Origin of the sequence: Halorussus marinus, assembly GCF_004765795.1 — an archaeon.
Taxonomy (GTDB): Archaea; Halobacteriota; Halobacteria; order Halobacteriales; family Haladaptataceae; genus Halorussus; species Halorussus marinus.
In genome coordinates, this window is the sequence record NZ_SBIV01000007.1 from 170,234 (window position 1) to 217,267 (window position 47,034).

54 protein-coding genes, 1 tRNA gene and 2 pseudogenes (1 of these 57 running past the window's edge) are annotated in these 47,034 nt (G+C 57.8%); 24 read left to right on the plus strand and 33 right to left on the minus strand.

Annotation, left to right across the window (positions count from 1 at the left end; genetic code table 11):
• Positions 1-1,586: the 5' portion of a heavy metal translocating P-type ATPase gene (locus EPY72_RS14710; RefSeq protein WP_004594624.1), read on the minus strand. It extends 334 nt beyond the left edge of the window; only the first 1,586 of its 1,920 coding nucleotides appear in the window; the start codon lies at positions 1,584-1,586; its stop codon lies off the left edge, out of view.
• Between the two features lie 4 nt (positions 1,587-1,590).
• Complete coding sequence (locus tag EPY72_RS14715) at positions 1,591-1,806, minus strand: heavy-metal-associated domain-containing protein (RefSeq protein WP_004594622.1); 216 nt, start codon at positions 1,804-1,806, stop codon at positions 1,591-1,593.
• Positions 1,807-2,007: 201 nt separating this feature from the next.
• Between EPY72_RS14715 and EPY72_RS14720 the strand changes: the two genes are divergently transcribed.
• Positions 2,008-2,532 carry an ArsR/SmtB family transcription factor gene (locus EPY72_RS14720; protein ID WP_004048660.1) on the plus strand — a complete coding sequence of 175 codons (525 nt, stop codon included), beginning with the start codon at positions 2,008-2,010 and terminating at the stop codon, positions 2,530-2,532.
• A gap of 29 nt (positions 2,533-2,561) precedes the next feature.
• On the opposite strand, the gene EPY72_RS14725 is transcribed toward EPY72_RS14720, so the two are convergent.
• Entirely contained in the window at positions 2,562-4,028 is a 1,467-nt protein-coding gene (locus EPY72_RS14725; protein ID WP_011222406.1) for an amidohydrolase family protein, read from the minus strand.
• Positions 4,029-4,356: 328 nt separating this feature from the next.
• Here EPY72_RS14725 and EPY72_RS14730 point away from each other — a divergent pair, with 328 nt between their 5' ends.
• The 8 genes from EPY72_RS14730 (at position 4,357) to EPY72_RS14765 (ending at position 9,443) form a co-directional block, all read left to right on the plus strand.
• A complete protein-coding gene (locus EPY72_RS14730; RefSeq protein ID WP_004594620.1) occupies positions 4,357-5,751 on the plus strand; it encodes a permease in 1,395 nt (464 codons plus the stop codon).
• Between the two features lie 125 nt (positions 5,752-5,876).
• Positions 5,877-6,476, plus strand: a complete 600-nt coding sequence (locus EPY72_RS14735) for a helix-turn-helix transcriptional regulator (protein ID WP_135806939.1) — start codon at positions 5,877-5,879, stop codon at positions 6,474-6,476.
• A gap of 168 nt (positions 6,477-6,644) precedes the next feature.
• Positions 6,645-6,965, plus strand: a complete 321-nt coding sequence (locus tag EPY72_RS14740) for a hypothetical protein (protein WP_004594618.1) — start codon at positions 6,645-6,647, stop codon at positions 6,963-6,965.
• 57 nt (positions 6,966-7,022) lie between these two features.
• Entirely contained in the window at positions 7,023-7,376 is a 354-nt protein-coding gene (locus EPY72_RS14745) for an SHOCT domain-containing protein (protein ID WP_004594617.1), read from the plus strand.
• Between the two features lie 95 nt (positions 7,377-7,471).
• Positions 7,472-7,888, plus strand: coding sequence for a DUF302 domain-containing protein (locus tag EPY72_RS14750; protein ID WP_004594616.1), 417 nt, complete (start codon positions 7,472-7,474; stop codon positions 7,886-7,888).
• A 3-nt stretch (positions 7,889-7,891) separates the two neighbouring features.
• The gene (locus EPY72_RS14755) at positions 7,892-8,245 is read left to right on the plus strand and encodes an SHOCT domain-containing protein (RefSeq protein ID WP_004594615.1); all 354 of its coding nucleotides are present in this window, start codon (positions 7,892-7,894) and stop codon (positions 8,243-8,245) included.
• Between the two features lie 123 nt (positions 8,246-8,368).
• Positions 8,369-8,677 (plus strand): thioredoxin family protein, encoded by a 309-nt coding sequence (locus tag EPY72_RS14760; protein ID WP_004594614.1) that lies wholly within the window; start codon positions 8,369-8,371, stop codon positions 8,675-8,677.
• Positions 8,678-8,696: 19 nt separating this feature from the next.
• A complete protein-coding gene (locus EPY72_RS14765) occupies positions 8,697-9,443 on the plus strand; it encodes a plastocyanin/azurin family copper-binding protein (protein WP_004594613.1) in 747 nt (248 codons plus the stop codon).
• A 284-nt stretch (positions 9,444-9,727) separates the two neighbouring features.
• On the opposite strand, the gene EPY72_RS14770 is transcribed toward EPY72_RS14765, so the two are convergent.
• From EPY72_RS14770 to EPY72_RS14805, 8 genes are all read right to left on the minus strand, one after another.
• Positions 9,728-10,480 (minus strand): ABC transporter permease, encoded by a 753-nt coding sequence (locus tag EPY72_RS14770; protein ID WP_004594612.1) that lies wholly within the window; start codon positions 10,478-10,480, stop codon positions 9,728-9,730.
• A complete protein-coding gene (locus tag EPY72_RS14775) occupies positions 10,477-11,079 on the minus strand; it encodes an ABC transporter permease (RefSeq protein WP_004594611.1) in 603 nt (200 codons plus the stop codon). The genes EPY72_RS14770 and EPY72_RS14775 overlap by 4 nt, the downstream gene beginning before the upstream one ends.
• A gap of 127 nt (positions 11,080-11,206) precedes the next feature.
• Entirely contained in the window at positions 11,207-11,830 is a 624-nt protein-coding gene (locus EPY72_RS14780) for an ABC transporter ATP-binding protein (protein WP_004594610.1), read from the minus strand.
• A gap of 216 nt (positions 11,831-12,046) precedes the next feature.
• On the minus strand, positions 12,047-12,649 hold the full coding sequence (locus tag EPY72_RS14785) for an AsnC family transcriptional regulator (RefSeq protein WP_004594609.1): 603 nt from the start codon (positions 12,647-12,649) through the stop codon (positions 12,047-12,049).
• Between the two features lie 59 nt (positions 12,650-12,708).
• Entirely contained in the window at positions 12,709-12,849 is a 141-nt protein-coding gene (locus EPY72_RS14790; RefSeq protein WP_011222411.1) for a YHS domain-containing protein, read from the minus strand.
• Positions 12,850-13,198: 349 nt separating this feature from the next.
• A complete protein-coding gene (locus EPY72_RS14795) occupies positions 13,199-14,080 on the minus strand; it encodes a class I SAM-dependent methyltransferase (protein WP_004594607.1) in 882 nt (293 codons plus the stop codon).
• Positions 14,081-14,087: 7 nt separating this feature from the next.
• The gene (locus EPY72_RS14800; protein WP_004594606.1) at positions 14,088-14,459 is read right to left on the minus strand and encodes a hypothetical protein; all 372 of its coding nucleotides are present in this window, start codon (positions 14,457-14,459) and stop codon (positions 14,088-14,090) included.
• Positions 14,460-14,511: 52 nt separating this feature from the next.
• Positions 14,512-15,006: a DUF411 domain-containing protein gene (locus EPY72_RS14805; RefSeq protein ID WP_004594605.1), complete on the minus strand. Its 495-nt coding sequence runs from the start codon at positions 15,004-15,006 to the stop codon at positions 14,512-14,514.
• A 456-nt stretch (positions 15,007-15,462) separates the two neighbouring features.
• Between EPY72_RS14805 and EPY72_RS14810 the strand changes: the two genes are divergently transcribed.
• Positions 15,463-16,461 carry a universal stress protein gene (locus EPY72_RS14810; protein ID WP_135806940.1) on the plus strand — a complete coding sequence of 333 codons (999 nt, stop codon included), beginning with the start codon at positions 15,463-15,465 and terminating at the stop codon, positions 16,459-16,461.
• Between the two features lie 264 nt (positions 16,462-16,725).
• On the opposite strand, the gene EPY72_RS14815 is transcribed toward EPY72_RS14810, so the two are convergent.
• The 7 genes from EPY72_RS14815 to EPY72_RS14845 all read right to left on the minus strand — a co-directional run bounded on the left by EPY72_RS14815 (position 16,726) and on the right by EPY72_RS14845 (position 23,613).
• Positions 16,726-17,013, minus strand: a complete 288-nt coding sequence (locus tag EPY72_RS14815) for a hypothetical protein (RefSeq protein ID WP_004594603.1) — start codon at positions 17,011-17,013, stop codon at positions 16,726-16,728.
• Between the two features lie 6 nt (positions 17,014-17,019).
• The gene (locus EPY72_RS14820; RefSeq protein ID WP_244605591.1) at positions 17,020-17,565 is read right to left on the minus strand and encodes a DoxX family protein; all 546 of its coding nucleotides are present in this window, start codon (positions 17,563-17,565) and stop codon (positions 17,020-17,022) included.
• Positions 17,566-17,877: 312 nt separating this feature from the next.
• Positions 17,878-19,053, minus strand: coding sequence for an NAD(P)/FAD-dependent oxidoreductase (locus EPY72_RS14825; protein WP_135806942.1), 1,176 nt, complete (start codon positions 19,051-19,053; stop codon positions 17,878-17,880).
• Positions 19,054-19,081: 28 nt separating this feature from the next.
• A complete protein-coding gene (locus EPY72_RS14830) occupies positions 19,082-20,083 on the minus strand; it encodes a DUF63 family protein (protein ID WP_050050397.1) in 1,002 nt (333 codons plus the stop codon).
• A complete protein-coding gene (locus EPY72_RS20190; protein ID WP_004594599.1) occupies positions 20,080-20,304 on the minus strand; it encodes a DUF7123 family protein in 225 nt (74 codons plus the stop codon). The genes EPY72_RS14830 and EPY72_RS20190 overlap by 4 nt, the downstream gene beginning before the upstream one ends.
• A gap of 17 nt (positions 20,305-20,321) precedes the next feature.
• On the minus strand, positions 20,322-22,928 hold the full coding sequence (locus EPY72_RS14840; RefSeq protein WP_004594598.1) for a heavy metal translocating P-type ATPase: 2,607 nt from the start codon (positions 22,926-22,928) through the stop codon (positions 20,322-20,324).
• 94 nt (positions 22,929-23,022) lie between these two features.
• Positions 23,023-23,613 (minus strand): AsnC family transcriptional regulator, encoded by a 591-nt coding sequence (locus EPY72_RS14845; protein ID WP_049986206.1) that lies wholly within the window; start codon positions 23,611-23,613, stop codon positions 23,023-23,025.
• A gap of 134 nt (positions 23,614-23,747) precedes the next feature.
• Between EPY72_RS14845 and EPY72_RS14850 the strand changes: the two genes are divergently transcribed.
• On the plus strand, positions 23,748-23,945 hold the full coding sequence (locus EPY72_RS14850; RefSeq protein ID WP_049938510.1) for a heavy-metal-associated domain-containing protein: 198 nt from the start codon (positions 23,748-23,750) through the stop codon (positions 23,943-23,945).
• A 71-nt stretch (positions 23,946-24,016) separates the two neighbouring features.
• Positions 24,017-26,800 carry an aconitate hydratase AcnA gene (gene acnA, locus EPY72_RS14855; RefSeq protein ID WP_135806943.1) on the plus strand — a complete coding sequence of 928 codons (2,784 nt, stop codon included), beginning with the start codon at positions 24,017-24,019 and terminating at the stop codon, positions 26,798-26,800.
• A 68-nt stretch (positions 26,801-26,868) separates the two neighbouring features.
• Here the strand turns inward: acnA and EPY72_RS14860 are convergent, their stop codons facing one another.
• The gene (locus tag EPY72_RS14860) at positions 26,869-27,369 is read right to left on the minus strand and encodes a CBS domain-containing protein (protein WP_004594590.1); all 501 of its coding nucleotides are present in this window, start codon (positions 27,367-27,369) and stop codon (positions 26,869-26,871) included.
• 218 nt (positions 27,370-27,587) lie between these two features.
• Here EPY72_RS14860 and EPY72_RS19705 point away from each other — a divergent pair, with 218 nt between their 5' ends.
• The 3 genes and pseudogenes from EPY72_RS19705 to EPY72_RS19865 all read left to right on the plus strand — a co-directional run.
• Entirely contained in the window at positions 27,588-28,175 is a 588-nt protein-coding gene (locus tag EPY72_RS19705; RefSeq protein WP_204365967.1) for a DUF8121 family protein, read from the plus strand.
• A 188-nt stretch (positions 28,176-28,363) separates the two neighbouring features.
• Positions 28,364-28,762, plus strand: a complete 399-nt coding sequence (locus EPY72_RS14870; RefSeq protein ID WP_004594588.1) for an Ig-like domain-containing protein — start codon at positions 28,364-28,366, stop codon at positions 28,760-28,762.
• A gap of 283 nt (positions 28,763-29,045) precedes the next feature.
• Positions 29,046-29,218, plus strand: a pseudogene (locus EPY72_RS19865) (universal stress protein); the annotation flags it as partial.
• Positions 29,219-29,229: 11 nt separating this feature from the next.
• Here EPY72_RS19865 and EPY72_RS14880 read toward each other — a convergent pair.
• A complete protein-coding gene (locus EPY72_RS14880) occupies positions 29,230-29,628 on the minus strand; it encodes an SHOCT domain-containing protein (protein WP_049909614.1) in 399 nt (132 codons plus the stop codon).
• A gap of 30 nt (positions 29,629-29,658) precedes the next feature.
• Positions 29,659-30,219, minus strand: a complete 561-nt coding sequence (locus EPY72_RS14885; protein WP_004594586.1) for a DoxX family protein — start codon at positions 30,217-30,219, stop codon at positions 29,659-29,661.
• A gap of 114 nt (positions 30,220-30,333) precedes the next feature.
• Here EPY72_RS14885 and EPY72_RS14890 point away from each other — a divergent pair, with 114 nt between their 5' ends.
• From EPY72_RS14890 to EPY72_RS14910, 5 genes are all read left to right on the plus strand, one after another.
• Positions 30,334-30,684, plus strand: a complete 351-nt coding sequence (locus EPY72_RS14890) for an ArsR/SmtB family transcription factor (RefSeq protein ID WP_004594585.1) — start codon at positions 30,334-30,336, stop codon at positions 30,682-30,684.
• 3 nt (positions 30,685-30,687) lie between these two features.
• Positions 30,688-30,963 (plus strand): DUF7521 family protein, encoded by a 276-nt coding sequence (locus EPY72_RS14895; protein WP_004594584.1) that lies wholly within the window; start codon positions 30,688-30,690, stop codon positions 30,961-30,963.
• A 137-nt stretch (positions 30,964-31,100) separates the two neighbouring features.
• On the plus strand, positions 31,101-31,496 hold the full coding sequence (locus EPY72_RS14900; protein WP_004594583.1) for a hypothetical protein: 396 nt from the start codon (positions 31,101-31,103) through the stop codon (positions 31,494-31,496).
• 146 nt (positions 31,497-31,642) lie between these two features.
• The gene (locus EPY72_RS14905; RefSeq protein ID WP_004594582.1) at positions 31,643-31,840 is read left to right on the plus strand and encodes a heavy-metal-associated domain-containing protein; all 198 of its coding nucleotides are present in this window, start codon (positions 31,643-31,645) and stop codon (positions 31,838-31,840) included.
• Positions 31,841-31,971: 131 nt separating this feature from the next.
• A complete protein-coding gene (locus EPY72_RS14910) occupies positions 31,972-34,254 on the plus strand; it encodes a copper-translocating P-type ATPase (RefSeq protein ID WP_004594581.1) in 2,283 nt (760 codons plus the stop codon).
• A 321-nt stretch (positions 34,255-34,575) separates the two neighbouring features.
• Here EPY72_RS14910 and EPY72_RS14915 read toward each other — a convergent pair whose 3' ends face one another.
• Positions 34,576-35,463: a DUF8172 family protein gene (locus EPY72_RS14915; RefSeq protein ID WP_004594580.1), complete on the minus strand. Its 888-nt coding sequence runs from the start codon at positions 35,461-35,463 to the stop codon at positions 34,576-34,578.
• Positions 35,464-35,531: 68 nt separating this feature from the next.
• Complete coding sequence (locus EPY72_RS14920; RefSeq protein WP_004594579.1) at positions 35,532-35,828, minus strand: PadR family transcriptional regulator; 297 nt, start codon at positions 35,826-35,828, stop codon at positions 35,532-35,534.
• A 362-nt stretch (positions 35,829-36,190) separates the two neighbouring features.
• On the opposite strand from EPY72_RS14920, the gene EPY72_RS14925 reads away from it, so the two are divergent.
• Positions 36,191-38,563 (plus strand): heavy metal translocating P-type ATPase, encoded by a 2,373-nt coding sequence (locus tag EPY72_RS14925; protein ID WP_004594578.1) that lies wholly within the window; start codon positions 36,191-36,193, stop codon positions 38,561-38,563.
• A 63-nt stretch (positions 38,564-38,626) separates the two neighbouring features.
• On the opposite strand, the gene EPY72_RS14930 is transcribed toward EPY72_RS14925, so the two are convergent.
• The 4 genes from EPY72_RS14930 to EPY72_RS14945 form a co-directional block, all read right to left on the minus strand.
• A complete protein-coding gene (locus EPY72_RS14930; RefSeq protein WP_225935282.1) occupies positions 38,627-38,809 on the minus strand; it encodes a hypothetical protein in 183 nt (60 codons plus the stop codon).
• A gap of 54 nt (positions 38,810-38,863) precedes the next feature.
• Positions 38,864-40,075, minus strand: a complete 1,212-nt coding sequence (locus EPY72_RS14935) for a hypothetical protein (RefSeq protein ID WP_011222425.1) — start codon at positions 40,073-40,075, stop codon at positions 38,864-38,866.
• Positions 40,076-40,203: 128 nt separating this feature from the next.
• The gene (locus EPY72_RS14940; protein WP_011222426.1) at positions 40,204-40,623 is read right to left on the minus strand and encodes a DUF8215 family protein; all 420 of its coding nucleotides are present in this window, start codon (positions 40,621-40,623) and stop codon (positions 40,204-40,206) included.
• A gap of 40 nt (positions 40,624-40,663) precedes the next feature.
• Positions 40,664-40,738, minus strand: a tRNA-Glu gene (locus EPY72_RS14945).
• Between the two features lie 98 nt (positions 40,739-40,836).
• Here EPY72_RS14945 and EPY72_RS14950 point away from each other — a divergent pair.
• From EPY72_RS14950 to EPY72_RS14960, 3 genes are all read left to right on the plus strand, one after another.
• The gene (locus EPY72_RS14950; protein WP_011222427.1) at positions 40,837-41,400 is read left to right on the plus strand and encodes a plastocyanin/azurin family copper-binding protein; all 564 of its coding nucleotides are present in this window, start codon (positions 40,837-40,839) and stop codon (positions 41,398-41,400) included.
• A gap of 103 nt (positions 41,401-41,503) precedes the next feature.
• Positions 41,504-42,256, plus strand: coding sequence for a DUF7260 family protein (locus tag EPY72_RS14955; RefSeq protein WP_011222428.1), 753 nt, complete (start codon positions 41,504-41,506; stop codon positions 42,254-42,256).
• A 283-nt stretch (positions 42,257-42,539) separates the two neighbouring features.
• The gene (locus EPY72_RS14960; protein WP_011222429.1) at positions 42,540-42,725 is read left to right on the plus strand and encodes a DUF7333 family protein; all 186 of its coding nucleotides are present in this window, start codon (positions 42,540-42,542) and stop codon (positions 42,723-42,725) included.
• Between the two features lie 204 nt (positions 42,726-42,929).
• Here the strand turns inward: EPY72_RS14960 and EPY72_RS14965 are convergent, their stop codons facing one another.
• The 6 genes and pseudogenes from EPY72_RS14965 to EPY72_RS14990 all read right to left on the minus strand — a co-directional run.
• On the minus strand, positions 42,930-44,084 hold the full coding sequence (locus EPY72_RS14965) for a multicopper oxidase domain-containing protein (RefSeq protein WP_004594571.1): 1,155 nt from the start codon (positions 44,082-44,084) through the stop codon (positions 42,930-42,932).
• 168 nt (positions 44,085-44,252) lie between these two features.
• A complete protein-coding gene (locus EPY72_RS14970; protein WP_225935283.1) occupies positions 44,253-44,825 on the minus strand; it encodes a CPBP family intramembrane glutamic endopeptidase in 573 nt (190 codons plus the stop codon).
• Positions 44,826-45,076: 251 nt separating this feature from the next.
• Positions 45,077-45,493, minus strand: coding sequence for a disulfide bond formation protein B (locus EPY72_RS14975; RefSeq protein ID WP_049909643.1), 417 nt, complete (start codon positions 45,491-45,493; stop codon positions 45,077-45,079).
• 7 nt (positions 45,494-45,500) lie between these two features.
• Positions 45,501-46,487, minus strand: a complete 987-nt coding sequence (locus tag EPY72_RS14980; protein WP_004594568.1) for a thioredoxin domain-containing protein — start codon at positions 46,485-46,487, stop codon at positions 45,501-45,503.
• A 104-nt stretch (positions 46,488-46,591) separates the two neighbouring features.
• Entirely contained in the window at positions 46,592-46,939 is a 348-nt protein-coding gene (locus tag EPY72_RS14985) for a COX15/CtaA family protein (protein WP_135806945.1), read from the minus strand.
• Positions 46,940-47,034 (minus strand): annotated as a pseudogene (locus EPY72_RS14990) (IS5/IS1182 family transposase); the annotation flags it as partial.

The window sequence follows — 47,034 nt, forward strand, 5'->3', positions numbered from 1 at the left end:
ACGTGGCCGTCGGCCTGGTAGCCCTCGATGACGGACTGCTTGTCCTCGGGGAGGAGTTCGGCACGGTACTCGTCGATACCGACCTCCTCGGCAACGGCAGCGGCCGTCCGCTCGTTGTCGCCGGTGAGCATCACCGTCTCGATGCCAGCGTCTTGGAGCGCCGCGACGACCCCAGGAGCGGCCTCCCGGAGCTCGTCCCGCATCGCAATCGCGCCGATGATGTCCCCGTCCCGAACGACGTGGACGACTGTCTCGCCGCGCCCCTCACGCTCGCGGACGTAGTCGGCGACCCGATCGGGGACATCGACGTCGCGGTCGTCCAGCAGCGCGCGGTTGCCGACGACGACTTCCTGGCCATCGGCATGGGCGATGACGCCCTTGCCGGCGACCACGTCGAAGTCGTCGGGATCGGGGACCGACCTGCGCCCCACGTCCGTATCGTCCGCTTGGGCGACCGTCGCTCCACCGTCCGTCGCAGCCGTCTGGCGTTCGCGGGCCATGTCGACGATGGCGTCCGCGAGGTGGTGTTCGCTCTTCTTCTCGGCGGTCGCTGCGAGCGAGAGGACGTCGGCGGCGGCGACGCCGAACCCCTCGATACCGGAGACGGTGGTCTCGCCCTTCGTGAGCGTCCCCGTCTTGTCGAAGGCGACGAGATCGATCTTGCCGGCGCGTTCGAGGTGTTCGCCGCCCTTCATCAGCACGCCCGACCGGGCGGCGTTACCGATGGCCGAGACGATGCTGACCGGTGGCCCGATGACCAGCGCGCCCGGACAGCCGATGACCAGCAGCGTCAGCGACAGGATCGCGTTCTGCGTGACCGCGTACGCGCCGATAGCCAGGGCAATGACGGCCGGCGTGTAGTACTTCGCGAACCGGTCGATGAGACTCTCCGTGGGCGACTGAGCCTCCTGGGCCTCCTCGACGCGACGGATGATCCGTTCGAGAGTCGTATCCGATCCCGCTCCCGTCGTCCGGATTTCTAGCGCGCCCTCCTGGTTGACCGTCCCGGCGTACACCTCGTCGCTGTCGGCCTTGTGGACGGGCGCGCTCTCGCCGGTGACCGGCGCCTGGTTGACTGCGCTCTCGCCGTCGACGACGGTTCCGTCGACCGGGATCTTCCCGCCCGGCTTTACGACGACGACTTCGCCCTCTTCGACATCGCGGGCGGAGACCTTTTGGAGTGTCCCGTCGCGACGGACGGTCGCCGTGTCGGGCGTCATCTCCAGTAGCTCCTGAAGTGCCGTCCGGGTCTTCCGCATCGTCCGGCCTTCGAGGTAGCTGCCAAGGCTGAACAGGAAGACGACGGCGGCGGCTTCCCAGTACTCCCCGATGACGATAGCACCGATGGCGGCCAGCGTCACCAGCGTCTTGATGCCGAGCGTCCGGTTGGTGACCTCGTGGTAAGCGGTCTTGGCGATGTCGTAGCCACCCACGACCGTCGCGAGGACGAGGATGGCGGCGCTTGCCATCTCGAAACTCGTGAGGTAGCCGAGACTCCAGCCACCGCCGTACAGCAGGCCGCTTGTCGCCGTGACGATGGCCTTCCGGTGGTTCCGGTAGTACTGCGTGATCGATTGTTTGTTCATAGTGTTAGGCGGGCTGGGGAGTGTACCCCTGGTTTTCGATGGTCTCTGCGAAGGCGTCGGGGTCAGCGACGCTGTCGTCGTACTCGATCTCGACGCGGCCGGTCGCGTAGTGGACTTCGACGTGCTGGACGCCGTCGACGTTCGACAGGGCGCGTTCGACGGTACTCGCGCAGGTCGGGCAGTCGAAGTCGAGGACGCGGAATTGGGTTGTGTCGCTCATTACAGTTTGAGATAGTGCCCGTACCTCAATAAGTATTTTTTATATGATATGTTTGAATTCGGATACGAGTCGTTGGAACAGTCAAACGGGTCGTCTAGGGCTTTCGCTATCGCGGGTCCATCCTGTACTGGATACCTCGACAGACACCTACCCGACTCCTGCCCCGCTACCTTTTCCCGCGTGCTCGCGCTCAGTCCTCGTATGAGTGATTCCGATACCGACCACCGTCTCGACGACATCGCGGTGCGAGACACTCGGATTTCGGACGCCATCGACGAGCCGATGCGGGCGATGGTCCTCGACATTCTGTCCGAGGAAGCCCTAACTGCGACCGAGGTCCACGAACGCCTCGACGATCGCGGCATCGACCGGACGGAGAACACGGTCCGCCATCACATCAACGAGCTCCGGGATGCGGGCCTCGTCGACGTCGTTCGCTTCGAGGAGGGGCGTGGTGGGACGACGAAGTACTACCACGCGAACACGATCGTCCTCTCGTACTCACTACCAGATTCGGCCGACGCCGCCGTCGAGGAGATGATCGACGCTGCCCAGCCCCAGATCACGGACGCGCTCACTACGCTCACCGACGAGTACGACGACGCTATTGAGGAGATCGTCGAGGATATGCAGCCCTGCGAGCACTGCCAGACCCAGAAGTACGAGACGTACGTTCTTCTGACCGTCCTGCGACGTGCGTTCGTTCGCGCCCACAGAAATTCCTGAGGGGGAACCACCCCTACGCTGGCAGGGTCTTAGAAGGAGAACCGATCACGCGCGGATTGCATCGCGAGGCGAGTCAGGAGTCGCGCAGGGCCACGCTTTGGGAGGTCCCGTACAGTCTCGATGCTGGTCGGCGGTTCACTACCACCAATGTCTAACTCCCAGCCTGTCTCGTCCATGAAGCGTTCGACAGCCTGATTTACTCGCTGTCGCACGTCGTCCGAGTCCATTGTCTCGGGCACACCATTCCGGAGGACGACGTCGCCGTCAACGATCACTGTCTCGACGTCGGCCGGGACCGCGTTGTTCACGACGTGTGCGGGAACGTTGGTCAGTGGCGTGAACTTCGGTTTGTCGACGTCGAGGAGGATAATATCCGCGCGCTTTCCCGCTTCGATACTGCCGATCTCGTCGCCCATCCCCAGCGCGCGTGCGCCCTCGATAGTGAGCATTCGTATCAGTTCCATCGAGTCGAACTGCCCGGCTGAACGCTTGAGATTTGCCGCCAGCCGAGCTTGCCGCGCTTCACCGAACATGCTGTACGAGTCGTGCCAGTAGTGGTCGTCAATCCCTACTCCGACGTCGACGCCGGCGGCTCGAAGCTCGGGAACGGGCGTCCACTGCGTCTCCCCGTCCGGATTCCAGTAACAGAAGACGGACGGGCAGTGCGCAACAGCCGCGTCCGCCTCGGCGGTTCGCTGGATGTCCTCTTCGTCGCCGAGGCGGAAGTGAGCAGCGACCAGTCGGTCGTCCAGGAGTCCAACGTCGTCGAGCAATCCTACCGAGTCCTCGCCACCGTTCGCTCGTGCCATCGTGTTACTCTCCTCGAGTTCGAGCAAGTGCGTGTGGACGAGCAGGTCCGGATACTCTGCGGCGAGGGATGCGGTCCGTTCCCACAGCTGCCGGGTACACGACCAGTCGTCGTGCGGGCAGATCGTCGCCCTGATTCGGCCGTCGTACGTGTCGTGGTACGTTTCGACGAACTCGCGAGCACGGGAGAACTGCTGATCGACTGGTTGGTCCCAGAAGAGGTCCGAGATCGCCGGGCCGAAAAATCCGCGGAGCCCTGCTTCCCCGAACGCCTCTGCACCTGCGGCAGGCCGTGCGTCCATCGAGTTCACGGTCGTGACACCGCCCAAGAGGAAATTGAGCGCTGCGAGCTCGACGCCTGCCTCGACGAGGTACTCGAATTCGCCGTTCCCTAATCTGTTAAACAAGGCCGTCCCACTCCCAAGCATCTCCGTCAGCTCGAGTTCGCTAAACGCACCGATGAGCGGTGTCATCTCCAAGTGCGTGTGGGCGTTCACCAACCCCGGCATCACCAGTTTCCCGTTCCCGTCGATAACGGTGGACGCTTCTAATTCTCCGTCTCCTGCACGTGATGGTCGGACTTCTTCGATACAGCCATCGGTGATGCATACTGTGCCGCGCTCGTACAGGCGGTTCCGCTCGTCGGCTGTGAGAACGAGTGCATCATGGATTGCCAGATCGACAGCCATCGTAAATTAGGAAGTGGATGTGACAGTTACCGTACTGGACAACCGAGCAGGCCGGCGAAGGCTGTTCTTCCAGGTGGTGTTCCCCTCATTTGGGATATCATCGGTCTCTACTGGTCCCATTAGCCTCTAATACGTCGGCGTGATTTAATCAGATTCCCCTTTTGAATCTGAAGTCGGATTCCGTGGAGCTTGTGGAGGTTTGCAATGTTTTCCCCTCTTCACGATAGATCATCTATGGCCGACGGTTACGATGCCATAGTACTGATACCCTCATAGGCAGTATATTCTAATCAAAACCGCAATAGATGATCCCTACAATGATACACCTATGCAGGCGACGATAATCGACGGAGTTCTTGAATCCCTTCGTATCGGTGTCGGATTTCTCTGGACGGCGGCGTGGGCGATCATCATGGGCCTCACGATTACGAGTCTGGTCCAGGTCTACGTCTCGAAGGAGCGGATGGCACAGGTGCTGGGTGAGGGCGATCTAACTGGACTTACCAAGGCGACTGTGTTCGGAGCAGCAAGCAGTGGCTGTAGTTTCGGCGCCGTCGCCATCGGGAAGGGCCTGTTCAAGAAGGGGGCGCACGCGGTGAACTTCCTCGCGTTCATGTTCGCGTCGACGAACCTCATCGTCGAACTAGGGCTGATGATTCTCATCCTGCTTGGCTGGGAGTTCCTCGTCGCGGAACTGCTCGGCGGCCTGATTCTCATCGCCGTCATGGCCGCCATCGTCCACCTCACGCTTCCCGAAAACCTGTTTAACGAAGTCCGCGAGAAGCTCAACGAGCGCGACCGCCAGGCGGGCGTCACGGAAGATCCCACCTGCGGGATGGAGGGGAAAGACGAGTACACGCTCACGACCGACGGCGGTGAGACGCTCAAATTCTGCTCGGAGGGCTGTATGGAGACCTATCGCCAGGAGACGTCGAGTAGCGGCGGGTGGCGTGACGAGTTGCTGTCGTGGGGTGGCTGGTACAAGGTCGGGAATCAGTACCGCAAGGAGTGGTCGATGATCTGGAAAGACATCGTCGCCGGCTTCCTTATTTCTGGGTTCGTCATCGTCTTCGTCCCGCAGTGGGTGTGGAACACGCTGTTCATTCAGGGCGACGGCCTGCTCGTGACTGCCGAGAACGCCGTCATGGGCGTCATCATCGCCGTCCTCAGTTTCGTCGGCAGTATGGGCAACGTCCCGTTCGCCGTCGCGCTCTGGGGTGGTGGCGTCAGCTTCGCCGGGATCATCGCGTTCGTCTACGCCGACCTCATCACCGTGCCCGTCCTGAACGTCTACCGGAAGTACTACGGCTGGAAGGTGATGCTGTACATCCTCGGCGTCTTCTTCGTCACGATGGCGTTCACCGGCTTCCTCATGGAGCTGCTGTTCGACGCGCTGGGTATCGTTCCAGATCTGGCGGGCGGCGAGACGGCGACTGAACAGACGTACTTCGAGCTCAACTACACGTTCTACCTCAATATTATCGCCTTTGCGCTCTCCGGGTTCCTTCTGTATGTCTACCGGCGGGGACTCGGCGCACCAGGTCAGTATCGAGATCCGGTGTGCGGGATGCGAACCGACGATGAGGGCCCGAGTGCGTCCCACGATGGGACGACGTACTATTTTTGCTCAAAGAAATGCAAGCGTACGTTCGAAGAAGAACCAACGGAATTTACTAATCAAAGCCCGCAAATATCGAGCCACGATCACGATCATGACCACTGATGATCGCACTGTGGTTCATCCGCTGTGATGGGGTTCATCATCACAGTTTCAATCCGCAATTGTCACACCTACTGCGCTCAAATAGACGGTATGAATAGTCAAATCCCGCAACTCGGGGCTGTCATATGAATCGCCGTCGAGCAGATACTGTCGTCGGTGTGCTTCTCGGGTTCGTTCTCCTGGCCGGCGGGGTACTCAGTTGGCGGGCCTATCAACAGCGTCGGGCTATCGAGCAATCGATGGGGTCAATGATGGGTTCATCTATGGGAACGATGCACGGCCCAGACCCCCTCTGGTACGTGGTTGGAACCCTGCTGGTTGCTGGCGTTATCGGTGGCGTCTATTACGTGGTCCGGGGAGAACTCACCGATCCAGAAGTGGCCGACACAACGGTGCCTGTCGATCCTGCACAGACATCGGCGGCAACAGCTACGTCGATGGATGATGACGCTGCACCGGCGACGTCTATCAATCCTGAATCGGACCCCCAAGCACGCGTTCTCGATCTCTTACCGGATGATGAACGACGCGTCCTCGAACCCGTCCTGAACTCCCCCGGAATCACGCAGATTGAACTTCGGGATCGATCTGAGTTCTCGAAGAGTAAAGTAAGCCAGACCGTGAGTTCACTCGAGGAGCGAGGTCTGCTGTATCGGGAACGACAGGGTCGGACCTATCGTGTGTATCCGAGTGATGACCTTCGGCAGCAACAACCGGGAAAATAGTCGCTATCTATCGGGCGCTCTCCCTCTCGAATTCCGTAGGTATGAACGGTCTCCCTCGAGCAAAACGGTTAGAAGATGTTATAGACGTTCTCGAACGTTCTCCTGTATGGATTCACACCCATGTCGATAACTCCCGAGCAGGCCTACGAGTAACCGAGGAGAGAGACAATGACCAACTTCAAACTCGGCCGGTGGCTGCTCGTGGCGCTCGCGATTGTCGGACTCGCGTTCGCCGCACCGGCAGTCAGCGCACACGACAACGCAACGACCGCTGACGACGCGCCTACGGACAATGCCACCGCAGATGAATGGGCCACTTGGATGGAGGCACAGATGACCGAACACATGGGCCCGGGTAGCGTCGAGTGGATGGAGTCGCACATGGGTGTGACCGTCGACGAGATGGCCCAGGACATGGCTGACGGGGAATACCACGACGGGGCTGACGACGGCTACAACGGCGGGATGTACGGGCAGGGCCACTGCTGACGGCTCTGGCCGTTTCGATCGCTCCAATCGAACACCACAACTCACCAACGCAAGATAATGACGCAACTCACCACTCACATCGGACGCACTGCTCGGCGACTCGCGATCCTCGCCGTCCCGCTGCTAGTTGCGGCGACTGGACCGGCTGTTGCCCACGGTAGTGGGAGCTACGGCGGCGGCATGATGGGGGGCGGCTGGGGCCTCTTCGGTGGAGCGATGGGGCTCTGGGGGTTCCTCTGGATGGGGCTCCTCATCGCCGTTCCGCTCTACATTGTCTATGCGCTCCTCAATCGAGGCTCCGGTGGGAACGAAGAGCAGTCGCTGTCGGTTCTCCGTGAGCGCTACGCCCGCGGAGAGCTCTCGGATGACGAATTCGATCGGCGGCGAGAACAGCTCGAACGCACCGGATGACTGGAGCAGCTGCTGTTCCAGCCGATACATCATATTCCCAACGGCCGCCGTTGCGGCACCCAACCGTTAACCCCGTAGACGGGGTATGATACTTCATGGAATACACAATACAGACTTCAGTCACCGGTGAGTTCGACGACGTCGTCGACACGACGATTGCGGCGCTCAAAGACGAAGGATTCGGCGTCCTCTGTGACATCGACGTCCAAGCGACGCTCGAGGAGAAACTCGGCGAGGAGTTTCGACAGTACTGCATCCTCGGTGCGTGCAACCCGGGGCTGGCACACGAGGGCCTGAACGAAGAGATCGAACTCGGCGCACTCCTCCCGTGTAACGTCATTGTCTACGAAACCGACGGCGGCGAGGTCATGGTGAGTGCCGTCGACCCACAACAGCTCGTCGGCATCGCCGACAACGAGGCACTCGACTCGATCGCGAACGAGGTCCACGACCGGTTCGAACGCGTTCTCGCCAGCGTCGCGGACGAACTCGAATCATCGACCGAGATCTGAACCATGACATCATCAAACCAACTCGACACCACAACCATCGTCCTCCTCATCCTCGGGGCGATCATCGTCCTCCCCTTGCTCACGATGGGGATGGGATTCGGCGGGATGATGGGATACGGTGGAATGATGGGTGGATACGGGACGACCAGCGGCTGGTGGCCACTCGTCGGGATGCTCGTCCAGCTGGTCTTCCTCCTCCTCCTGCTCGGTGGCGGATATCTCGTCTTCCGTCGCGTGACGGCATCGCAGTCGTCGCGGAATCCCGCAATGGAGGAGCTGCGTATGGCATACGCCCGCGGAGATCTCACCGAGGAAGAGTTCGAGGCGCGTCGGAACAAGCTCGAACGCTCGGAGTGACGGTCCGACCACCAACCTCCGGCGTTACTCACGTCCGGCCCCTTGGAATCCGAAATCTGTGACCCTCACAGCTTTCGGATGTGAATAGAAGTGTGCTAAAAGCATAAGACCATACTAGCTACTATGACGGAAGTTATCCTGTTCACACAGGAGACTTGTGGAGCGTGCGCAACGCAGCGAGAGAAAAACGAGGGTATCGAAGATGCGTATCCGGATGTCGAGTTCCGGGAGGTCGACATCCAGACCGATCTGGAGACGGCCGAGGAGTACGGTGTCCGAAAGACGCCAACGACGCTCGTGTATGCAAACGGGGAACAGACGGCCGAGTTCATCGGCATCGTCGACCGGGACGAATTGGAGGCTGCCATCGAGAGCGCCGGCCAGCAATCGCCCGGACTCACGAACCGGCTCGCCAGCATCATCCGTGGATAACAGAAGCCAACCAGCTACAATGACAGACTACAGTAGACGCCAGTTCCTGGGAGCGCTCGGTGCTGGCACAGTCGCGAGTGCGGGATTCACCCAACCAGTCGCCGCACAGGAGACGCCCGTCGTGAAGATGGGCAACAACTACTTCGACCCGATCGGGCTCCACGTCGAACCTGGCACGACCGTCCGCTTCGAGATAGCAGCCGGAGCTCACTCGGCGACGGCCTATCCGGACCGCGTTCCCGCCGACGCCACCGCCTTCGACAGCGGGACCATCTCGCAGGGGAGCTTCGAGCACACGTTCGAGGTGCCCGGAACGTACGACTACTACTGCATCCCTCACAAGACGGTCGGCATGGTCGGTCGCATCGTCGTTGGTAGCCCTGGCGGTCCAGCTGAAGACAGCCCGATCCCGGACGGCGAGGTCCCAGACAGCGAAACGATCGTCCAGAACGGCGCCGTTGCCGTCGGCTCGGACGTCGACGGCAGTGGGAGTACCGATGGCGGAATGATGGGTCCAGGGATGATGCACGGCCGGAACGGTGGATGGTTCGGTGGGCTGCCGTTCGTCGGCGGGGCACTCGGGATGCTGGGGCTGGTCGGCGGCTTCCTCTACTGGGCAATGGGTCGAGGCGATGCACCTCCAGAGAGTGACGATTCCGCTATGGAAACCCTCCAACGTCGTTACGCACGAGGCGAGATCGACGAAGAAGAGTTCCAGAAGCGTCGTGAACGGTTGGAGACTGGGAGTGAAGATCCATCTCGGTAAGGCGCGGTGTCGTCGCCATTTCTACACGCCCGAGGTCCCTCGCTCAGGAGTCCTTCGAAGACCTGTTCCTACGCCGCGGCACTTCTCCGCGGAACGTAAGCCGCACTCATCGGTGCCCAGAGAACGAGGGACACAGCAGCAACCAGAGTCCACCGAACCGTTTGCCCGATCAGACGGTCGTAGTGAAATCCGAGTCAAACTATCCAATTGAGCGAAGCTGGATATAGTGCTGTTTGGGTCTTCTCCCCTACAGTTACCGGAGTAAGTAGTCTACTGGCCTGATCTTACTTCTCCTGTGTAATTCGGTAGTAGACGCCGATTGTGAGGACAGCTACGAGGAGGAGGTATCCAGTAGCCCACACCAATGAGAGAGTCGTATCTACGTCCGTTGTGAGTCCGGTATCGACCATCACACGGACGGGCCAATAGCCGGGGAGTAGTTTCATCCACCATTCGGGCTCGGACTGGATGAACAGCGGATCCTGGAAGAGTCCGATATCGAGCATCGGGAGAATCAGCATTAGCCACATCCCGGCTAGGCGGTCGAAAACGGCCCCGACGAGCATCCCGATGAGACCATACGTGACCGAGACGACGAGCATCGCTGCGACGAACCACCAGAGATGCTCAGGCTGGAAATCGACGAGCATCACGCCGACTGAGACGCCGGTAACGATGAGAGTGATTGCTGCGAGGACCCCAAACCGGGCAGTGATTACCTGTCGTGCACGATAGCCGGCGACTGCCAGACGACCGTCTGTGTCTTTGGCTTCTCGCATCAGGAACAACCCGGCGAGTCCCGCGATGAGGGCGCTCGTAATCGGCGTCATAATCACGCCGTGGACCTCAGGCATCCCTCGCATGACCGTCACCGTCTCACCGTCGACGAGCGTCCGAACCGGCATCTCGACGTCCTGGGTGACTGCGAACGCCAACGTGATGAACGAGACCGGTAGGACGACCAGTAGAGCGACGAGGACGTAGTTTCGCGCCTGTTCTTTGATGCCGATTGTGAACGCCGTTGTCGTACGACTCATGCGGACCACCCACCACTGGTGCGCATCGTCACTCCGAACACTGCGGTGACGAGTACAAGCAGGACTAGCAGGTATCCGGCGACGAAGCCGAGATCACCCGTCGTATATGTGCCTTGGAACATCGCCTCCTGAAGGAGTTCCTTTGGATGATAGAGCGGGAAGTATTCCACGAACTCGGGAACGTCGGCGGCCAGCGGACTGTCGCCACTGAGGAACGCATCCATCATTGCAAGGAACACCACGACGAGCGAGCCTTCGAACAGTCGTGGAAGGAGCGCCCCGACGAGTGCGCCAAGAAACGCATAGACGAGGCCGGCAAGTACGAGGAATACGAACGTCAGGACAGGGGCTCCCGGTGAAATCGTCAGCCAGAGAACGCCGTAGTTTACGGCAGCCACGACAACGGTCACTCCTCCGAGCGCCGCTAATCGAGTCGCAAGCAGTGTTCGGGGTGGATAGCCTGTCTGAACGAGTCGCCGATCGGCTGCACGCGCACTAATCATCTGCGCGAGTCCCATCAGGCCGGCAATGATGGCGACCCCGAATATCGCTCCGAGAAGGCGACCTAGCTCGATCGGAATCGCCTCGACCGTCGGCATACTTGGTAACCCAGCCATTGCTTGTCCCCAGCCTTCGATAACGACAATCGGAAGGAGAAGTGCTAGGACAACATTCAGGGGGGTTCTGAGGAAGGTGGAGACGTTCGCCCGAATCCCCGTCCAAACCCTATTCATCGGTCTCTTCCCCCCGTTCACTGGCCGTTGCATCAGTCTCGCCTTCCTGGTCAGTCACGTCGTAGACCTGTCCGTCACGAACCTCATAGATGCGGTCGAGACGACTTTGCTCTTCGATCAGGTGTGAAATCATCGTGACAGCTGTTCCGTCGGCAGCGAGTTCCTCGGCGAGATCCCAGAACGTGAGATACGTTTCCCAGTCGAATCCAGTGTAGGGCTCGTCCAGCATGAGGACGTCCGGATCGTGCATCAGGGCGATACTGAGATTGATTTTCTGCCGGTTTCCACCACTGAGTTGGTCGATTCGGTAGTCAAGGTACTGCTCGAAATCGAGTTTCGACGCCAAGCGGTGTTTGGCCTCGTCGATTTCTTCGGCGGTCATTCCGTATCCGGAACCGAACAGTCGGAACGTCTCTCCGACCGTCAAGCGGTCGTAAAGCAGTGGTTCCTGTGGACACCAGCCAACGGTTCCCGTCCGTTCGACTGTTCCGGAATCCTGTTCGAGGACACCGACGAGGATGTTCATGAGCGTGGATTTGCCCGACCCGTTCGCGCCGACGATCCCGACGATTTCCCCCGTCCGAATTTCGAGATCGGCATCGGTGAGGACGGTCACTGACCGCGTAAATGGAAAACTCGATCCGTACGTTTTTTCAATCTCATTAGCACGGACGAGTACCTTGTTGCTTGTAGCTTCTCCTTTGGTGGTTGTGGACGCTTCCATAGGTGTATACACACGCTTCTAATTCACTGCGATTACTGTTTCAAATCAAAACTATTTGCAGCAAACTCGTAAGCAATCAGGAATTGAGTATACAGCTAATGCTAGACTCTAAGCATCAGATTTCTCTTGACTTTCTGTATACTGTTCCCTATACGTTGTTTCACAGTTCTCACTGCAAAACTGCTGGAGTGAACCACCGACACGGGTGGCTAGTCCGTCTTCACCGACAGTGGTTCCGCAATTTGCACATTTGAGTGCGGATTCAGTCCCCTCGGCATACGCTGATTGAGCAGCGTTCGACAGCAGTTGTACGTCGTATCGCCGCACGTCAGTCAGTGGTAGATATTGCTGCGCCCAGTTTCCGACTGTATTCCGCGGCGGCGTCGCAACAGCTACGATTTCGCCCTCCGCAGTTGTGAATACGTGTTCTACGGCTGGGGTCTCGAGGATCGATTCTCGAAGAGAATCCGTCTTTCCGAGCTCAGGCTGGAGGCGTACCATGACGTGTATCCGGTTTTCGTACTGTGTGAGGTCGAGATCAACGGTGAATCGACGAATGACATCTTCTTGCTCCAACTGACGGACGCGTGCTGAAACGGACGGGGGTGAAAGATTTACAGCCTCAGCAATAGTGCTGTAGGGTCGTCTCGCGTTCTCCGCTAAAAGACGGAGGATTTCGCGATCCGTGTCGTCAAGTTCTGGTTGGGTCATCGAAAGGCGGAATGGGGGTGGGTGTGGGGGAGCTACGACGCAGGTGTGGGGTGTGACGGTTAGACGTACTCCTCCGGTGTCGAGGTGAACGTCTCCTTGCAGCCCTCGGCACAGAAGTAGTACGTCTGACCGTCGTACTCAGCTGTGGCCGCCGGATCACTTTCATCGACGTCCATTCCACAGACTGGATCAGTTGCCATTCGGTTTCACCCCACATCAATGGTACGAGGGCCTGAATCAAGCAATTTGTTCTTAGCAATCCAAAGTCGGGATACATAGCGATTTGAGCCGTGCTGCACGGTTTGGCTTTTCTGACTCCACAATCAACGGTTAGTACCTCACAATCCCGAACTATCGTTCGAGTATACCAACGGATTCCTATCTGTGTCCTATATAAATACTGGAGTCTGAACCAATTCTAAACCTATGGGTCACGATCCACCACACGACAATCACGAGCAGTGAAGACCCCACAGGTCCATCCAAATTCGTGGATGCTCAAGCGTCGACGTGACGATCCGATTCTTTCTTGCGCCGTGCAAGTAGCAGTCAAGTAGTCTCTAGTTCCGCAACGAAGATAACGTGTCGCAGGAACGGCAGCGCGTGGTGAGCCTTCCGTACCTGCTCAGTAATCGCTGGGGGATCGAGATCATACGCTCCTAACAGTCGTTCAATGAGAGCCCGGAGCGGGCTCGTGAGTAGCTGGAGGTACAGCGTCGTCCACTTTCGGAAGCGTCCGACGCTGTGTTTCGTGATATCTTCGACCGCTTTGAGCTCAAAGCTCGTCTCGTCGAGAGCAGCTTTGTATCCTTCAACAGTACCCAAGGACGGCATATCCCACGCATCCGCAAATGAATCGACCAATCTCCGTTCCGTTTCAGTCACGTCTGACTGCATCACGAGATCGGAGACTACGAGAACCCCCTCGGGTTCGAGGGTATCTGCGACTGTAGCGAAAACGCGATTCCGCTCGGGGAGGTATACGAGTGCGTCGATGGCTGTACACGCGGTAAACGAGTCCCTGGTAAACGGGAGTTGTGTCGCGTCACCGATGATGAACTCGGAATCGAGGTGCTTACCCCGTGCGTTCTCGGTTGCCATCTGGATGTTGTACGGAACGAGGTCGACACCAGTGACGTTGAAGCCGAACTGATAGGCGAGGTGGAGGGCTGGACCCCCCCGACCGCAGCCGACATCGAGGAGGCGCACTCCGTCGGTTGTGGGTAGATGCGACGCGACCCTTGAGCCGACTTCCGTGACGAGGCGACGTTGACTCGAACCGGCTATATGTGGCTGGTACCACTCCGAGTAGCCGAGATTGAGGAACTCGTCAGTATCGAACAGGAGGTCGAACGCCCGCCAGATATCGGCTCGCTCGCCGCGGTAAGAAAACTGGTCGGTGATTCGGTGGCGGAGAGTACTCTGATCCATCGGCCACCTACTCGAGTTCGGAAACCTCCGAATAGCAGTACTCGGATTCGTCGCAGTACGCGAGGTCGGCACACCCGCGAGGACGCTGGTAGTCGATTCCCTTGTGCCGTCGGAGATACGTCACGTATCCGTCGTCGACGCGGTCCAGGATGTCGTGACAGATCCACTTCTCCCTAACCCACGTAGTGCCCAGATTTCGGTACGGACACAGGAAGATCGTCCGTTCGACCGAATCAACCTGTGGCGTCTCGACGATCCGGACACCGACAAGGCGATAGGCGATGCGAAGACGGGTAACGACCGATTCTGGCGTATTCGCGCCGAGGAAAAGGACGTATGCAAGCACGTATCCGAGATCGTGGAGGAGTCGTCGAATCATTGTTTAGGGTGTCGACTGCCGTCCCAAAGTATCTTGACCAGGTGTTTTCTGTTCAGATTTCGGTGTACACGTCACCTGTCTTTCCGCCGCCGAGTTTGTAGACGGTGAATGTGTCGGACTTCGTCCCGCCCATCCCCGGCGATCCAGCCGGCATCCCGGGCAACGCGATGCCGTCAATCGCCGGCTCTTCCTCGAGCATCGTCGCGATAACCTCGGCAGGAACATGTCCTTCGACGACGTACTCGTCGAGGACGAGTGTGTGACAGCTCTGTAGATCCGATGGAATACCGTGTTGGCGCTTGAGATCCGTCACGTCCTCGGTTTCGGTTTCCCCGAGCGTCGTGTCGAGCTGTTCCCGCAGGTACGACGCATATTTTCCACAACAGCTACAGCCTGGTGAACTGTATTGTTGGGCGTTCGTCACCGCTAGCGTTCCCTCGATATCCCACTCATCCCCACTCGATGACCCCAAACAACCGGCGGTTCCGAGTGCGACTGTCGTCGCACCGACCCGTAGTAGTTCGCGACGAGTTACGGCCCGTTCCATATGCTCGTCACTTGGCTCGGAAGTATTCAATTGTACGTCGACCTTTCCTGTGTATTGAGAACGGATTCAAGCACGACGGGGAAGGTGACTTTCAGTTCTGAGGAGGAAACCCCAAAGGTCAGAGTCCCGTATTCGTCTCTATGTGGCGACCCTCATCGGTCGAGGGTGCTGCCGTGACGGTTTTCCGTCAACGAGCATATCGGCCTTAAATTGCGCCCAACATGACCCAGAGCATGACTCGTCGCACCGACTCCGACACTTCACTCCTCGAAACTGTGGGAAATACGCTCTCGTCGAACTGATGCGACTCCAAACGACGTCTCCACTCTTTTCGAAATAGACGTGCTATAGCGAGTTACTTGCGATAAAAGCCTCAAGTCACCACCCCAGAGACTGTTCTCCCGGTTTCGATTCTTAACAGAAAGCACGGTAAATCGTCGTTACGTATAGATATGTATGAACTCCCCCAGCCATCTAGAAGTTCGAGAAGGTGCGGACATCAACCTGTACAACCAGATCCTCATTCCACTCTACGGAGCTGATATAAGGGACTCAGTGGTCCAATATGGCCTATCACTTGCAGAAACGTATGATGCGGCTCTCCACGTATTATCTATTCAAGATGAGGAACGCACGGAGGTGGAATCCGACCAAGTCACTAAACAAGAGGAATGGGACGCAGCAGCGGTAATTGAACCCGTGGTGGATCAGGCCCACTCGCTCGGACTCAATGTGATACCAGCAGTGGATAGTGGGCACTCTCCAGGTGTTATTCGGGAATACGCTGAGGAGAATGATATCGATTTGCTTGTCCACCAGAAACCTACACAGACTAGATTAGCACGAATTCTCCGGAGAGACGTCTCCAGCCACATCATTCAAAATATCTCTCTTCCTGTCTTGACGATACCTGATATGGATCCCTCTGGTCCGGTAGGAGAGTTATCTACTAGTCAGTTCACAGATATTCTCGTGCCTACGGATGGATACGACGAGGCATCTGTGGCCTTCAAACATGGGCTACAAATTGCTAAACGGTATGATGCAACCCTACATGGACTTTTTGTCATTTCCGAACAGTCCTATTCGAGTCGGCCTGGATTCACGTGGGAAGAGGTCACTGACTCTTGGGAACAGCGGGGAACTCGGCTCTTGGAGGACATTACGGAGAAGGCAGCGACCTTGGACGTTCCTGTCCGAACTACGTTGAGCTTTGGTCAACCTCAGCAGGAGATTCTCAAATACACTGAGGTGACTGACATCGATCTTGTTACAATGGGGACACGAGGATTGACTGGCATTCGTCGGCTATTACAGGGAAGCGTCGCAGCTCAAGTGATCGAGGAAGCAGATTACCCCGTTCTAACGATTAACCGGGGGACAGCTGAATTGAAAAAACACCCGTACACCTTTCTTCGAAAGACAAACCAGAATCGGAAGTCAAGGCTATATTGAAATATTATTTGTAGTATACTAATTTCAGTATTAAATTCGTAAATTTCAATTGCGTATTGATTTCCGTTTCTTCTACCAAACCAAAGAGTGTTAAGTTCGTTCTGCTGAATAAAGCGTGCGTACTGACCAGAAGGAAAACCAAGAAACGATAGGGCTACTCCTGAAAATCGTATTTGTCTTCACGTTTAGGTACATAAGATGGACGTTAGTGCGAGCAACGCGAAAAGTTAACTGGCAAATGGCTCCACGGACTGAGTTGTTGAACTAGTCGTCCATGCCGGATGGGGTTTGGCCCGTAGTCGATCCCGACGGTGCCGACCCTGCGGCAAACTTGTAAACGGCGACGAGTCCCCAAATCACCAAGCCGAGCAGGATGATGCCCGCCCTAATGTCGATGGGGACCACTGCAGCGTGTTCGATTGCTCCCTCGCTATCGACTGGGTGCCCGGCTCCCAGTAGCATGTCGAGCAGGCCGATCACGACGACGCCCAAGACAACCAGGCCACCGCCGACGTACATGGCGATTTGGTCGGCCGTTGATAAGTCACTCATTGGTAGTCACCCGAGGAGTTTCCGTAATCGCGTGTTCTCGAACAGTTCCATCTCACGCAGGCGGTTATCGACTGCCAGGACGCCGCCCGCTCCAAGTGCCACAATGGTTCCGAAGACCATGATCCCAAGGAGTTCACCCGTGACCATACCGTTGGCCCAGCCGCCACCGTAGCCGTTGATGAAGTAGAAGAACAGCATCATGAAGGCACCGAAGAAGGCGGCGGTCCTCGTGAGGACACCGAGTATCAGCCCGAGACCGATGGCGGTTTGCCCAAGCGGTACCGCCACGTTGACGAACGCCAACAGGATGCCGTCGCTGAACGGCGTGACGAAGGGGGCGAGAATCGTGCCCTGAGCGGCTCCGCCGACGAACCAGCTGGCGTCGAAGGGCCACGCCCAGATCTTGTCAAGGCCGGCGTGGAGCATCCACCACCCGGCGGTCAGCCGGAGCAGCAGGATCCAATACGACAACCAGGCTCCTGAGACCGAGAACGACGTCTCAGTTCCGAGAAATCTCGTTCGAATGGATTGTGTTGACATGGCATACTTCACCTCACGACTGGGTTTATCAGAAGTGGTAAAAAGATTGGTGGTGGTTCGTGATCTCTAAGAGTCGGGGCTCATTGCAGGAACGCGGGTGTCAAAGGTGAGTTGGATGATCCTCAAGAAGGAATTCGGTCACCCTCAACGCACTGATTGTGTGCTGGGGCATGTAAGCAGGAGCACCGATGAATCTGAGCCCACCGATTTCTGGATTTCGGAAAATTCTGTTTGAGGGACTGAATTCATCTACTGATCTAATCCTTTGTACTTACCGATCCTCTCAGTAGCTAACAGATTCTGAGAATTTAACTCGAGTGGATATCAATCAATTAACTCCCACTGGTTAGTCATTCCTCCATAGACACGGTTTAAAACTCGTCGTCTCGAGAAAATACGGGCAAATAAAACAGGGTGGCGGAGGAGACGCAGTAGAACTGTACTCGGAGACCGGTCAACGTCTTCAATATCGATCCCGGCAGCGGCACGAATTGCTGCTCCCAGAACCTTGGGATTACGAGTTTCAAGAAAGTATCTCACAACTGTGGCGAAAATGTACTCCGTTTTCATCCTCTGATATAATCTATCAGGATAATTGTGTAATTGGCCTCTGTTAGCCAGCTCTGCGGCCAAGAATCCCGATTCAATGGCCTGTGAGATCCCCTTTCCGGTGAGTCGGTTTGCTATACCTGCAGCATCACCCACTCGTACGACTGAATGCTCCGGTAGATGGGTTCTGTCGGGATCAAGGCTTGGTCCCTCGGGAATGATTGCGACGTTCGTCCGTTCCTGCGACGGGACTGGCCACCCATTCCGCTCACAGGCTTCCCTCAATGCCTTCATATAATCATTAGGCCGGTCACTGACCGTCCAGCCGATACCAACGTTGGCTCGTTGCGATGTCTTCGGGAATGCCCACGAGTACCCTGTATAGTTCTCCAGAATTATCCGGCTGTTCGGGTACAACTCGGTGAAGTCCCCTTCGACATCACTGTTAAGCGCTACCATATATCCTGAATACTCGTTGGTTGTTCCGAGCGCTTTACTAGAGAGTGATGGCTGACCGGTTGCATCAACGACGAGATCATACTCATCGGTGAACTCGTGGAAATCTGTCCGTGTGATAGACTGGTTTTCGTGGATGTCAACACCCTTCTCTGAGAGTTGTTCTGCCCAGGACTGCTCAACGACATTTCGGTCCGTTATATATGTATCCGCAGCAGGAAAGGTGCCGGCTCCAGTGCGGTGGCGATCGGCGTCGATTCCGTCATACACCTCCACTTCCATCGCTGGCAGCGGGTTGAGAAAGCCGTTCTCTACAGTCGGTTCGAGTGGGATCTTCGATACCGCTGTCATCGCTTCTCCGCAATTAACGCCTTTGCTATCGTAGGACTGCCGCTCATATAGTTCGACGACGAATCCAGCGTCGTCGAATCCAGCAGCTGCTGCAAGCCCGGCCATCCCTCCACCTATTACCGCAATTTTGGACGTTCGAGTCATCGGTTTTTGCCAATCTTTGAGGCCATCGTTAAGCTCCCAACAGCATCCGAAGTGACCCACGAACGCCCATCGGGAGTCCGATCGCTCCGATGAAGAACGTCATAAGCCACCACCACGTGTGATTCATCTCCTCTTTCGCATCGGCGAGATACCACACGATGCCGACAGTCACGACGAGTTTCAGCACGAACGTCGATCCGGAGAATCCAGTCGCCTGGTACACGAGATTCGTCACGACCAGCTTTGGGGAGTAGCCGAGGAACGTCACACCGATGAGATTCTGCGCAGCGTCCCACAACTGGCCGAAAACGGCCAGCAGAATTAGCGGGTGTCGAAGGTGGGTGATATTGGCGAAACTCGTGCCCCAGTAGTAGAGTGCGGTTACGCCGAGCGCTATCCCCGTCGTCGCGACAGGAACCCATAGGCGGAGTGGGGTCGATGTCGAGAGGCCGTGCCAAACAGCCCACCAGACGGCCCCGACAGCCCACACCGACCCGACGAGCCCGACTGTTAGCGGGATAGATCCGATATTTTGGTCACGCAAGAGTGCACCGACACCGAGCGCGAGGATGGTGACAGCGGTGACGACGATGTAAATCGATGGCGTGATGAACCACACCGCGTAGTCCCCGAGCAGCCCGAGATCCTCGAGGGCGCGCATCGCCCCACCTGCGATGATGATCGGAGCGAACCCGTAGGCCAGTCGTGCGTCGAACGTGACGTCGAGTTGGTCGAGATACGCACGTAGTCCGGGGAGGCTGTATACGACTGCCGCGAGGTAGATTACCGTGTTCACCGCGTTGTAGCCCTGGACAGCACGAATCCCCTCGTGCGTGACTGGCTGACCGGCCGCATCGGCGACGACTGGTCCCCAGAGATACTGCCAGATGAACCGGTCGTAGACCAACGTCGGAAACACGAGGATGCCCCCACCGAGAAGGACGAGCGGGGCCAGCAGGTACAGCGCCCACCACTCGCGTGAGCCGGTCTCCGGAAGGACAGTCTCGACGCGGCGGGTGACAGTACTCACGACCCGTTCACCTCCAATCGCCACGTCGTGCTTTTCGAGCGCCCCCACTGTTCGAGTGAAACGATTGTGAGTTCGTCCTGGAGCTGGCTGAGGTACTGCGCGACTGCCTTGGGAGATCCGTCGAGGTCGCTGGCAATCTCGCGAGCCCGGAGGTATGTCGGTTCGCTACTGGCTGTCTCGACGAGGTACCTTCGAACCGTGTGCCGGGAAATATTCGACATTGATCTAGAGGTGACGGTTAGCGAAGAAATCCGAAGAGCTTGTAGTCGTGATCGGGGGTGTACCGCCGGAACAGGAGACTGTTCGTCAGCACCGACACCGACGAGAACGCCATTGCTGCTGCAGCGAGCACGGGCTGGAGGAGGCCGAGCGACGCTAACGGAATCATCGCCGTGTTGTAACCGAGCGCCCACACGAGGTTCTGTTTGATCTTCTGGAGTGTCGCGTCTGAGATTCGGATCGCCTTTACCACGTCGAGCGGGTCGTCTCGCATCAGCGTGACGTCTGCAGCTTCGATGGCGACGTCGGTGCCGGAGCCGATTGCTGTCCCGACGTGTGCGACCGCGAGTGCCGGAGCGTCGTTGACGCCGTCACCGACCATCATCGCCTGCCGGCCCTCGTCTTGAATACTGTCGACCGCGTTGGACTTGTCCTCAGGAAGGACTCCTGCGCGGACGTTCTTCGGGTCGATACCCACCTGTTTAGCGACCGCACGGGCAGTTCGCTCGTTGTCGCCCGTAATCATCATCACGTCAACTCCCCGCTCCTGGAGTGCTGTGACAGCCTGCTTGGAGCTTTCCTTCACTGTGTCGGCGTCGGCGACCACACCCACGAGCTCCCCCTCGTAGGCGACCAGCATCGCCGTCTTCCCCTCGTTCTCGAGGCGTTCCATCGTCTCCTCAGCGGGAGAGGGGTCGATCCCGTTGTCCCGCAGCAGCTTGCGGTTGCCGACCAGCACCTCGCTGTCACCAATGACTGCTTTGATCCCGTGGCCCGGAACGTTCTCGAAGTCGTCAGGCTCAGTCACGTCCAGGCCGCGTTCTTCGGCCCCTTCGACGATTGCACGGGCGAGCGGGTGTTCGCTGCCGCTTTCAGCTATCGCCGCCAGTCGAAGCACATCATCCTCTGAGAGGCGCTCACGGGTGCTGAGCTGTCCACCATCTGGGGTCGGCTCGCCACCGTCAGTCACCACATTTCCATCGCTATCAAAGACGACCACGTCGGTGAGTTCCATTTCACCCTCCGTGAGGGTGCCCGTCTTGTCGAAGACGACCGTGTCGACGTCTTTTGCGCGTTCGAGGATGTCACCGCCCTTGAACAGGACGCCGTTCTGGGCACCAATCGTCGTCCCGACCATCGTCGCTGCGGGCGTCGCCAGCCCCAGCGCACAGGGACAGGCGATGAGGATCGAGGACGCGAAGACAATTATCGCGAACTCGAAGACTGAAACGGTCCCACCGACCGGGGCCGGGCCGCCAGCAACCTGACCCCACAGCGGGAGCCAGTCGACGAAGCCAGCGAGAGCCTCGGGGAACAGGAACCAGACGACACCCCAGAGAAGGGCGTTCGCGATGACCGCAGGCACGAAGTACGCGGAGATGCGGTCGGCGAGATTCTGGATGTCGGGCTGGCGCGACTGGGCCTCCTTGACTGTCTGGACGATCTGTTGGAGGGCCGTGTCTTCTCCAACCTTCGTCGCCTCCACGACAAGGACGCCGTTCTCGTTAATCGTCGAGCCGACGACCTCATCGCCCTCCTCTTTCTCGACAGGCACAGATTCGCCAGTGACCATTGACTCGTCGACGGCAGACTGACCGTCGACAACGACACCGTCTGTGGGAATCTTCTCACCTGGACGAATTTTCATCCGGTCACCAGTTGTGACCTCTTCGAGTGGAACTTCTTCTTCACTGCCGTCCTCGCGGACAATGGTCGCCGTTTCGGCTTCCATTTCGAGGAGCTTTCGGAGGGCCTCACCCGCTTGGCCCTTCGACCGAGCTTCGAGATAGTTACCCAACGTGATGAACACGAGGATGAGGGCTGCCGTGTCGAAATAAAGTCCACCTGCAATGAGTTCAGCAAGGACTGCCACAGAGTATAGATAGGCCGTTGTTGAACCGATCGCAATCAGCACGTCCATATTGGCGCGGCCGTTCTTCACGATCGCCTTGTACGAGTTCTTATAGAACGGCCAGCCGAGGATCGCCTGTACCGGCGTGGCGAGGAGGAACTCAACCCAGCCAAGTTCCACACCGAAGACGGCTTCAGGGACGATCGCGCCACCGAGCAGATAATTGTCGATGAGGAAGAAGAGCAACGGTGCCGATAACACTGCCCCAAAGAGGGTCAACCTGAGTTGTTTCCGAGTTTCGGCTTGACGGGCGGCATCTCGTGCGTCCTGGCCCGACTCTTCGTCGGCACCATCTTCGCGGACGGGCGAGTAGCCAGCCTCCTCGATAGCATCGTACAGCGCACCAATAGATACTTCCGCAGGATTGTAGGTGACCTGTGCTTCGTCGGTTGCGTAATTGACCTCCGCATTAACGACGCCCGGAATATTTTCAAGAGCGGTTTGGTTGGTCTCGGCGCAGTTGGCACAGGTCATATCGGAGATGGCAATCGTTACCGTCTCAGAGACTGCGCCGTACCCGGCCTCGTCGATCGCGTCGTAGATTTCTTTGAGCGATACCTCTTCAGGGTCGTAGGTGACGGAACCCTCGTCGGTGGCGAAGTTCGCATCCGCCTCCGATACCCCGTCGAGCGATTCGAGAGTGTCCTGGATCGTCGCCGAACAGTTGGCGCAGGACATTCCCGTGATATCAAGATGGATTGTTTGGCTTGTCATGCTTGTTCTACTATACGGGGTCTAGGTTTAGGCGATTTACTGCTTCGAGAGGCGGGGTTTCGACTGCAGGAAAATTTGGATTCCAAAGACAGCGTTACGCTCCCTCTTCGAGTCGCTGATACCGATCGTCGAACCGTGTGAGACAGGACGGACAACAGAAGTGATAGATCTCTCCGTCGATTCTCGTCGTTTCACCTTGATTATCAACGGTATTGTTACATTCAGCACAGGTGAGTGCAAATTCGACGCCATCAACGGACGGCGTCCATTCAAGCTCGTCAATTAGCGTGACGGTGTAATCTGCTACATCGATCTCGTTAAAGAGTCCATCTACCCACTGACGTACGTTCTGGGCTTCAACACGGGCATAGAACCAAAGATCTCCTTCGGAGGTCGTGAAGACGTGTTCAACGCCATCTGACTCTCGAGCCCGCTCGCGGGCGGCCTCCAACGACGCTGAGCCGATTTCGGCCTGAATAAATACCGGTACACCAGCTCGGAGATGAGCCCGGTTGACGTCAATCGTGAAGTTGTTAATGATGCCAGCTTCCTGTAATCGCTTTACCCGGTCAGACACGGCTGGCCCCGACAAGTCGACCTCCTCGCCAATATCGCTGAACGGGCGGCGGGCGTCATCAGCGAGTAACGAGAGGATTTCTAAGTCGGTTTCATCCAAATTGCGCATACGACCGCTTCGTCTCGCAGGATACATTATTGTTGCCCACAACACACCTTCGAAATCGGTGATCCAGGGCTGCGACAACATTGGATTCTAAGCAGAAAACCACATAGAATACTCGCCCCTATCTACGAATGGATATGACTCAGACAATCACCGTCGAAGGAATGACCTGTGAACATTGCGAGCAGACCGTCGAAGAGGCACTCGAAGAAGTTGAGGGGGTTACGTCTGCTACTGCGGATCGTGACTCAGAATCCGCGACGGTCGAGGGGTCCGCTGAACGGGATGAGCTTGTGACTGTGGTCGAAGACGCTGGATACGATGCCTCTGCGTAACAAATCCCGATTCTCGTCGAATCGGATTCGGAGAGGGATTGATACGACTGCCAATCCCAGGTGTAGATACTATGACTGATACACTTCCGTTCGATGCCGTCCGCGAGCTCGACGTCGACGGGACGACGTACAAGATGGCCGATCTTCGAGCACTCGAAGAGCAGGGGCTCTGTGACCTCGACACGCTCCCTGTGAGCATCCGTATTCTGCTTGAGTCGGTGCTCCGGAACGCCGACGGCGAAACTGTTACTGCAGCGGATGTCAAGAATGCTGCTGGCTGGAAGCCAGACGTACCGGACGCAGAGGTTCCGTTCTCTCCATCACGAGTCGTCCTACAGGATCTCACTGGCGTGCCCGCAGTTGTCGACCTGGCGGCCCTTCGATCCGAAGTCGACCGCAAAGATCGGGACCCGACCCTGGTCGAACCAGAGATCCCTATTGATCTCGTAATCGACCACAGCGTCCAAGTCGACTACTTCGACTCCGAGGACGCCTACGAGAAGAACGTCGAACTGGAGTACGAGCGCAACGCCGAACGGTATCGCGCGATCAAGTGGGCGCAGAACGCCTTCGAGAACTTCAACGTCGTCCCGCCGGGGACCGGCATCGTCCACCAGGTGAATCTCGAGCATCTGGGCCGGGTCATCCACGCCCGCGAGCGAGACGGTGAGAAATGGCTCCTGCCGGACACACTCGTCGGCACGGACAGCCACACCCCAATGATCGGTGGCATCGGTGTGGTCGGCTGGGGCGTCGGCGGCATTGAAGCGGAAGCGGCAATGCTCGGTCAGCCGGTCACGATGAAACTTCCCGAGGTCGTCGGCGTCCGCCTCGAAGGCGAATTACCCGAGGGCGCGACGGCGACGGATCTCGTGCTCCACATCACCGAACGGCTCCGCGAGGTCGGCGTCGTCGACCGGTTCGTCGAATTCTTCGGTCCTGGTGTGGAGAATCTCACAGTCCCCGACCGGGCCACGATCGCCAATATGGCGCCCGAACAGGGCTCGACGATCAGTATGTTCCCGGTCGACGAGCAGACGCTCGAGTATCTCGAACTCACCGGGCGTGACCCCGCCCACATCGACCTTGTTCGCGAGTACCTCGAAGCGCAAGGGCTATTCGGAGAACAGGAACCGGAATACACCGAGGTGGTCGAGTTCGATCTTTCGACTGTTGAGCCGAGTCTCGCCGGACACAAGCGGCCACAGGACCGGATTCCGATGGGGGACGTGAAACAGAGCTTCCGGGGACTTCTCCACGGGGAGTTCGAAGACGACCTCGATGATGTCGACGAAGACGCCCTACAGCGGTGGCTCGGCGAAGGTGATGCAGCTGGTGCGGAGACCGACGGCGGTGTTCAGGTCGAACCCGAATCGGAACTGCACCCGTTAACCAAACGCGTTGAGGTCGACCTCGACGGTGAGACAGTGGAAATTGGACACGGAGACGTCCTCGTCAGCGCCATCACGAGCTGTACGAACACTTCGAACCCGTCGGTGATGATCGCTGCTGGTCTGCTTGCCCAGAACGCCGTCGAGAAAGGTTTAGATGTCCCGCCGTACGTCAAGACGAGTCTCGCACCCGGCAGTCGCGTCGTCACGCAGTACCTCGAGGAATCGGGCCTGCTTCCGTATCTCGAAGAGCTCGGGTACGCGGTCGTCGGCTACGGCTGTACCACTTGTATCGGGAACGCCGGACCACTTCCCGATCCCATCGAGCAAGCGATCGACGACCACGACCTCTGGACGACGAGCGTCCTCTCCGGAAATCGGAACTTCGAGGCGCGTATTCACCCGAAGATCCGCGCGAACTACCTCGCGAGCCCGCCGCTCGTCGTCGCCTACGGCCTCGCAGGGCGGATGGACGTCGACCTCGAGAACGAGCCGCTAGGCACCGACGAGGAGGGGGGATCGGTGTATCTGGCGGACATCTGGCCCGACGCAGCGGACGTGCAGGCAGCAATCCACGAGAACGTCTCTCCTGAGATGTTCGAGGAGAAGTATGCCTCTGTGTTCGAGGGTGACGAGCGGTGGGCTGCTCTCGACGCGCCCACAGGTGACGTCTACGAGTGGGACGACGACTCGACATACATCCGAGAGCCGCCGTTCTTCCAGGACTTCCCCCTCGAAAAACCCGGCGTCGCCGATATTGAGGATGCACGCTGCCTGCTGACACTCGGCGATACCGTTACGACCGACCACATCAGCCCTGCTGGCCCCTTCGGATCTGACCTCCCTGCCGGCCAGTGGTTGCTCGATAACGGCGTTGAGCCGCACGAGTTCAACACCTACGGCGCGCGCCGGGGCAACCACGAGGTGATGATGCGGGGAACGTTCGCCAATGTCCGCATCGAGAACGAGATGCTCGACGATGTCGAGGGTGGCTATACGATCCACCACCCAACCGACGAGCAGACGACCGTGTTCGAAGCCAGCCAGCGCTACCGCGAGGAGGGAGTCCCGCTCGTCGTGATGGCAGGCGAAGAGTTCGGTACCGGCTCCAGCCGGGACTGGGCGGCGAAAGGAACGGACCTACTCGGTGTTCGCGCAACCATCGCCGAGAGTTACGAGCGCATCTACCGCGACAACCTCGTCGGCATGGGTGTGCTCCCCCTGCAGTTCGATGATGGCGACTCGTGGGAATCTCTCGGTCTGGATGGGTCTGAGATCTTCACGATCCACGGCCTCGATGACGGGCTCGATGTGATGGACGAACTGACCGTTATCGCCGAGCGCGCGGACGGGTCGACTGTCGAGTTCCCGGTCACAGCACAGGTCGGCACGCCGGCCGCCGTGACCTATATCGAACACGGCGGCATCCTCCACTACGTCCTTAGACGGCTCCTCATGCGATAATCTCTCTCAACTGACTCTATTTCTGGAAGCACAAGCAACACGAAAAACTTTGAGTCCAAATTAGCGTTTCAATCGTGCGTAGACTCTGTTCGGATGATGCCCGCTACGTTATCCATCTGAGCTGAAACGTGTGCGCTCTCACCAGCAACATGCGTAATTAAATCGTCCAGAGTGATCATCCCGATAACGCTCCCGTCTTCAACAACCGGGACGTGTCGAGCACCCGCTTCGTTCATTTGTCTCAGGACTTTTGGAATCTCAGCATCTGCTGGCACAGTAAGTGGGTCACGCGTCATCACGTCAGCAGCTCGTACGTCGTCTCCACTCGTCTCGGCTGTGAGCACACTTAACTCGCTTTCCTCGGTGAGCAGGTTAGCAATCAGGTCTCGATCGGTGATGATACCAGAGATCTGATCGGATTCTTCGACGACCACGTACCTGGCACACCGCGATTGGGAGATCATCGTGTGAGCGATCTCGGCAACCGTGGCGTCAGGCGTGACACGGGCGACCGACTCATCAGCAATACGACCAATATCCATCCGGAGGTCAGTTGGTCTGGTACCCATGCTAATCAGTACGATTCATAACAGGAAATAGCTTAGCATCAGCTGGTCGTCATAGAAATCCCCGGCTCTGTTGAAATCCTCAGTATTTGATAGTTTTGTACCCTCAATCGATCAGTACAGGTAATGCAGGTATCGATCCAGATGTGAGAGCGATCGAGACCCAAATACGGGTTTGAGCGTTCCTCACGACATTATGAACTGGAAACCTCTTTCCCCACGTGAACCGACGGACGTACCTTGCATCTGTATGTGCTGCTGGCGTCGCCGCAACAGCAGGATGTAGTACAATTTCGGGTAGCAAAACACTCTCTGAACCGACTGTAAATACGGAATCTAGCGGGAGGAAGGCTCTCATTTTCACAGAGAACGACGAGGAGGTCGGTCACTTAAGTGTCGATGGAAGCGTGACATCCGGACGTATCGATCTATCGACCGAGATATGGCACCGGGGCGGGACGAACGTGGAATCGATCAAACTGAGAGTTTGGATGCCCGAAACAGCAATGGAATCCCCCGCAGAGGTCGCCGTCGTCTCGCCAGTGGAAGGGGATAGCTCTCCACCACCATCGGTAGCACTCTATACGCCTGATCAAGCGCTCGGAACGATCATCGAGATCACCGATTTAGACGACCTCGCAGACGAAACCATCAGCACACTCAATCTCATCGTAATTCCGGGGTCAGAAACGGCTACACGCCTCAATATCCACACAACCATCGAACTCTCGGGTGGCGGCACTCTCAGTAGTGACTACACGCTGGATGGCGAACTCCAGTTAGTGTATCCACATCTCAGTGATAAGTGACGGACCGGCCCTCCACTGATCGAGAATCAGTTACCACCACTCGGATTGCAGACGCGGTCTTACCGCTGACTCGGTCGTTCAGATCTACAATCATCACCCGCAAATCGTTCAGGATAGGTAGTATACATAGGTGTATAGCCGGTTGAGTATCCGAATCACTATGACACTCCAACCGGGATAGCACCCACATGAAGCGGCGTGCCCTTCTCTTACTCGGTGTGACTTCGCTGTTCGGCGGCTGTCTCGAAATTGGCGAGAACCGGCCACAACCACAGCTCGCATGGATTTGGTTACAGAACGACCGTGAGGAAGAGTACGAAGTTGACGTGGTCGTCGAAGAGGACGGTAAGTCGGTGTTTTCCGAAACGTACCAGTTGGGAGCGACGTCGGATACTGCAAACATCAACGTGGAGGACCCTGTCGATGAGCCAGGTCACTACGTCGTCCGGACCATGATGGATGGCGAAACCCGTGAGGTCGATATAGCCGAGTTCGTTGACGGCGACGAGAACTGCGTCGGAGTTCGATTCTCGTTACTCAACAATGGAAGTGTAGAGTACTGGCCGAAATCCATGCAGCAATGTTAGGTTTGCACTTTTCAGCGACCAGCTGTTTCGGACGAGTATGAGTCTGAAGAGAAGGATTTAAACAGAGCCAAACCCTCGACTCTTCAACCCTGAGAGACGATAATCTCCAAACTTTGTGAAGTTACAAAAGGTGTTACCAGCTACGCCACTATCCAAGAGCGATGGTTATTATGAGTTAGTTTCTCCGGGGAAAGAGGATGTACGACAAGATTTTGCTCTCAACTGACGGGGCGTTGCTTTTGAGGAGGCTGAATCTCACGCAATCGCGGTAGCAGAGGCCAGCCGACTGGCAGAGGTGATTGTACAGTATGCTGACGCCGAAGATATGGATCTACTTGTGCTCGGACGAAACACCGACCGGAAGAATACCGGGCTTTGCTTAGAAGCGTAACCGACCGCGTCCTGCGATTGACGACCCGCCCAGCAACCGTCGTGAAGACGGAAGTCGACGAGTAGCGGAAGAACAGTCAGTAACGGCCGCCGTCAGGCGTGAGTCGAGCACGCCGGCGTTCGAACTCCTCGTCGTCGATTTCGCCACGAGCGTACCGTTCCTGGAGGACAGCGAGTGCGCTATCCTCGGTGGGGCCGTCCGATGACGACCGCGTTGTCAGCCAGTAGACGATGTAGACGGGGAGGGCGATTAGAAGTGCCATCCACAGCAAACCGATCAACATTATCCCCCAGCTCCATATTCCCCACCCGGCCATGTGACCATCATTCCACATCCCGTCATGCCAGTCCCACATAACTGTATCTGGAACAGCAGCATGCGTCAGGGTCATTCCAATGATGACGGCTAGCGTCAGTGCTCCGATGACGATGAGTCCCAGAGAACGAATCCCGCGTGATTGAATTGGATTTTGCATTATTGTACTCCTGAAGAGAGTTCGGCGTGGTTAGCCGAGGATGTATTCGAGGGCGGGGTAGCGCTCGACGAGCGCTTCTCCACCGATCTCGTACTGTTCGATGTACTGGTCGAGCCCGAGGATGCGGCCCGCGGCGAACGCGGCGACCGCGAGGAACACGAGCATGTACGCGAAGTCCCCGTTGATGAACCCGTGGCCCATGTCCCAGTTGCCGAAGTAGAACATGAGCATCATGAGCGCGCCGAAGAACGCCGCGAGGCGGACGAACGCGCCGACGAGCAGGCCCAGTCCGATGAACAGCTCGCCCCACGGGACAGCGACGTTGGCGAATTCGACGAACCACGGCGTCGAGCCCATCCACGCGAACAGGCCCGCGAGCGGGTTCCCGTTGGTCGCCGCGACGTTCGACAGGTAGCCGCCAGCGCCGAACTCGCCGGTGATCTTCGTGAACCCAGAGTACGCGAACGCGTACCCCATCATGAGACGGAGCGCGAGCACGAACCACGCACTGAGACTGTGAACTTTCCCGCCGACGGTCAGGCCGCCGACTCTGCTCTCGAGCTGGTTCATGCCGGAGTCAAGTGTGGACATAGTTATTGCACCTTCAACTATCAGTACGGAGGCAGAGACGATATAGTAGCGAGCCGGCGTTCTGAGTCAGAAAATCGGCGGGCTATATTACGCTCCTGTCGCGAGTAGAGACGTGTGACCGAGGAGTCCGACCCGTCGGAAATCTTCGCTACACTCAACGACGAGTACGCTCGCGACATCCTCGTGGCGACGAAGACCGACCGACTGTCTGCGAAGGAACTCAGCGAGGAATGTGACATGTCACGCCCGACCGTCTCACGCCGTGTCACCCGCCTCGTCGAGCAGGGCCTCCTCGAGGAGTATACGCACGTCGACCCCGGGGGACGACACTACAGCGAGTATGAGGCGCGCCTCGAACGCATCGAAATCCTCCTGCAGGCGGAGGGCTTCGACGTCAACATCGACATCCGGCCTGACCCCGCCGACCGGATTACGACCATCTTCGAGGAAATGCGGGGAGACTGAATCATGGACCACACGCTATTCGTCATCGGCAAACTGTTCACGACCGCGTTAGCACTGGTCATCGCATATCAGGCCTATCGCGGGTACCAACGACATCACACGCAGTTACTCCTGTACGTCGCCGCCGGCTTCGCATTGGTCGGGCTTGGCGGCCTCCTTGAAGGCGTCCTCTTCGAACTCCTCCAGGTGTCGATCTTCGAAGCAGGATTCGTCGCAGCACTCGTCACCGCAGCCGGGATGCTGTCTATCCTCTACGCCCTGTATGCCCCGAATCCATAAGGATTCAGGACGCCCATTCGACAAGCGGCCTCTGCGCGTCGTGCCCGGTTCGAAGCCGCTACTGTTCGGACTCCCCTCGTTCTCGATAGTGTAGCGTCGTAGTGGGAGTTATATCCATATCGGTCGTACCATATCGTATGATTCGAACACTCGTCGGTGTCCTCGGCGCTATCTCAGCGCTGTTCCCGGACGAAATCGTCGAGCTCTTCGAGAAACTCGCCATTTCGAATCCAGACGAGGGAACAGTGAGAGGGTGGATACGTCCAGCAGTCCGGTCGGAGGGTGTTCTGATAGCTGCGCTTTCACTCTTTAACGGGCGAGCATACGCATTGCTGATGAATCTTACCGGCGTGTTCGGTGCGATAGTCCTCTTATTTCCCGACCTGTATCAGAGATTTGCCACCGCGTTCCTGTACGAGCGTCCAGAGTCGATAGAATGGAACGAGCGATTCCGCTTGGGCATTCGGGCTATCGGCGCACTCTATGTCTTTTTAGCGGCGAAGACGTACAGAGAGCGTCACAACGATACTTGAGCCACCTCGCTATTGACACCTGGCGCATCCGATGTCTAGTTCGTTACGGCCGCAGGTATCACTTTGAATCTAAAGTTTGAGCCCCACGATATCAGTATGATCGAAGGGGAAATCCGCTAAAGAGAGGAGGCCGTGTGTATCCCTGTATGACGACGACGATCATCGTGGAAGGCATGACGTGCGGTCACTGTGAGCAGACGGTCGAAGAGGCCCTCGAAGAGGTATCCGGCGTGACTGACGTGACCGTCGACAGGGAGAGCGAACAGGCGAGCGTCGATGGTGAGGCAAATGTCACAGCTCTCGTGGAGGCCGTCGAAGACGCCGGGTACACCGCTTACGCCTGAGAATCGCGCGGACCACTCCGAGACAACGGCCAACCGTTGTCTTTGAAGCTTCGCTACGCTGGTCCTGCTGTACAGTTCAGTGGGGAAGATTCAGGGGGCCAGCGGATCCACCTCTACAGAGAATATGGGCTATGGACGACCACAAAGATACAAATGAGAATCCCCCTGGAGGGGAACACCAGCAGGACGACAGCAGTCACCAGCACGAACACGGCGAGCAGGATGAATCGGACGCCGAGTCGGACGAGCAGCGGGTAGAACAGGAGCTACTGGAAGAAGAGGCACACCCTGCTGCGGAGAGTGAGACAGTGCTCGACGAGCAGCACGAGCACGCTGGACACGAGGGCGAAGGACACGACCACGGTTCCCATGAGAGCCACGGTGAGGGGCATGGCGGGATGCACGAGGGCCACGAGCAGATGTTCCGCCGGCGCTTCTTCGTCTCGACGCTCCTGTCGATCCCAGTCCTGCTATACAGCGAAATGCTGCAGGAGTGGCTCGGGTTCTCCGTCCCCGCGTTCCCGGGCAGCGAGTGGATCAACCCCGTCTTCGCGGTCATCGTCTTCGCGTACGGTGGGATGCCGTTCCTCCAGATGGCGGTACCGGAACTGAAAGATCGGTCGCCGGGGATGATGACGCTCATCTCGATGGCGATCACCGTCGCGTTCGTCTACAGCCTCGCGAGCGTGGTCTTCCCGACGCAGTCGGCGTTCTTCTGGGAACTCGTCACCCTGATCGACATTATGCTGCTGGGGCACTGGATCGAGATGCGGTCGGTGCGACGGGCCTCGAGTGCGGTCGACGAACTGGCGAAGCTGATGCCGGACACCGCCGAGCGGATTACCGACGGCGGCGACACTGAGGAGGTCCCGGTGAGTGAACTCTCCGAGGGCGACCTCGTACTCGTCCGGCCGGGTGCGAGTGTCCCTGCTGACGGCGTCGTCGAAGAGGGAGACTCCGACGTCAACGAGTCCATGATCACGGGCGAATCGAAACCGGTCTCGAAAGACCCCGGCGACGAGGTCATCGGTGGGACGATCAACGGCGACGGCAGCCTCCGCGTGCGCGTCGGTGCGACGGGCGAGGAGACGACGCTCGCGGGAATCATGCGCCTCGTCGAGGAAGCCCAGCAGAGCAAATCCAAGACACAGGTACTGGCCGACAGAGCGGCAGGCTGGCTGTTCTACGTCGCCCTCGCGGCGGCAGTCGTGACAGCAATCGCGTGGACGCTCGCGGTCTCATTCGACGCAACGGTCATCGAGCGCGTCGTCACAGTGCTCGTCATCGCCTGCCCGCACGCACTCGGGCTCGCCATCCCCCTAGTGGTCGCAATCAACACGTCATTGGCGGCTCGCAACGGGATGCTGGTCCGGGACCGTATCGCGATGGAGGAGGCGCGGAACCTGGACGCCATCATCTTCGACAAGACGGGGACGCTCACCGAAGGCGAACACGGCGTCGTCGACATGGCGACCGTCGAGGGCGTGGAAGAGGACGACGCTCTCGCGCTGGCAGCAGCCGTCGAAAGCGATTCCGAACACATGATCGCGCGAGCCATACGCGAGGCCGCCGACGAGCAGGACCTCACCGCACCTGACGCGACCGACTTCGAGGCGATCAAAGGCCGGGGCGTCCGTGCGAACGTCGACGGAAATGAGGTGTACGTCGGCGGGCCAAACCTGTTAACCCAACTCGATAGCGAGATACCCGACCATCTCCGCCGCTTCGCTGACGAGGCGGGACAGAACGCTCAGACGGTGGTATACCTTGTTCGTGAAGGCGAGCTGATTGCCGCGTTCGCGATGGCTGACGTAATCCGTGAGGAGAGTTTTCGTGTCGTCGATACCCTCCACGATCTGGGCATCGAGGTGGCGATGTTGACTGGGGACTCCCAGGATGTCGCCAACGCTGTCGCCGACGAACTGGGCATCGACACGGTGTTCGCGGAGGTCCTCCCCGAAGACAAGGACGAGAAAGTTCAGGAGCTTCAGGACCAGGGCAAGCTCGTCGGGATGGTCGGCGACGGGGTGAACGACGCGCCGGCGCTGACGCGGGCCGACGTCGGTATCGCGATCGGGAGCGGCACCGACGTCGCCGTCCAGTCGGCCGACGTCATCCTCGTCCAGAACAACCCGATGGACGTCGTTCGGCTCGTGAAACTCAGTAAGGCGAGCTACCGGAAGATGCAGGAGAACATCGTCTGGGCGGCCGGCTACAACGTGTTCGCAATTCCGCTCGCAGCAGGCGTCTTGGCACCGATCGGGATTCTGCTCTCCCCCGCTGTGGGTGCGCTCCTGATGTCGTTGAGTACAGTAATCGTCGCGATCAACGCTCAGCTGCTCCGCCGCGTGGACCTGTCCATCCCCGAGCTTCCAAGCGGGACACCAGCGACTGACGCACAACCTGCAGACTGAAACGCTCCCGATCGCTTCGGAGCTTCTTTCAATTGAGTTCGGTTGATGGACAGCAAATGGCGACACTGCGTGATTTCGGTGGGTATCGCTATGCAGTCACCGATTCCACAGTTTTCCCGAGGGATACGTAGTTTGGTATACACAGACGCTTCCTCTGATGGACTACATTGTTGCACCAGCACTAGGTTTATACCGCTTGACGGACTTCTTTCCACCATGAGCCTCGAAGAGACAGTTGACTACCTCGCCGAGGAACTCGACCTCGAGCGAAGTGAACACGTTCGCGAGGTCGGACAGTCGGTCGCCGAGCTTCGCGACTGATCAGAACATTTCTCTGAAGTCCCGTTCGACCAGTCCGTTCTCCAGATACGTGAGGAACTCTTGTTTCGTTGGTCCTTGACGGTCAAGTAGATCGTCCCGTCCTGCTCGTTCGAGAACTGCCTGCGCGAAGTCCGTACAGTGAGATTCGTGCTGCCCAGCATACTCTGTGAGGGCTTCTCTCCAGTGCATATCCAGCTCGAACTCGGCTAATCGGATTTGGATCCCGTCTTTCCGTTCGACGACGTCGACGTCCAAGTCTTCGAGTTGCTTGAAACGGAGGTTGTTCCGGCGGACAGTAATGAGCCGTTTGGAATCGACGATATAGGGATCGACCCACTCTCGCCAGGAATCGTCGTCGACGTGCGTTCGTGGCATCTCAAAATCCGGGTCCACACTCTCAATACAGAACTGCAGCATCGCGATGCCAGTTCGATGATTCGCATTCGGGAGGGAATGTCGGAGGATCAAATTCGACATCACCTCTCCAGCGACGGTCGGAAGCGGTGCTTCCCAGGAGACGTGATCGAGTGCCTGCTGGATCTTTTGTGGTTCGAACTCCTTGTAGAGCCGGAACTCATCCTCATCTCGAACTTCGACCGCGGCTTCGAGCAACTCTACTAATCGGAATGCGACAACCTGCCCAGCACGGGGGAGGTCACGAATACGATCGCTCAGCCATTCCTGATCAAAGTCGATATCTTGCGCTGATTCGATCTCTGAATCGCCTTCATAGAGCACATAGACCGGAGCTTCGAAGGGGTACCCGATGAGCTTTGTCGACTCGTCGGATTGCTCTTGCTGAGACCGGATCTCTGCTACCGATGCCGAGCTATATTTGAGTGAGAAATTCTCGGCCTGTGGGTGATGATAGAAGACGAGCCGAGCCATCTCAATGCGTATTCGTGGGAAGTGGGTAAAGCAGTCCCGCTTTGATATTGAGTTCTACTCGCCTGGTTCTACGACGTAGTGGGTGCGTTCACGTCCTCTAAATACTGGCTTTCCCACTCACGTCGCGCCTCGATCTCCCGCACTCCGCGTTGTGTGACCGTGTACACGTTCGTCCGTTTGTCGAGTTCACCTTTCTCCAGGAGGCCTTTGCCGACGAGGTCGTCGAGGTTTGGATAGAGCCGCCCATGATTGATCTCTTGTTCGTAGTAGTCGTCGAGTTCGGCCTTTACTGCGAGCCCGTGTGGTTCCTCGAGCCCGGCGATAACGTACAAGACGTCCCGCTGGAACCCGGTTAGATCGTGCATCCGTCTGCTCCCTATTTTTGAGGGATGGCATATGTTCTCTCTGGTACTCAGAAGCAGAGCTTCGGATCGAGGATATCTACCAGTACACTCGTCTCCAAACAGCGCTTAATACCCATGCCTCTGTATCACCGGTAATGGCGCTTCGGCCGAGGTCGCCGTTGAGGTTCCATGGCTGTGCTCGGTCAGCTGTCAGCCGGTGGTAATCAATTGTGTCTTCATCTCAATCCTCATCTTCCACGTGCGCGCTTTGTGGTAGGGCTGTCCCTGACGATAGAGTCGTGGGTGAGAACGACACCGTCTTCTGCTGTGATGGATGTCGAAACGTCCATCGAGTACTCGGTGGCGATGGAGTCCACAGTCGGATGGACCCGACAGACGACCCCATGCGCGAGTCCGGTGCTGGGGCGGGCGAACGCGATGCGGATACCCCTCGATTAGGGTCTGAGGAACGAGCTTTCTTTCAGGTCGACGGGATGCACTGTGCGACGTGTGAAGCATTTCTTGAATCAGTCGCCGAGGACTGCGAGGGTGTTGTAGACGTGGCAGCAAGCTACGTCACCGAGACGGTTCGTATCACATACGACCCTGATCGCGTCTCGAAGGAAACTCTCTGTGATACCCTGAGTACACTCGGCTATTCGGCAACCCTCCGTGCTGGAGGGAGCGATGACACACCGACTATAATCGGACAGTCGCGCCGGTCGGACGAGCCGAATGAACGAGGGATTGACGAGGTGCTGGGATTCCGTTACGCTGCTGGCGTCATTTTCGGGACGTTCATGCTCCTCCCATATGCGGTCCTCCTCTATCCGGCGCAGCTCTCGTCGTTCTTTGGTGAGGGGACGCTCGATATGTACGCGAGTACGTCCGGGATCGGCGGTGGAGATGGCCTGTTGATCCTCCCGCTCTTTCTCGTTCTGACGGGTGTCGTCCTCGTGTTTACCGGCCTGCCGCTGTTACAGGGTGCGTATGTCAGTCTGAAGATGCGACAGCCGAATACGGACTTTCTCGTCGCGATCACCGTGGTGAGCGCCTACGTGTACAGCACGATTGCCTTTCTCCTCGGTCGACTCGACGTTTTCTACGACCTCACGATCGTGGTTGCCGCGAGTGTGGTGGCCGCCATCTTCTACGAATCACTGAGCAAGCAGCGAGCGATGGATCGCCTGACGAATCTCACTATCTCCCACGTCACCGAAGCCAGGCGGTATGGCGCCGATGGGACGACGATGGTCGACGTACACAGTCTGGAACCCGGGGAACGGGTTCTCGTCCGTGAGGGCGAACGCATCCCAGTCGATGGTGTTCTCGCTGAGAGTGAGTGCACGGTCGATGAAGCGATCGTGACGGGCGAGTCGCTCCCGGTATCGAAACAAGCTGGGGACGAGGTCGTCGGCGGGGCGGTCGTCACAAATGGGGCTGCTGTCCTCACGGTGAGCGATGGGACAACCAGTAGTATCGATCGCCTCGTCACCTCTGTCTGGAATCTCCAGAGTGGGGATCACGGTGTCCAGCGGCAGGCCGATAAGCTCGCGTCAGTCATCATCCCGGTCGTCGTCGGTGGGGCGGTACTCGCTGGATTGGGGTCGCTTCTGGTGGGGACTGGTATTCCCGTCGCCGTCCTGACGGCGCTGGTAGTTCTCTTAGTGGGATGTCCGTGGGCACTTGGCCTGGCAACCCCGCTCTCGGTGGCAACCAGTATCGAACAAGCGGTAGAGCGGGGCATCGTCATCTTCGACGAGACAGTCTTCGAGCGCCTTCGGAACGTCGACGTCGTCGTCTTCGACAAAACAGGGACTCTCACGACCGGCCAGATGGATGTCCTCGAGGTGGATGCACCGTCGGATCTCCTTGAAACCGTCGCGGCCCTCGAACAGCGAGCATCCCACCCAGCGGCCGACGCAATCGTGAATACGTTTGCACAAAGGAATCAGGAGGGCGATCGCTCAAGAGCCGATGGGGGGGTTGCCGATGGCAGTGACCACGAGTACGCAGCGGACATCACCGAATTCACGAGCCACGCGACCGGCGTCGAAGGAGTCGTCGAGGACACGCGCGTTCTCGTCGGGAATCTCGATCTCTTCGCGGAACTTGGGTGGTCGGTGAGCGAGCAGATCGAGACGCGTGCCGCAGAGGCACGAACGGCCGGTCACCTTCCGGTCGTCGTCGGTCGTGACGGTCATGCAGAGGGCGTCGTCGTCGTGGGGGACGAACCACGGGCAGGTTGGGATGACACACTCACGCAGCTGAATGACCGTGATATCGAGATCGTTGTTCTGACCGGTGATGACGAGGCTGCTACTGACTTTCTCGACAGTCATCCTGCCGTCGATCACGTGTTTGCGGGGGTCCCGCCGGCAGGCAAGACCGCGACGATCCGGCGGTTACAGTCCCGGGGACAGGTTACAATGGTTGGTGATGGAACGAACGATGCACCGGCTCTTGCGACCGCAGACCTGGGAATCTCGCTCGGTGGTGGAACGGCACTCGCGTCCGATGCCGCGGATATTTCTATCGTCGATGATGACCTCGCGGCGGTGGAGACGACGTTCGATCTCGCAGATGCAGCTCGTCGGCGTGTCAAACAGAACAACGGGCTAGCGCTGCTCTATAATGGGGTCACGATGCCACTCGCAGCGACGGGGTTGCTGAATCCGGTGTTCGCGATGGGTGCGGTCGTGGCGACCGGCGGTCTCCTCGCAGCGAATTCGTTTCGAGACCTGCTTCACGAGTAGCGGCACCAACCCAGCGAAGCGGCAGATACCTGCTGTAACCGGGTGAAGACGATTCCTATCGCTTCATTCGAGCAATTCAAAGGCACCGAGCCCCGCGTACCCGACCGCAAAGCCCGCAACGATGATGCCTCCGGAGAGGACTTGGTAGAACGGCGTCGACGGGAGGAAGCCGGTTGCGAAGGTGCCGACAACGATCAGTACCGCTGCCAGTTCCAAAAACACGTACTGACGACGTTTTCCCCTCATATATTGAGGCATTTGTCCCCCTAGGTACCGTGAGATCACAGTAGATACCTTACCTCAGTCCGCCGGGATGATGGCAGCCGATTGATCGGGCTGTCGGGCTGCTTGGACCGAGTAGATTAGGCTCCCCGTGAAGAGGACGAAGCTTCCAACGATGAATACTGCACTGAGCGGCGAGGCCGAATCGACGAACACCCAGTAGAGAGGGGCGGCAATCGATGGCCCGGCAGCAAGTACCGCGATCTTCGCGACGAGTGGCCCACAGCATCCACAGGTACACGTCCCGACGATTGCAGCGCTTCCGGCGGTCCCTTCGGTCATGCCGGCTCGTTCCTCGACGCGCCAGTGACGGGCGATGAGAGCGGCGTTTAACCCGATGAGTGCGCTTAGCATCCCGACGACGATGACCTGGCCGGGTGACAGGGCTAGGAAGAACGGGATATGTATGAACGGGAGATGCGGAATCGCGATTTCGAGCGTCGGCCACGATACTAGCTGATAGATTGCGGGTAGAACGACGACCGTCACCTCTTCGGGGAAGCCCTCCTCGGGGAAAAACGAGAGGTATCCTGTTATAGAGACGAAAAAGAGTGCTAACACGACACCGACGCCGATGCCGAAGCGACGCGCAACCGGATCACGCATGACTGCGCGAATGACACTCCCTGCGTCCTTCCAGACAACGTAGCCGACTAGAATTGGTGTTCCGAGGACGATTGCGTACCCAAGTGGGTGTGTATCACTTGCCAGTCCAGGAATGAGGTAGGGGTACGAGATCCACAATCCCATGAGGATGCCGAGGAACGTGTATCGTGGGCGGGATGGCCAGCGGAGCCACCCAACGATGAAGCTCGCGACCATGATGCCCAAGCCACTCAGTAGGGCCAACGGCTGATACCACGACCGGGGGAACGGCATCGAACTCGCAGTATATGTCGGATCTGGGGAGAGCCCTTCGAAGAGAATTGCTCCGAGTGCCGTGATGGAGATCCCGACAAATACGCCGTAAAGGGCGGTTGTTGAGGTGATGCGATCGGTCCGTTTGAGAAGGATGAAGCCGCCGAGAATAACGGCACCAACGAAAGCAAGAAGTACACCGTGTCCTTGCGAGAGTCCACCGCTTCCGGTTGTACCGTGGGCGGACGCGACGGGAACCTGAGTGAGCGTAACAATTGCGGCAAGAAGTACAGAGAGTGGCCGAACAGACCCGATTCGAGTGGTCTGTCCACGGGAGGGATCTCCACGTGGGTGACGCTCTTCCGGTGACATTATTCTGTCTTGGACAGAGAGGCACTTCTACCTGACTGATTTACCTCTGATATCCTGGGCTTGACTGTCGTTAGATCCTGCTGGCTGTGGAAATATCCCCCTCCGAAAGTACGATCGGCACGGTGAATTCACTCGCCGTCCAGAAATACGAGGAACTGTATATGCTTGAAGAACCAGACCGGAAGAACGGCTCCAACCCCTGCAGCGAGTAGGAGACTATTCGATGCTGTCCACACGATCTGTCCAAGTACGGTGCCAATAATCAAGACGCCGTTGTATGCAATCGCATTCACCGCTAAATCGCCTCTTGACTCAGCCCGGGGCCATTTGATGAGACTGGGCCTGATTGCTGACGTCCGGCCGGATACTACTGCGATGAGAAGTCCGAGTAGGCCGGATACAAACCAGCCGAGTACAGCCGGTGGCCAGTTGTATACAACCGTTGCGGTGGCAAGAACAATCAGACACGGACTGGTGATTGTACCGATCTCTACGGAGGCATAGCGGGTCAAAATGTGTTCCTCAGTCCCTTGTTGTGCGGTAGCCATCTGTGAGGGTTATGGGTAGGGCAGTGGATCAGATCGGGGATGCTCCGTCGAGGATTTGAACCTCGGTCCTCGACGTGAGATGCCGAGATGGTTGGCCGAGCTACACCAACGGAGCAGCTTCAACTTGGAGCTTCAGTACTTCAGGTCTGGTCGGTGTCCTATTCAGTGGGAATCCGCCGTTTCCCCTTATGTTGGGGTCTTTGATAATGTGGTATGGAGCGTCGACAGGTTCTCAAGACAGCCGGAATTCTCGCAACAGGTGGCGTAACTGGTCTCGCTGGATGCAGTAGTTCGGGGAACGGAGACGGTGGCGGTGAGCCGACCACGACTGAAACGCAGGAGACAGCTGGTGGGTCTGGAGACTCGAATACTGTTATGATGGTCACTGACGGGAGCGAGTATTATTTCGATCCCATTGGTCTGTTCATCGAATCCGGGGAAACTGTGACATTCGAAATCCAGAGCGGCAGTCACTCGGCAACCGCCTACAAAGAGGGAACGAGCTCAGCATCAGTTACCCGGATTCCCGAAAGCGCAGAAACGTTCAATAGCGAAACGCTGAGTGAACAGGGCGCAACGTTCGAGCACACGTTCGAGACCACGGGGACGTACGATTACTTCTGTATCCCGCACAAGACTCTGGGGATGGTCGGTCGGATCGTCGTTGGCGAACCCGGCGGTCCCGCGGAGGGGAGTATGCCGCCGGACGGAGACGTCCCCGAAAGCCAGACCATCGTTGATCAAGGCAGCGTCTCGTACAGCTCGTTCTCCGGGTAGGCGGCCGCGTATACTGCGAGCTGTGCGCTCCGGAATCGCTTGTACACCATATGGCCGACATTGACTGTGCTTCGGACCGACAGTATGGAGACATACGCTGTCGATGACACTCGCACAAGGCCCGTGGCCGACATACACGGATGCTGCCCTCGATAGTGTTCTACGAGAACGACGTGAGGTTGAGCGCGAATGTCAAGCCTTCCAACGGTTTCGCCAGCGTATCCAGACCGTCGACACACAGACTCCTCGGTTCGAACGGTCCGTTGTTGGAGTGGATCAGAACCTTACATCCGAAGAGAAGTCGGTCCGTAATACCATCGAGCCGTGGTATCATGATACTGTGATGGCGGTCGACCACTACGGCGACGTGTACGGTGATTCGTTCGAGGCGAGCCTCAGTGCCGAATTCGGGGCCGATGTGTTGCTCCTGATCTCAGAAGCGACTACGTTCTCACCGCTCATCAAACAACGGCTCCTCGAGGCCGCACAGCAGTGTATTGACAACCGCCGAGTCTTTCTGGAGAGCCTCCAGGATGAATTCACTACCCTCAAAGACGTGCAATCTACAGTTCAAGAGATTCGAGAGGCGATAGCAGAACTTGATTCTACGAAATTACAGGGGAACTCAGATATTGAACTAACCGACCGATACGAGACGCTTCATACGTTGAATGATGAATGTAAGAGTTGGATCCAGCAACGGCAGGAGGAAATCCACGCTCATCGAATCGATCGGTCGGCAGACGTGGATGCCTACACTGACCTCTGTTCATATCTCTATGAGGGTCTGGAGGTTGATTATCCGGTATTGGCGACGTTTGTCGATATCTTGGAGATCATCTCCCAATATGAGTAGTCCTCTCTTTTACCTCCTACTCTGTCTTGACGTCGTCCTATGGCTGAACAGTAGTTGCTGATTTGGCTGCGATTAGTGCTGGCAAACTCAGCGATGGAATCGAGGAACTCCGTGCACCGGGTGCACGGCTTTCAGAATCGGCGTGAGTGGGCGTCGAACATGTTAGATAATCGACTCCGGCAATGACTGTGAAAGGGTGGGCTTCCGCTCGCACCGTGTCAATACCGGCTTCCAGCAAATCTACTTTGTTAACGGTTTTGTCTATCCGGTCACAACTGTACATATGGAATTCGACTTTGTGCGCTCGGTGGCCCCCCTTGTCGTAATTGTCGCCGTCGCGGCGATTGCGCTCACGACCGTGATGACCTCCTCGACGGTCTTTATGATGGTTCTGCCCTCGATGATTATCTTCTCGGTCATCGCGTTCTTCCTGGGAATGAAACATGGCGAGTTCCGCGCCAGTGCATAATAGGCCGACCCAGTAGCCGGAATCCGCTGTGTTGCGGTCCATGCTAGCCCCCAGCTGTGTTGATTCAGATTATTTCGATGACCGGTTCGCAGTCCTAGCGACGGCTGTTTTAGCGGGGTGATGTCGAACCAACAGGAGTCCACCTGGGTTGGGTAACCCCTATCGTTCAGTTAGATCCTGTCCTGGTCGTGGTGTAGAGGGTCTCTACGTGGAGTAGCCAGCGTACTCCATAAGTTGGTTGAAAATGTCAGTATCCATGACGGACCGATAGACCACGCCGGTGAGCATCCCGCCGGGATAGAACGTGCCGTTCATCACGTGGTTGACCTTGTGGCAGTGCATCAGGTAGATGCCGGGGTCTGCATCGGCAGTAAATTCGATCGTGTGTCGTTCAGCGGGGGCGACGTTCGTGACGTCCATGTCGTGGCGGGCAGCCTCTGGAATCGTCCCGCCGTCCTTTTCGACACGCTGGAAGCGGTGGTTATGGATATGCATCGGGTGCGACATGTATCCACCGTTGACGAGGTGGATGCGAACTGAGTCGCCCTCGTCGACGATGATCGGTGAGCCTTCTTCGGGGTGCAGCGTTCGGGGTGCGCTCTTCCCGTTGACGGTGAACACGTCCGGATTGCGACTGGCCGAATTGTATGTGAAGTCCGCCTCACCGGCCCACTTCCGCGGAACCCGCGAATCCCAGTCCTTGATCGTCATGAAGTATTCGCGGTCCGCCGGTTCGTAGCCTTCGGGATCAACTCGGTAGATCCCGTACATGCCCATGTCGATATGCCGGTGGGTCTGGAAGTGGCAATGGTAGAAATGCGTTCCAGGGACGTTAGCGGGAATCTCGTAGGTGTGTGTCTCCCCTGGCGGGACCTGAATCCCGGTCGTCGTCGGGACGCCGTCGTTCTCCCACGTCTTGCGAATTCCGTGGAAGTGAATCGTGTGGGGACGTCGGCCATCGGTGTTGTCGAGTGTCACCTCCATCGCGTTACCCTCGGTCGTTCTGAGAATTGGGCCTGGGACGCTGGGGTCGTTGTCGTCGGCCTGGAACGCCCAGACGCGTGGGAATTCGACGGGCCCACCCATTGTATCGAGCGGGTGGACGGCGTGGCGGGCCTGTTGAGTCCGCATCGTCACTCCACCACCCTGCTCGTCGACGTTGACGACTGTTGGAGGGCTGGTGTAGGGGAGATTAGGCGAGTCAGTTTGTGTCTGCGTGGCCGTATCGCTCGTTGCTGCTGGCTCGTTAGCTCCGCCCGCCGAACAGCCTGCTAACGAAGCGATACCCGTCGCGCCAGTTGCCGCGAGAAACTCACGCCGGGACAGTCCGGTTCCGGGTGCGCCGAAACGTGTGGTCATGATACACTCGGCATTTTGGTTGGCCTAAACATAGGGCGACTGCGGTGTCCCAATTCACGGGACAGTGCGTGGATATGTTCGGCAAAAGGCGAATGGAGATGGCGGCTTTTTATTTATACTTGTTCGCCGTTAGGAGTCTGAAATTGAGACGACAAAGTGGTCAGATTTTTAGAGTCCGCCCGTCGCCGTCAGATAGGCCCCTGCAAACTGCACCGCGTTATACGTCCCGTGAATCACAGCCGGCACTGTGAGGTTGTCCGTATACTCGTACGCTGCTCCCAGTACTAAGGCCAGGACGAATGCGATACCGATGTACACCAGTTTGCCTTCCCCTGACAACGAGAAGAGATGGATCGATGCGAACAGAGCGCTTGCGAGGATGATTGCACGAGCCGGATGGAGACTTTCACGGAGGGTGCCCTGTACGAGGCCCCGGAACAACAGCTCTTCTCCCGGGCCGACTAACAGGAATTGAAGGGGGATCAGAAGAAGGAATACACTCGGATTTTGTCGCCCGACCTCGACGATCTGATTCTGAGCCGAGTTCAGACCGAGGGCTGTGATTACTGAGGACGCCACAAAGAGCAACCCCAGGATCGCTATACTCCCGCCAACAATCACTGCTCCATCACGCTTGTCAGGTGAACGAACTGGAACGAATCCCAATCCGAGATCACGGCCTTTGAGATAAAGGATGGCGATGCCCCCAAACGTCACTCCTTGGAGGAAGAACGTGCTCACAACCAGTCTGAGGGCTGGGCGCGACGCGAGGTCGACTCCGAACAACCCGACTACCGTCGCGACGGCAAGGATTACGATAGCCCCCGCGACGTATGATCCATACGTGAGACCAATCGCCGAGGCGACAGACCGGAAACGAGATATCGACGACATTAATCAGATGTGAGCGTAGGGCTCCACCCTACAAGCTGGCTTCGATAGGTCGATTCCGGCGCTATTCATTCCAAGACATCCCGCGGTAGTGATTTTGTTCATAGCTGACGTTCAGGTTCGACGAGGTTGGATCCAGCGAGGACTGTAATTATCACGAGCACGAACGCGATGAGTGAGAGATTCGGAATTGTAAGTCCGAGCACCGGAGCCTGCCACTGGACAACTGCACAGGGGCCAGCAAAGGTGCATGAGGCCGTCGTTGCTTGGAGTACGGAGTGATATCCCGCGATTGAAGCTCCCACCACGGATAGTGGCACGACTGTTCGCCAGATTGTGTTGTGGCTCTCGAGGGCGGCAACGCCGAGAACGACGACAAGCGGATACATGAGGATACGTTGGTACCAGCAGAGGGTACACGGAACGAGACCGAGGCCGAGACTGAACCAGAGGCTTCCCAGGGTTGCAATCGCCGCGACGCCTGCCCCGCCTGCAAGCCAGAATCGTCCGTCGGACATCCATGACTCAGTTTGATCCAGCTGCATCTTCGATCAGCTGTCTTACTCGCTCTTCGTTTCCGAGTGGATTGACCGTCATGCCATCGATGAGGAGCGTGGGTGTGGCATCGACACCGACATCGCTCGCAGCCCTGTCAGTCGCCCGCAGCGCGTCGTCATACTGATTTTCTTGGATGGCCGTGCGGACCGACGCTGTCTCGGAGACGCCTGCGGCCTGAGCAAACTCGACCAATCTCTCGGCGGTCGCCCACTGGTCGCTCTCGGGTGGTTGATTCCCGAACACGTATTCGTGAAACGCCCAGTATGAGGCTGGGTCGGTGTTCCAGACGGCTAATCCGGCCTGACCGGCTGCCGGTGCATCGGGGCCCAAAAATGGGTCGCCACCGATATATGCCAGATTGCGGAACTCGAGCGCAATTGTTCCTGGTTCCACGTAGTCCGTCACGAGTTGTGAAAGCATCTCCGTACTGAACTGGGCGCAGTACGGACACTTCCAGCTCCCGAAGTATGTGACCATGACATCGGCATCAGCAGACCCCATCGTCGCATAGCGGAAGTCTCCAGGCGAGTCGGGAATCGGGGCAGTGGTAACGGCACCCGTATCACCTCCAGCAGTCGCGCCGTCATCCGGCTCAGTGCTCGTATTGTTAGAGAGAGCGGTGGCGCCGATCACGAGACCGGCAGTGGCGGCACCACCACCGCCGAGGAGAAGCTGTCGGCGGGTTAGTCCTCCGACAGCAGCTCCAACACCTCCCTCGGAGAGCCGCTCTGAGAACGTGAGTGAATCAACGGCTGTCTCAGCCCGTTTGTAATCCACACCTGAGAGGTCGTCGGGGTGCGCGACGAGCCAGTGTCTGTAGAGCTGCTCGTCAGTCTCGTCACCGAGTTGTTCGCCACAATAATGGCAGGCGCTGTGAACGTTCCATGTGTGGTCACGCGCTGCTCCAGCTGTTTCGAATTGATCTGTACAGATCGGGCAGGTATGGGCAGTCATTCGTGATCACTACTCCAAGTGTAGATTTCATAGGCTCCGTGTTCTGCTCTCATAGTGAGCTGAATCGTCGGTATCTGTGGCATTGTGTTATACGCAAGGGGTCATCAGCGGCGGAGATATGCGACGAGGCAGGTCGTCAGGAGACAGAGGAGAATGAGAATTGCCACGCCCAGATGCGTCGTCACGATGGTCGGTTGGAGATCTTCCGTGACGGTCAATCCTCCGAGGATAACCTGTAACGGAAGGAGGACGAGAGCGGCCGTGGCCGACCATTTGACAATCGGGGTATTACGGTGTGTCACCCACGCTCCAAGGGTCGTGCCGACGATCAGAACCCCGGCCGTCATCGCCAGTCCACGGTGAGCCCACTCAGCGAAGATTTGGAGTGCAGAGTATGGCGAGTTAGCAATGATCTCGGGTGGCTGTGTTGAATCGCTGTAAGGCGGAGAGATTCACTGTTTGACGAAGCGTTTGATGTTATAGACGACACACATCAGCGCGATCTCGCGGAACTCACGAAACCATGACCGCGCTCGCACGGCGAAGC

Bases quoted from the DNA above. Each gene is read 5' to 3' on its own strand.
- EPY72_RS14715 (WP_004594622.1), bottom strand. From the start codon at position 1,806: ATGAGCGACACAACCCAATTCCGCGTCCTCGACTTCGACTGCCCGACC.
- EPY72_RS14720 (WP_004048660.1), top strand. From the start codon at position 2,008: ATGAGTGATTCCGATACCGACCACCGTCTCGACGACATCGCGGTGCGA.
- EPY72_RS14725 (WP_011222406.1), bottom strand. From the start codon at position 4,028: ATGGCTGTCGATCTGGCAATCCATGATGCACTCGTTCTCACAGCCGAC.
- EPY72_RS14730 (WP_004594620.1), top strand. From the start codon at position 4,357: ATGCAGGCGACGATAATCGACGGAGTTCTTGAATCCCTTCGTATCGGT.
- EPY72_RS14735 (WP_135806939.1), top strand. From the start codon at position 5,877: ATGAATCGCCGTCGAGCAGATACTGTCGTCGGTGTGCTTCTCGGGTTC.
- EPY72_RS14740 (WP_004594618.1), top strand. From the start codon at position 6,645: ATGACCAACTTCAAACTCGGCCGGTGGCTGCTCGTGGCGCTCGCGATT.
- EPY72_RS14745 (WP_004594617.1), top strand. From the start codon at position 7,023: ATGACGCAACTCACCACTCACATCGGACGCACTGCTCGGCGACTCGCG.
- EPY72_RS14750 (WP_004594616.1), top strand. From the start codon at position 7,472: ATGGAATACACAATACAGACTTCAGTCACCGGTGAGTTCGACGACGTC.
- EPY72_RS14755 (WP_004594615.1), top strand. From the start codon at position 7,892: ATGACATCATCAAACCAACTCGACACCACAACCATCGTCCTCCTCATC.
- EPY72_RS14760 (WP_004594614.1), top strand. From the start codon at position 8,369: ATGACGGAAGTTATCCTGTTCACACAGGAGACTTGTGGAGCGTGCGCA.
- EPY72_RS14765 (WP_004594613.1), top strand. From the start codon at position 8,697: ATGACAGACTACAGTAGACGCCAGTTCCTGGGAGCGCTCGGTGCTGGC.
- EPY72_RS14770 (WP_004594612.1), bottom strand. From the start codon at position 10,480: ATGAGTCGTACGACAACGGCGTTCACAATCGGCATCAAAGAACAGGCG.
- EPY72_RS14775 (WP_004594611.1), bottom strand. From the start codon at position 11,079: ATGCCGACGGTCGAGGCGATTCCGATCGAGCTAGGTCGCCTTCTCGGA.
- EPY72_RS14785 (WP_004594609.1), bottom strand. From the start codon at position 12,649: ATGACCCAACCAGAACTTGACGACACGGATCGCGAAATCCTCCGTCTT.
- EPY72_RS14790 (WP_011222411.1), bottom strand. From the start codon at position 12,849: ATGGCAACTGATCCAGTCTGTGGAATGGACGTCGATGAAAGTGATCCG.
- EPY72_RS14795 (WP_004594607.1), bottom strand. From the start codon at position 14,080: ATGGATCAGAGTACTCTCCGCCACCGAATCACCGACCAGTTTTCTTAC.
- EPY72_RS14800 (WP_004594606.1), bottom strand. From the start codon at position 14,459: ATGATTCGACGACTCCTCCACGATCTCGGATACGTGCTTGCATACGTC.
- EPY72_RS14805 (WP_004594605.1), bottom strand. From the start codon at position 15,006: ATGGAACGGGCCGTAACTCGTCGCGAACTACTACGGGTCGGTGCGACG.
- EPY72_RS14810 (WP_135806940.1), top strand. From the start codon at position 15,463: ATGAACTCCCCCAGCCATCTAGAAGTTCGAGAAGGTGCGGACATCAAC.
- EPY72_RS14815 (WP_004594603.1), bottom strand. From the start codon at position 17,013: ATGAGTGACTTATCAACGGCCGACCAAATCGCCATGTACGTCGGCGGT.
- EPY72_RS14825 (WP_135806942.1), bottom strand. From the start codon at position 19,053: ATGACTCGAACGTCCAAAATTGCGGTAATAGGTGGAGGGATGGCCGGG.
- EPY72_RS20190 (WP_004594599.1), bottom strand. From the start codon at position 20,304: ATGTCGAATATTTCCCGGCACACGGTTCGAAGGTACCTCGTCGAGACA.
- EPY72_RS14840 (WP_004594598.1), bottom strand. From the start codon at position 22,928: ATGACAAGCCAAACAATCCATCTTGATATCACGGGAATGTCCTGCGCC.
- EPY72_RS14845 (WP_049986206.1), bottom strand. From the start codon at position 23,613: ATGCGCAATTTGGATGAAACCGACTTAGAAATCCTCTCGTTACTCGCT.
- EPY72_RS14850 (WP_049938510.1), top strand. From the start codon at position 23,748: ATGACTCAGACAATCACCGTCGAAGGAATGACCTGTGAACATTGCGAG.
- acnA (WP_135806943.1), top strand. From the start codon at position 24,017: ATGACTGATACACTTCCGTTCGATGCCGTCCGCGAGCTCGACGTCGAC.
- EPY72_RS14860 (WP_004594590.1), bottom strand. From the start codon at position 27,369: ATGGGTACCAGACCAACTGACCTCCGGATGGATATTGGTCGTATTGCT.
- EPY72_RS14870 (WP_004594588.1), top strand. From the start codon at position 28,364: ATGAAGCGGCGTGCCCTTCTCTTACTCGGTGTGACTTCGCTGTTCGGC.
- EPY72_RS14880 (WP_049909614.1), bottom strand. From the start codon at position 29,628: ATGCAAAATCCAATTCAATCACGCGGGATTCGTTCTCTGGGACTCATC.
- EPY72_RS14885 (WP_004594586.1), bottom strand. From the start codon at position 30,219: ATGTCCACACTTGACTCCGGCATGAACCAGCTCGAGAGCAGAGTCGGC.
- EPY72_RS14895 (WP_004594584.1), top strand. From the start codon at position 30,688: ATGGACCACACGCTATTCGTCATCGGCAAACTGTTCACGACCGCGTTA.
- EPY72_RS14900 (WP_004594583.1), top strand. From the start codon at position 31,101: ATGATTCGAACACTCGTCGGTGTCCTCGGCGCTATCTCAGCGCTGTTC.
- EPY72_RS14905 (WP_004594582.1), top strand. From the start codon at position 31,643: ATGACGACGACGATCATCGTGGAAGGCATGACGTGCGGTCACTGTGAG.
- EPY72_RS14910 (WP_004594581.1), top strand. From the start codon at position 31,972: ATGGACGACCACAAAGATACAAATGAGAATCCCCCTGGAGGGGAACAC.
- EPY72_RS14915 (WP_004594580.1), bottom strand. From the start codon at position 35,463: ATGGCTCGGCTCGTCTTCTATCATCACCCACAGGCCGAGAATTTCTCA.
- EPY72_RS14920 (WP_004594579.1), bottom strand. From the start codon at position 35,828: ATGCACGATCTAACCGGGTTCCAGCGGGACGTCTTGTACGTTATCGCC.
- EPY72_RS14925 (WP_004594578.1), top strand. From the start codon at position 36,191: ATGGACCCGACAGACGACCCCATGCGCGAGTCCGGTGCTGGGGCGGGC.
- EPY72_RS14930 (WP_225935282.1), bottom strand. From the start codon at position 38,809: ATGAGGGGAAAACGTCGTCAGTACGTGTTTTTGGAACTGGCAGCGGTA.
- EPY72_RS14935 (WP_011222425.1), bottom strand. From the start codon at position 40,075: ATGTCACCGGAAGAGCGTCACCCACGTGGAGATCCCTCCCGTGGACAG.
- EPY72_RS14940 (WP_011222426.1), bottom strand. From the start codon at position 40,623: ATGGCTACCGCACAACAAGGGACTGAGGAACACATTTTGACCCGCTAT.
- EPY72_RS14950 (WP_011222427.1), top strand. From the start codon at position 40,837: ATGGAGCGTCGACAGGTTCTCAAGACAGCCGGAATTCTCGCAACAGGT.
- EPY72_RS14955 (WP_011222428.1), top strand. From the start codon at position 41,504: ATGACACTCGCACAAGGCCCGTGGCCGACATACACGGATGCTGCCCTC.
- EPY72_RS14960 (WP_011222429.1), top strand. From the start codon at position 42,540: ATGGAATTCGACTTTGTGCGCTCGGTGGCCCCCCTTGTCGTAATTGTC.
- EPY72_RS14965 (WP_004594571.1), bottom strand. From the start codon at position 44,084: ATGACCACACGTTTCGGCGCACCCGGAACCGGACTGTCCCGGCGTGAG.
- EPY72_RS14975 (WP_049909643.1), bottom strand. From the start codon at position 45,493: ATGTCCGACGGACGATTCTGGCTTGCAGGCGGGGCAGGCGTCGCGGCG.
- EPY72_RS14980 (WP_004594568.1), bottom strand. From the start codon at position 46,487: ATGACTGCCCATACCTGCCCGATCTGTACAGATCAATTCGAAACAGCT.